Here is a 57,671-nt window from a genome sequence, read left to right as displayed (position 1 = left end):
GGTTATTGGATTACTGTTAAACAATTGGCCGATAGCGTATTTGAACCAGCCTATTAAAAATTAATACTTATGCTTTTTTTGCCGCGCTTAGAGCAGTTTCTAACTTCGCGATCAATTTGCGGTTTTGACGAATGCGCATGGGGTTCTCAATCGGTGAAATAGCGTGAGCTAATTTCAAACGAGAGATATTCTCTTGCTCAGCAGTAATCTGCTTTGTCAATTCTTCAACTCCTAATTTTTGTATTTCTGCGTTTTTCATAACAATGTTATTTGGATATAGTCAACTGTAAGCCTAATATCCTATTCTGAATAATCTCTACGAACAACAAACTTTGTACGCATTGGCAACTTCTGTGCTGCTAAACGTAAAGCCTCTTGAGCAACCGCCAAAGGAACCCCTGACGATTCAAACAAGATAGTTCCTGGGCGAACATTAGCTACCCAATACTCAGGAGCACCCTTACCCTTACCCATACGAACCTCTGCAGGCTTCTTTGTAATAGGTTTGTCAGGGAAAACACGGATCCAAACTTGTCCTTCACGTTTCATAGCACGGGTTACCGAGATACGAGCTGCTTCAATTTGACGAGCGGTGATACGACCTGGCTCTAAAGATTTAATAGCGAATGATCCAAAATCAATCTCGTGGCCACGGGTTGCAACACCTCTTACGCGACCTTTTTGCTGCTTACGAAATTTCGTTCTTTTTGGTTGTAACATCTTCTTATAAGTCTAATATCTAATTCAAATATATTTTATCGCTTTCCACCACGGCCACGGTTCGCACCGGGAGCACCTGGCTTATTACGGTCTCCACCTTGATCAGCCGCTCCTTCTGGACGACGACGACCACCACGGTCATCACCACGTCCACGAGGTCCACGATCACCACCGCGAGAATCCGCTGCAGTTGATTGTAATCCCATGTTCGCATTAGGAGATAAATCTGGTTTACCGTAGATTTCACCACGGAATACCCATACTTTGATACCGATCTTTCCGTATACAGTTAAAGCCTCAGAGATGGCATAATCAACATCCGCACGAAGCGTGTGAAGAGGAATACGACCTTCTTTGTATCCTTCAGAACGTGCCATTTCAGCACCACCTAAACGACCTGATAACTTTAATTTAATTCCTTGAGCACCTACACGCATCGCTGACGCGATTGCTTGCTTCATGGCACGACGGAATGAAATACGTGCTTGTAATTGTTGAGCGATAGCTTCACCGATTAATTTCGCATCGATTTCTGGACGCTTAATCTCAAAGATGTTGATTTGAACATCTTTACCTGTGATTTTCTTTAACTCTTCTTTAAGCTTATCTACCTCTGCACCTTGCTTACCAATAACAACACCAGCACGAGCTGTGTTAATTGTTAATGTGATCCGCTTTAAAGTGCGCTCAATAATAACTTTTGAGATAGATCCTTTAGGAATACGAGCGGCTACGTACTTTCTGATTTTCTCGTCTTCGACAAGCTTATCAGCGAAAGTCTTTCCTCCGTACCAATTAGAATCCCAACCTCTCACGATACCTAATCTTAATCCAATAGGGTTAATTTTTTGTCCCATTTCTTGTTTTATCTAATAGTCTTTTATTCTGCTGTAGTTTCTGCCAAAATAGGTGCCTCAGAAGATGCCACTACTATGGTAATGTGATTCGAACGCTTCAAGATGCGGTGACCTCTTCCTTGCGGAGCAGGACGTAAACGCTTAATCGAAGCACCTCCATCAACGAAGATCATCTTGATAAACAAGTCCGCTTCCTCGATTTTAGCATCGACATGCTTGTTTTGCCAGTTAGAAACCGCAGAGAGTAATAATTTCTCTATCGATGCAGCACCAACTTTGGGCTCAAATTTTAAGATACCCAATGCTTTGGATACTTTCTGTCCACGTACCATGTCTGCGACAATACGCATTTTCTGCGGCGACGTAGGGACATTTCTTAATTTAGCAATTGCTTCCATTTTCAATATTGATTAAGACCCGAGAGTCTATCTATTTACCTTTTACCTTTGTCTTTTTTCGCCACGTGACCACGGAAGTTACGTGTAGGAGAGAACTCACCTAATTTGTGACCTACCATATTCTCCGTTGCAAAAACTGGAATGAATTTATTCCCGTTATGAACTGCGAATGTGTGACCTACGAAATCTGGAGAGATCATTGAACGTCTAGACCATGTTTTAATCACGGATTTCTTTCCGGATTCATTCATAGCCTGAACCTTGTTATCAAGGCGGTAATCAATGTAAGGACCTTTTTTTAGTGAACGTGCCATCTAACTATTTTTTTCTTCTACTGATGATAAGACGATTTGTGTTTTTCTTTGGATTACGAGTTTTCTTACCCTTAGCCAATAAACCGTTACGAGAACGTGGGTGACCTCCTGAAGAGCGACCCTCACCACCACCCATCGGGTGATCGACTGGGTTCATTACAACACCACGAACACGTGGACGACGACCTAACCAACGGTGACGTCCTGCTTTACCTAAGTTCACGTTCATGTGATCCGAGTTAGATACCGTTCCGATTGTCGCAAGACAACGAGCTAATACCATACGCATCTCACCTGAAGGTAATTTTAAGGTTGCATATTTTCCATCACGTGCTAACAATTGAGCATACGTACCAGCAGAACGAGCCATTTCAGCTCCTTTACCAGGTTGTAATTCGATTGCGTGCACTAATGTACCTAATGGGATGTTTGCCAAAGGCAATGCATTACCCACCTCTGGAGATACTTTCTCTCCTGAGATAACTGTTTGGCCCACTTGGATACCAGCAGGTGCCAAAATATATGTTTTCTGACCGTCCGAATACTCAATAAGAGCAATACGGGAAGTACGGTTAGGATCATACTCTACTGTTAATACCGTTGCTGGAACGTCAAATTTCAAACGAGCGAAATCAATCACACGGTAACGACGCTTATGACCACCACCAATGTAACGCATTGAGCGACGACCATCCGCGTTTCTACCACCCGTTCTTTTGATCGGTTCTAGTAAAGGCTTGTACGGTTTGTCCGTAGTAATCTCCTCGAACGTCGGCGCGATGCGGTGACGTTGTCCTGGAGTTGTTGGTTTAATTTTTTTAATTGCTGCCATTTAATTAGTTCAATTTATCGGGATGAACCCCCTTAGTTATTTTAATTAGATTCCTTGGTAGAAGTCAATTACTTCACCTGGAGCTACTGTTACAATTGCTTTCTTGATCGTAGAAGTACGTCCAGAAGTGACTTTAGTACGTGTACTCTTGGATTTTACTTTTCCAATTTGACGCATTGTTCTCACATCTTGAACATCAACACCGTACATCTTCTTCACCTCTTTGGCAATTTCGATTTTGTTTGCTGTCAATTCAACCACAAACGTGTATTGGCCTTTCTCTTGCATGGCTTGCGACTTTTCAGTCAAGGCCGGACGTTTAATAATGCCCATTTTTATTTTCGTTTATAACAGAAAATCTTCTGTCAATTAGTTACTGAATGATGACTCAATTTTTTCAATCGCTGCAGTCGTGATTAACAACTTACCTGCGTTCACTAAATCGTATGTGTTCACATCGCCTGCGGTTGTTACCTTAGTTTTAGGAACATTACGACCAGATAAGACTACATTTTTGTCTACATCTTGCATAATCAACAATGTTCTTGTATTATCTAATTGAAGCGCTTTCAACATAGCTAAATAAGCTTTTGTTTGTGGCGTTGCGAATGAAACTGAATCCAAGATTGCGATATCTCCACTCTGTGCTTTCGCAGCTAAAGCTGATTGGCGAGCCAATACTTTCACTTTCTTGTTCAATTTGAAGTGGTAATCACGTGGGCGTGGTCCAAAAATACGTCCACCACCTTTCATTAAAGGAGATTTAGCTGAACCTGCACGCGCACCACCCGTACCTTTTTGTTTCTTAATCTTACGAGTCGAGCGAGAAACTTCTGCACGCTCTTTCGATTTGTGCGTTCCTTGACGTTGGTTAGCTAAATATTGCTTCACATCTAAGTAAACCACATGCTCGTTAGGAACGATACCAAAGATTTCATCCGAAAGAGTAATCTTCTTTCCGGTATCTTTTCCTGCTATGTTATATACTGATAATTCCATGTTTCAGAATGTCTATTGTTTAGGCTAGGCCCAATTTCTAATTTTCAATGATTACGTATGAGTTCTTAGCTCCTGGTACTGATCCAGAAACTACTAACAAGTTTTTCTCCGGATAGATTCTCAAAACTTGTAAGTTTTGAACCTTTACACGATTACCACCTGTACGACCCGCCATGCGTAAACCTTTGAATACACGACCTGGGAATGAACACGCTCCAATTGAACCTGGGTGACGACCACGGTTATGCTGACCGTGAGTTTGACCACCCACACCAGAAAATCCGTGACGCTTAACAACACCCTGGAAACCTTTACCTTTAGAAGTACCCACTACGTCAACGTAAGTGTCTAATTCTAACATTTCTACCGTTAAAACATCCCCTAATGCTAGTGGTTGCTCAAACGTGCGAAATTCTACCAATTTTTTCTTGGGAGTTGTATTTGCTTTCTTGAAGTGACCCAACAAAGATTTTGTTGTGTGCTTTTCTTTTTTCTCACCGTAGCCGATTTGGATAGCGTTATAGCCTTCTTTCTCTACAGTTTTCACTTGTGTAACCACACAAGGACCGGCTTCAATTAGCGTACAAGGAACGGCTTTACCGTCTTCCATGTATAGGCTAGTCATTCCGACTTTTTTACCAATAATTCCTGACATAATATGTTAATATTTAAAATATAAATATGCTTACAAGGCTAACGTGGCTTGTTGTAAGACTTTTATTCAAAATCATCTCTCAAACGAGAGTGATATAGGAACCTAAACAATAAATAAGCAGAATTGGTATAAGGCGACAAGATGAACCCACTGTGTAAAACAGTGAAAAAACACCTTGTGTAGCTTAATATTTAATCGATGGGCTGGGCATTCAACGGTCATCAATCAATACCAGTTCTAACACAAAAATCAAGCTTTCCTCGATTTAAGACCTGTTTGACATGCATTTTATGTGTTTTAAATAAATTCGGGAAGTTCTGCCAACCTCTCTCTGAATAAAAAACTGCGTTTGTCGAACGGGAGTGCAAAGGTAAGAAGAAATATATTACAAACAAGAGTACTATTAAAAAAAATTATATATCAAGCAAATAGTCCGGAGGGAATGAGTCCGAAGGGATGGTAAATGGTGAATGGTAAATGGTGAATGATTCCTAAATGATAAATGGTGAATGATAAATGATCCTCCGGACTTCGGACTAAGACGAAGTCGACTAAGTCACGCAGTGACGACTAAACGACGCAGTCGTGACCAAATCGCGCAGCGATGACTAAACGACGCAGTCGTGACCAAATCGCGCAGCGATGACTAAGCGCCGCAGTCGCGACTTAAATTTGACACTCTCATAATATACATTCCCTGTGCCTTTTCTACCTTCGTGGAAACAATTACTTATATGAAAAAAATACTATCCTTATTCGCGGCTTTATCCTTTGCATTCACCTTACAGGCGCAACAACTACTGGAGGTTCCGGGTTTGAATGAATTTGCTAAGATTGATACCAATGGACATTCCGTTCTTCCAAGCGGTCGCTATGTGACTCCGGCAGGAAAAACAATACGTATTACGGATGATCCCTTTGGCCTTTCGATTAGTCCAGATAAGAAATGGGGAATTACGGTGCATAATGCGGCGTTTACGCGGGTGGATTTAGGAACGAATACGGCGAAGCGTTTCCCGGATTTTGGGACTTCTGATAAAATTTCTCCGTATGGAAAGAGTTCTTTTCTAGGAATTGTTTTTGCATCAGATAGCCAAAGCTTTTACCTCAGCGGTGGCGATGCCGGAAATGTACTTCAGGTGGATATACTAACAGGAAAGGTAATCAGAACGATTTCGTTAGATGGGAAGATAGGGGAAAAGACGTTTGAGGATAGTTTTGCGTCCGATATGGCGCTCTTGGCTGAAAAAAATGAATTGTTCGTCTTAGATCAGGGCAACTACCGAATGGTGCGAATTGATTTAAGTACGGGAGAATTGAAGTCGAGTACGGGAACTGGGCGCCTGCCTTTTGGCATAACCCTAAGTCCTGATCATCAGTTTGCTTTCGTGGCGAACGTGGGAATGTATGCCTATCCGATCGTGGAGGGGACAACGCCGGAGAACATTCAATCGCAATATATTCCGCACCATCCGTATGGAAATGATACGAAGGAGTCGCGGGAGGGCACCGTGGTGGCGGGAAAGAAAATTCCAGGTTTAGGTGATCCGCGCGCTGATGAGGCGATGAGTGTCTTTCAAATCGATCTAAACACAAATAAAACGGTCAAAGTCTACAAGCCTGGTTTTCAGTTAGGTGAAATGGTAGAGGAGATGGAAGTCGTAGGTGGATCTAGTCCGAATTCCATCGCCGTAGGATCGCAGTATGTATATGTCAGCAATGCGACGAATGATAATATCGCGGTGATTGATTACAAGACCAAACAAATTAAAAGCCATATCCCGATTCAATTTTCTTCCTTATTAGATAAGCGTCGGGGATATTTACCGTTTGGGTTGACCTTAAGCAAGGATGAAAAAACATTATATGTCACACTTCTAGGTTTAAATGCAGTAGCGGTGATCGATGTGCCGTCGAAGAAAACAACAGGATTTATACCGACGGGTTGGGGTCCTACCCGCGTGAAATTAGCGGCGGATGAAAAGACCTTGTATGTGACTTCATGTCGGGGTTTTGGTGCTGGGCCTAATGGCGGTGCTGGATATAAAGCGCCGAAACAAGGGACCTACATAGGCGATGTGCAATTAGGGACTTTCCAAGTTATTACTTTGCCTTCTTCAGCAGAATTAGCCAATTATACGCAGACGGTAAAAAACAATACGTTCGTGATCAAGGATGCGGCGAAGAGAGGAAATAACACCTTCTCGCTTTCGAAGCCGGGACAATCCCCTATCAAACACATCGTCTACATTACGAAGGAAAATAGAACGTTTGACGAGATTTTTGGGCAGTTTAAGGGAGCATTAGGCGATTCAACGATCGCCAAATATGGTCTAAACAGAACGGTTTACGAAAAAGGCAAAACGTTTAGAAACGTGGACGTTTCTCCTAATCACCACCAGATTGCGAAAGCATTTTCGATGAGCGATAACTTCTATTGCGATTCAGACGCCTCGATTCATGGCCACCACTGGATGATGGGTGTGATTCCGAACGAGTGGGTAGAGACGAATTCAAGCGTTTCTAAGTCTGCCAAATACTTCTCTGAGGCGCCAGGTCGCCGTTTTCCAGGTTCTACTGGGAGTATGGATCCGGAAGATTATGCGGAGATTGGGGGAATTTGGGAGGCATTAGAACGGAAAAATATTCCTTTCTATAATTTTGGTGAAGCGAACGAAACGGCTCACGTGCGTGAATCTTGGTCTGATACCTTAACGGGAGCTGGGCATATCGTGATGGTTCCCATGCAAAAAGCCTTGTATCCTCATACGAGCCATAATTATGCGGGTTTTAATATGAGCATACCGGATCAATTCCGCGTGCATCAATTCGAGACCGAATTCACAGAAAAGTGGTTGAGCGGAAAAGAAAAAATGCCGTCTTTAGTGACGATTCAGCTTCCAAACGACCACGGTGGAGATTTAGATTCTACGGCTGGATTCCCCTATCGTTCGTCTTTTATGGCTGATAACGATTTAGCTTTAGGTCGCATATTGCAATTCTTATCGCACACGCCTTACTGGAAAAACATGCTAGTAATCGTTACCGAAGATGATCCGCAAGGCGGCGTAGATCACATCGATGCACACCGCAGTGTTTTGATGATGGCCGGACCTTATGTGAAACGCGATTATGTATCTCATCGCCACGCAAATTTTGGTTCGATCTTGCGCGTAATTTATACGCTTTTAGGGGTTCCTGCTGTGAATCATTACGATCAAACAGCGAGCGTGTTAGATGACTTCTTTACCGATACGCCTAACTTTAAGCCCTACCAGTTTAGCTTTCCGGACAAACGTATTTTCGATGCGGACAAGACGATGATTCGTTATAATCGCACCATCGATTGGCGTAAAATCAAGAAAACAGTGGAGATGGATAATGAGGCAGATCAGCGTAAGAATCATTAATTACCAAGTATACCCGAGTTGCAAATGAAGGCTGCGGCCCATTCCGTCGATTCCGGAACCATGCATTCGATAAGGGACATCCCCTAAATTCACACCCTGCATTCCTAGTTGAATGTGGGGTGTTATTTTATAATTCGCTTGCAGCTGAAGAATTCCCCAGCCAGCGGTTCCACCCGGATTCATGCGGTTATCCGCTTTGTCTCCGGCACTCAGGCGGTCTTGGCAATCCGCAAAAATCCAAAGTAACGCGATATTTCCCTTTTCTACCTGGTAATTCAGTGACAGATTTCCATTGAAAGGAGGAATGCGGCGCATGGGTTCGTTTTGTGTTTGGTTTTGGCCCAAAACATAGGAAATCGAATTCCCTAGTTTAAAGCGTCCACCTAGTGCCAGCGTTTGCGACCACTCAAAACCATACAGGTAAGCCTGATCCACGTTTTCTTTTCGATATACCGGATATCCTTGAATGATTTCCGTCGTTTTAATCCGCGTAATTAAATTCGTCAAAGAAGTATGGAAAGCCGACCACTCTGCTCTGTAACGGCGGTTTTGGATACGAAATCCAAAATTTTTCGTCAAAGAATATTCCGGTTTTAACTGATAAGCTGGTTGTTCATAACGGAAATCAACAATTCCTAAACTGCCCAAATCATCTAAATTAGGCGCACGAAAACCCGACGAAACCGACCCGAAAACCGTGAATGAAGGACTAAGCGCAAAAGAAACACCCCCGTCATACACGAGTGCCCCTAAAGAAATCGTGGAATTTCCCACGGTCGTGTCAGGCAAAAGCGCCGAAGTCTGTTGGTAGCGCAATCCAGCATGTACTTGCCACGCGCGGTAGGCGTATTCGTGTAAACTAAAAGCGGATACGGTCGTGTATTGCGAGTTATCGGGATACAAAGCGCGCAAGGAGGTTGTTTTCGCTGCGGCTAAATCTATTCGACTACTTCTGACCGCATCTGCATAATATTCTACTCCGGTCATGCTGTGAACACCGGGAATAAACTCACTTTTGATTTGACCTATAATTCCTAGCGTTCTGACTTGATCCTCTTCCTTACGTAAAGTCGCACTTCCCTTTTTCTGTAGGGCCCTTTGCTCGATGCTTTCCTGGAAAGAAGCCGTCAATTCAGCGGATTGCAACCAGTTTTTATTTCCTTGATACGAAAGTCGAGAATAGGTCCGGCGATAGGACTGCATCGTCATTTCGTTTAAGGCAAAATTTTCTAATTGAATTTTATGGTACACAGGCACATGGTCCTGTACATTTTGTTGAATTAAGTTTTCTAGCGTCCAATGTTCGCCTAATTTTGCGCGGTATTGTAGCTGCAAATTTTGCTCCTCATATCCGGTGGGACGTTGTAACGAACCATCGCCTCCACGGCTAATATCTCCAAACGATTTCTTGCCCGCTAAAATGGAAAAGGAGTTGCGCTCAGACTGAAAGTTCACTCTGGCTAATCCACTTAGCTCCATACCTTGACTAATTCCTCTGCCTAATAATTGCCCTGACCAAGATTTTGCCCCAAACGACGGTTTTTTCGAAATCAAATGTATTGCTCCAGTCAAGGCGTCCGATCCATACTGAACCGAGCCTGAACCTCGAACTACCTCTATTTGATCCAATGAAAAAGGGTCGATCGTATTCAAATATTGATTAGGTCCGTAGCGAAAGGTGGAATTATTAAAGCGGATTCCATCTAAGACTAATAGGGTTTGATTTCCTGTCAATCCTCGGACAAAAGCGGAGCCTCCGCCCTGGTTTGTGCGTTGCAAAAAAACGCCTGGAACACTCGAAAGCAGTTCAGGCGTATTCATCAATTGATTGCTTTTCACTTTTGCGGCATACACCGGAATTGCCAAACGTTGACTAGCAACGGGTTGTCTACTCACACTGATCACTACATTAACTAAAGTGTCCGAAAGGCTGGTTAAAGCCATTCGGACACCTAAAACTCCTACTATAAGTAAATTCATTCTTAATCGATATCGGTTGTAGCTAAAATCGCTGCTCTTCTAGGTGCTGGCATTACCGAATCCTCCCCTTTCACGGCTTTCCAAATCACCTCGCTAAATTCTAAATCAGGAATCGAATCCTCTTTTTTGAAATCAAATTTAGCACTTTTTTGGGCACTTGGTGTGTTTTTCACGTTTAGCTCAAATAAATTCGTGCGAGGCAATTCGTGAATAAATGGAGTCAAATTAGGCGTCGCTGAGAAGCTACGGAACATCGGCGTGGCCGCGGCATCATATTGACTCATTGGAGGCAAGCCTAAGATTAATTCGATCGTACGTAACATCGACGAAGTAGAATAAGGCGTGTGATCTACGAATCCGCGCTTCACAAATCCACCCGCTACATAAGCGGTGGTACGGTGAGCGTCTACGTGGTCTGGACCGTTTTGGGCATCATCTTCTACAATAAATACAGCTGTTTCTTTCCAAATAGGTGATTTCGACAAATGCTCGATAAACAATCCAATCGCATAATCATTGTCCGCTACATACGCGAAAGGCGTCTTCTTGCCTAAGCGTTGACCTTCTGTATGGTCATTTGGAAATTGCATCGAATTAAAGCGAGGCACCTCATTTTTTGCTAACAAACGATCAAAGTCTCTCTTCCAAGCGTGAAAACGCGTGGTGTCCATCACATCTTGATTAAACGAAGAATAGTCTGGACAAAAATGATCAGCAATGGCTGGAATATTTGGTTTAAAATCGGTAGCAAATTCTCCATAGGTACGGTAGGAAATCCTTGCTCTTTTAGCGTAATCCCAAATAAATCCATTCTTCGGATTCGCAATGGCACGACTACCCTCTCCATCATAATTTCCACCACGTCCACCATACGAGGTAGGCCAGGTTTTCTCTAAATAATCCGTCGCATGTGCAGAAGTGGACCAGTTATGACCATCCGAACTCACTTCGCCATCTACATAAAAATTATCCAACAAGACAAAATCCTTCACCAGTTTGTGCTGATTAGGTGTATATTTTTCGCCAAACAATAAAAGCGTCGTATCCCCATTTCCACCAGCCACATCAGACAAAACTTGATCGTAGGTACGATTCTCTTTTAATATGTAGTACACATATTTAATAGGAGACGCATCGCCCACTTTCATCGGAATCGGATTGCCTTTCTCCCCTGCTGCATTCATTTCGCCCTCCTTCGTATACGGCGTGTTTTTATAAACAGCCTCAGAAAGTATCGCTAATTCTTGCGTGCTAGGTTCTTTGAAAACCGACATCGTCCCTTTCATTAAACCACCGATGTAACCCGAACGTACTTTGTTATCTGATTTTTGATAGGTTACCGATTGCTTCTTCTCAATGGGATTAGGGCCATCTGAATTAGCGAAAGAAGAGAATCCTTTTCCATTCGCCACATATAATTTGCCTTTGACTACTTTCAAAGCTGTCGGATACCAGCCGACCGGGATGAAACCTAAGGACTTCGATTGACCTGGGTTTTCTACTTCAAACACCGCTAAACAGTTATTGTCCGCATTCGCTATGTACAATCTTTCTTCATCTGCTGATAAGGCCAAACCGTTCGTCGAACTACCTTCCAATGCATTAGGTACTAAAGCTGCATTTAAAACTTCAATCTCTTTTCCCGTACGCGTATCTACTACTGAAACGGAATTGTCATTGCCGTTAGCTACGAATAATGTTTGACCATTTTTTGTTAACAACAACTCATTCGGGTGATCCCCCACGGCGATGGGCTTTGCAAAAGTGTTGGTTTTTATTTCAAACGGGAGAATCTGACGTGCTCCCCAAACCGAGATATACAGCAACTCCTTCTTCTTATCTAATAAACAAGTAAACGCCTCCGCTGGTAGTGCGTGAACAGACAAGATTTTTTTTGATTTGGCATCGACCACATAGAGAGAATTGTTTTCCTTCGTTACAACATATAATAAGCCTGATGCATCATCATATTCGATACCCGCTGGAGAAATGACTGCCTTTTTTTCTTCTGTTAACAGAATTTTATCTTTCTGCACCAGCTTACCAGCGGTAATTTCAAATACCAAAATGCAATTATCATTTCCTCCCGAAACAAAAACCGTTTTATTATCTGCCGCGACTTTTAAACCATACCATGACTTAGGTAATTCCTGGGAATCCAAAAGCTTGCTTGTGGCAGCGTCGATTAACTGTAAGCTTTGTACGCTTTGGCCATTATTCGTGACCAACAGATAGCGCTGATCAGGTGAAACTACCACATTTAAGGGTAAATCTCCTAAAGCGATAGAAGAACCATGAGGAGATAATTTCCAGCCATTCGGAAGCGTAACTCGCTTCGCTGTTAATTGTGATTTTAAATCCGATTGAGCCCATCCTGCGATAGAAATACTCAATAATAGAAGCAATAGGCGTGTTGATTTCATGTTTGTTTATTTGATGGAAAATTACAGTAAAGACCTGAGTAACTTGTCCCGAAAACTAAAGATTTTACAATTTGATATTATTACTTTTCGATGATAAACTGATCTCGGATCTGCCCATCGGCAGCCAGCCATTTTGCGTCCAATTTTGATTTCGACACATCTAAAATCATCGATCCCCCTATTTCCGTGTTTGTGTAAACCGCGGATTTTAGTGGGAAACCTTTTTGACGTCCACCTAATTTTCCACCTGAACCATTCACGATATAAATAACGCCTTGCCCGTTTTTGCCCACTAAGTAGTGATTAGGTGATTTTTCCGTGGCGACTACCTGCTTAGAAGCATCAAACGTATCATTTATTCCAAAATGTCCGCGCAAAGGGGCTGTTCTTTCATACACATGACTGTGGCCTGCTAATACGATATCTACCTTAAATTTCTCATAAAGCGGATTCACCTTTTCGCGCATATTTTTCATATCAGATTCGGTATCTGAATCATGTGATCCCTTCGAATAAGGAGGCTTATGAAAATAGACGATGGTGAAAGGGAGGCGATTAGCTGCTAAGTCTTTGGCCAACCAATCATACTGATCACCTTTCCCATCCATCACTTGATTTCCAGCAGTATCCCGCAATTCCGTGTCTAACGAAATAAGATGCAAAGAGCCATAATCCACCGAATAATAGGATTCAGAATGGGACGGAACGCCGCCCGACTGCCCTTCAGATGGAAGCGAAAAAATAGTGAAATAGGGCGGCTTCGTGGGATCGTGCTTCCCGGCATAATCGTGATTTCCGGGGGAAGGATAAAGCGCTAGATAAGGGAAAAAATCTTTGCCATAGACATCGAAAACGTATTTTTGGTACTCTTCCTCTTTCCCCGTATTATAGGCATTATCCCCTAACCAAATCCAGGCATCGATCGACTTTGTAGCCATGAAATTTTTAACAGATGCGGCGACTGCTTTTTGATTAGGTGTATCATATCCAAAGTCCCCTAAAGCCCAAATGCGCACTGAGTTAGGATCTCCCGCCTTTGGTTTCGTATGGAATCTACCACCTTTCCCCTCCGAAATGGAATAGCTGTAGGTTTTATTCGTTTTAAGTCCGCCTAGCTTCAGCACGTGGTCGATCACCTTGTTCGTATCCAGCGCTACTTGATTTAGCGCATTTTCTCCGAAACGGATGCGACTCGCCGTAGGCGTCACTGTGCGCCACTGAACAATAACCGATTCTGTAGTCATCGATTGCAGGTAAGGTCCACGAACGATCGAATCGCTCTGGCTGAACGCAGAAAAAGAAAGTAGAAGGAAGAGGATTTTTTTCATGACGTTAAATTAATGGTAAATGGTGAATGGTAAATGTTAAATGATTATAAAATGTTGCATAGTAATTGGAGAGCATAAAGAAGAGTAGAGATAAGAGAGTAGAGATGGTGAATGGTAAATGGTGAATGGTGAATGATCCCTTCGGACTCTTTCCCTTCGGACTCATTCCCTTCGGACTCTTTCCCTCCGGACTAGCGACTAGCGAAAATTGTATTTTTCTCATATCTGCCCTCGAAAAACGAATAATTGTTTGTACTTTTGGGCTTTACTTGCTGAAAATCCGGCAGTTTTTATTTATTTCCAAAGAAAAAAAAGTACTATGTCAAGTTTATCCAATCAAAAAGGAGTGTTGCACGGAGATGCGGTTCAAGAGTTATTTGAAATCGCTAAAAAAAATCAATTCGCATTACCAGCGGTTAACGTAACAGGTACTGATACAGTGAACGCGGTATTAGAAGCAGCCAAAGCGGTGAATTCTCCCGTAATCATCCAATTCTCAAACGGTGGTGGTATTTTCTACGCTGGAAAGACGCTTTCAAACGAGAATCAAGCAGCGGCAATCGCTGGTTCGATCTCTGGCGCTTACCATGTTCACCAAATGGCGAAAGCTTACGGTGTTCAAGTCGTATTGCACACTGACCATTGCGCGAAAAAATTATTGCCTTGGATTGACGGTTTATTAGATGCTGGCGAGAAATTCTTCGCTGAGACGGGACAACCTTTGTTCTCTTCTCATATGATTGATTTGTCGGAGGAGCCTTTGGAGGAAAACTTAGAAATCTGCGCTAGATACTTAGAGCGTATGTCTAAAATGGGCATGACCTTAGAAATCGAATTAGGAGTAACAGGTGGTGAAGAAGATGGCGTAGATAATTCTGACGTTGATTCATCTAAATTATATACACAACCGGAAGAGGTGGCCTATGCTTATGAAGTATTGTCTAAAATCTCTCACCGTTTCACGATTGCTGCGGCATTCGGAAACGTACACGGAGTTTACAAGCCAGGTAACGTGAAGTTACAGCCGGTAATTTTAAAGAATTCACAAGAGTTTATTAAGGCCAAATATAATTTGACTCCTGAGAAACCAATCAACTTCGTATTCCACGGTGGTTCTGGTTCATCTCGCGCGGAAATTCGTGAGGCATTATCTTATGGAGCGATCAAAATGAACATCGATACAGATACGCAATGGGCTTTCTGGGAAGGAATCTTAGGATTCTACAAAGCAAACGAGGCGTATTTACAAGGCCAAATCGGCAACCCAACAGGTGACGATTCTCCGAACAAGAAATACTATGACCCACGTGTTTGGTTGCGTAAGGGCGAAGAAACTTTGGTAGCTCGTTTAAAAACAGCTTTCGAAGACTTGAACGCGACGAATGCGAATCAGTATCTTTAGTCGCTAGTCCGAAGGGAAAGAGTCCGAAGTCCGGAGGGAACAAGTCCGGAGGGAAATAGTCCGCAGGGGCATTTAATAATAAAGGAGTCGGAACAATTGTTCCGACTTTTTTGTTGGACGAAAATAAAGAAATGATATTTGTATAAATTTTAACCCTCCGGACTAAAAACCTTCGGACTACGGACTAAACCCCTCCGGACTTCGGACTAAGTCACGTAGTGACGACTAAGCTGCGAAAGCAGCGACTAAGCCGAAGGCGACTACCCTTATGAAAACCGAACTCCACCCTGCCTCCTCCCGCGGAACAGCCGATCACGGCTGGTTAAAGACCGCCTTTAGTTTTAGTTTTGCTGGCTATCATAATCCGGCAAGAATTCATTTTGGTGCGTTGCGCGTGCTGAATGACGATTGCATTGCGGCTGGGATGGGTTTTGGTAAACATCCACATGATAATATGGAAATCGTGACCATTCCTATGAAGGGTGCGGTGGCGCATGAGGATTCGATGGGGACGAATGGGATTATTAATGCGGGTGATGTGCAGATTATGTCTACTGGGTCTGGGATTTATCATTCGGAGTTTAATGCGAGTCAAACAGAGGCTTTGGAACTATTCCAAATCTGGGTCATGCCCAAGCTGAAAAATATCACACCGCGCTACGATCAGCGAACCTATAATACGGAGGACTTTAAGGGGCAATGGAAGACGGTGGTTTCGCCGCTGGGGACGGACATCGATTCGCTGCAAGTCAATCAGGATACCTATTTTAATATCACGGAATTAGCGACTGAAGAAAGTCTGAGCTATGCACTTCACGGGGCACAGCAAGGAGCCTTTGTGTTCGTGATCGAAGGAGGCATCGAGGTCGCAGGTGAAAAACTGAGCAAAAGAGATGCGATAGGTATTTCGCAAACTGATTCAATCGAGTTGAAGTCTTTATCAGCAGAAACGAAGGTCTTGTTGATCGAGGTTCCTATGGTTTGGTAGATTTAACTTTAGCGTAACATTCGCTTAATCAGGAGTTTAAAGTGATGGCCTATTTTTGATAAACCAAATAGGTAAACATGGGCCGTCTTTCACTACCCACCTACAAAACTATCGTTATTTCAGACTTGCATTTAGGTAGCAAGGGAGCTAAAGCAGCAGAGGTAAACGAATTTTTACGTGCACATTCGTGCCACCAACTCATCTTAAACGGAGACATCATCGACGGCTGGCAGCTAAAAAAAGGCGGCAGCTGGAAGAAGAAGCACACGGCATTTTTCCGTAGTGTGTTAAAGATGATGGACAAATGGGATACGGAAGTGATCTATTTGCGCGGTAATCACGATGATTTCTTGGAGCAAGTACTTCCATTGAAAATTGGAAAGCAGTTTTCGATCCGCCAGGACTATATGTTGAAGAGTTTTGGTAAGAAATATTTCATCACACACGGCGATATTTTCGATAGTATTACGAGTCAAATGAAGTGGCTAGCCTATTTAGGAGATATCGGCTACACGTTCTTATTGTGGTTAAATAAGTGGTATAATCAATACCGTACGTGGCAAGGAAAACCCTACTATTCTTTATCGCAGGTTATTAAGCAAAAAGTGAAGGCGGCGGTGAATTTCATCTCGGATTTCGAGGAGAAATTAGCGGAATTAGCGAAGGCCAAAGGTGCAGATGGTATCATCTGTGGCCACATTCACAAGGCCGAAATCAAAATGATTGGCGGCGTTGCTTATATGAATTCTGGCGACTGGGTTGAATCTTTAACAGCCCTAGTGGAAACACACAAAGGGGAATGGCAAATCATCGAATTCCCGAACTACAATTTGAAAGCAGAATTAAACGAGATTTTAGGCGAGGCAGTCGCTGAAAAAGTAATAGCAGAATAAGATGGGAAAATTCGTATTTACCGTACAAGGAGAAGGTCGTGGGCATTTGACTCAAGCGATTTCATTTACGCAGATCGCACAAGAAGCTGGTCACGAGGTTGTTGGTTATGCCGTGGGTTCATTCCAAGGCAGAAAGATTCCTTCGTTTTTTCTAGATTTCATAGGCGACACTCCCCTGTTACAATACAATAGCCCATCGATAATTTTTGGTAATGGCAAATCCGTACAGCTAGCTAAAACGGCAATGCAGGCGGTTACTAATTTCAAAACCTTTTGGAATAGTGCGACACAATTAGAAGATTTCATTGAAGAGTTGAAGCCAGACGGAATCGTCAATTTCTACGAATCCATTACTGGTTTATATAAGTTGAAATCAGGGTCTAAAATCCCAACGATGTCCGTGGGACATCAATATCTATTATTAAATAAGAATTTCGAGAGCATCGCGGAGAAGAAAATCGACCGAATTCTCTTAAATATGAATACGATGATTACGTCGATCGGTTCTAAGAAATTATTGGGATTATCTTTCCGTCCGATCGATAATGACGCGAAGATTGAAGTGGTACCACCGCTTTTGCGTCAACAAGTAAAAAGTATTGTCCCGAAAGCAGGCGAGCGTTGGTTAGCTTATTTAACGCACTTTCGTTTATCAGAAGATATTATGGATTGGTCAAATGCGAATCCAGATGTGAAATTGGATTGTTTTTGGGATAATCCAGCGCGCAAAGAGACGTATCACTACTCGGATTCATTAACGTTTCATCCGATCGATGCGGAGAATTATTTAGCCAAAATGACCGAATGTGCGGGCTTAATTTCTACTGCAGGTTTCGAATCGGTAGCTGAGGCGATGTACTTAGGCAAGCCGGCCATGATGGTCCCAGTACCTAATCACATTGAACAAATGATTAATGCCTTTGATGGTGAAATGTCCGGAGCAGGAATAGGCGCAACTTCTTTTGACCTGAGTATTTTCAAAAAATATTTACCGTCCCACGTTTCTGTACAAAATCAATATCAGGAATGGGTGGCTAAGTCCCAAAACTTAATGGCTGGACACCTTTCTGATTTAATTGCTCAGCCGGTTTACGTGACTAACTTCAGTGAAAACCAAGGAACAGGTTTATCGGGTATGTTAGGCAAACGTAGATTCCGCTGGTCACGCTAGATAATCACAAAAAGGGAGCTCTAATTGCTCCCTTTTTTTATGATTTGTTAATAATATCTTCATCATTAATCAACATAGCGAAATCGCGATTTCCGTAGTTTTGTATAGACATTTAGTTCTATTAAATGAATAGAAGATCCCTTCTGCAAACCCTGGGATTATCCCTAGGAACCCTAACTCTTCCCCACATCGGAAGAGCAAATACCACCCCCTCTCCAGAAAAACCATTTCGAATTGCTCACATCACTGACGTGCATATGATGCCCTTGATCGGTGCGGCGAAAGGCTTTGCGAAATGTTTGGACCATATCCAATCTTTACCTCACAAACCCGACCTCATCATCAACAGTGGCGATGCAATTATGGATGCACATAGAGGCGGACGAGCGATTGCTGAAAAACAGTGGCGCACCTGGAATAATGTGATTGAAAAAGAACTTTCTGTACCCATTATTCAGTCATTGGGTAATCATGATATTTGGGTGAAAAATGAAAGCCCAGAAAGTATTGTTGAAGGGAAAAAATATGCCTTAGATGAGATCAAGGAATCTGCTTTGTATTTCTCCAAAGACCTGGGCGACTGGCATCTCATCAGCTTAGACAGTATCAGTCCTAATCTAGAAGGAAAATGGTACACTGGAAAAATAGACGAGGCTCAAATGGACTGGCTAAAAAATGAACTAAAAGCCATTCCTAGCCACAAACCCGTGATGATTGTTTCCCATATTCCCATTCTTGCGGCTTGTATTTTCTTTGACGGAAATCGTTTCGAAAATAATCAATGGAACGTTCCAGGCCGATGGATGCACGAAGATGCGAACGAATTGAAAAACCTTTTCACCCATTATCCTAATGTTAAACTTGCCATATCTGGTCACATACATTTACTAGATCGCGTTGAATACAATGGAGTAACCTATTGTTGCAATGGAGCCGTGAGCGGAGCGTGGTGGGGCGGTAATTACCAACAGACTAAACCTGGCTATGCCATTATCGATTTATATTCAGACGGTCGATTTACTAACACCTATTCATCTTATGTTTAAAGCCTGGGCATTTCTATTAATTGCAGCAGGATTCGAAGCGGCCTGGACCTACTCACTTAAGAAAGTAAGTTTGAATTCCATTAAGTTTGCCATTACTGAAAATCCTTTCTTCAGTGCCCCAGTGGGAAAAGAAATAGGTTACTTGCTTATGTACCTAGGACTAGGTGGCGCCAATATTTTCTTTTTATCTCTCTCGCTAAAAAGTATCCCATTAACCTTAGCTATCGCAAGTTGGACAGCCGTTTCACTTGTTTTTATTAAACTATTCGATGTGTTTATTTTAAAAACACCTACGAACAGTCTCGAAATCTTCTTCTTAACCCTGATTATTGTGGGTATTGTAGGACTAAAATTCAGTTCCCCTAGCTAATTCCAATGTTAAATTTTTCTGTGTTACCTAAATGTTAACATACATAAATTTTATTTAACAATTTCTTTACATAGCTTTGAACATCACATTAAATAAAACCATTATGAGTGAAGATAACAAAAAACTAATCGACCAAGTTGCACAAGCAATCTTGCCTAAACTAAAAGGACTTTCAGAAAAAAATGCGAAGAAGGTTTTGAATGAAACAACGAAGTCTGTTTCTTCTATCGTAAAAAAATATAGCAAACTAATTGCAGAGCAAGAGAAAGAGAAAGCGAAAGCGAAGGAGAAGGCTGCAAAAGAAGCTAAAAAGAAATCAGAAAAAGAGGCTAAGAAAAAAGCGAAAGAAGGTAAAAGAGTAGCGAAAGCGAAATTATTAGCTACTCTAATCGCTAAGGAAAAGTCTGCAGCACCAACGATAACTAAAAAGGCTCCTGCAGCTGTTGCAAAGCCGAAAGCTAAGCCAAGAACACGCACTCCGAGAGCAAAGAAATAAAAGGTTATAAAGTAATAAAAAAAAGGGGGGACAATGTCCCCCCTTTTTTTTGTTTTAATGAATCATCGACTATTTATTAGAAGAATACTTTAAACTTATTGGATAGGTGAAAAGCATTTAACTACTCCGTCATTTTCTGAAGAAACAACTAGCAAAGGCAATCCATTCGGACTTTTATCAGCAGAGATAAAAATAATTCCTTCAGGAGCATCCCCCGTTTTTAACGTCATTCTCCATAAGGGTAAATTTGGAATTGTGATGTCATAAATCATCACTGCATCTGTACGCTCGCACCCTACAAAGGCGTACATGCGAGAACCAATTTTACCGATAGCAATACCTTCTGGCTCAGAACCTTTATCATCTGAACGAGCATCATCATAAATCCCAGCTAAGATAGAGCGGTGATCTATTTCATTTTTAGTGTCAAAAACTTGATTACCCGTTAATCCATTCCAAACACTCATCGATCTTCCACCTAAGGAATATAATTCATCGAAATCTCCATCTGCATCCGTATCCCCTAGTGTCGTCGTAATATTTAAACGCCCTAATAGTGCTTCCGCTTTTAAAGCATCCCCTGTAGGAAAATTAGTGATATCTAATTTTATGTCTTTCACACGTTTGATTTCAGAGAATGCAGCATACTCTCTTGCATCACCTTCATTAGCTGTATATAAATACGGAATGCCGTCCTTCTCATACACCGCTAAAGCATCTGGCATATAAATACCTTTAATTTTAGGGTAGTTTGCAAAAAGCACTTTTGAGTCTTTATCACTAAAGTCAAACGAATTATTAGGATCGCTATAATCTTTGAAACCTAAAGGAAAGACATCCGTAATCGTTTGTGAAGTTAAGTCCACTTTTGCAATTGCATTGTTTTCTTGAAGTGTAACCCATGCCGTTTTAGAATCTGCCGATATAGTTACATATTCTGGCTCCACATCCTTTGCAAACGTAGCTCCTTTTCCAAAAACCCGAAAACCCTTCGTCTTTAAAGCAGCTGCATTAGGTTCAAATCCAGCAAAATTTACTGTTTTAACGGCATAACCTGCGCTTACTGTAATGATCGATATGGTTCCCTCCGGATCTACTGTATAGTCATCTGAAGGTTCTCCTTCGTTCGCGGTCATGATCGTATTTCCATCTGGCGAAAAGGTCACCATATCAGGTAATGATCCTACCGTAACTTGTTTGATTTCAGCGTAGTCTGATGTGTTAAAAATCACGCATTTACCTTCAGCTTGTTTATTCGTAGCTTCGATGGCAGCGGCTAATTTTCCGTTAGAAACTGCCACACTATTAACAAAACCACCGTAAGGAGCGATAGCAATTTCTTTAATTAATTTAGGACTCGCTGGATTAGAATAATCTAGTACATCGATTTTATTCACCTTTGAATTATTCACCACAAATAATTTTTTAGTGGTAGGGTCGTAAGCCGAAATTTCAGACGCCCCTACGCCTCCTAAAGCAATCGAACTAATTTCTTTGAATTGATAAATTTGAGGATCACTGATAACGTCTAAAATGCCCTCTTGCTTACAAGCAAAAACAAGGCTTCCTAAGAGAATAATTGAGAGTAATTTTTTCATTTTGAGTAGAACTTAAAAAAAGTGGCAGAAATTAATCTGCCACTTTTAGAATTAACAAGTAACTTAATTATTTATTTAACCACATAATATCGTTGATATCATCTTTTCCAGCGTATTGGCTAGTTATAGCCGCTGTGTAGTTTGTAGCGTTAGCCGTACGCTCTGTCGTTGGATAGATCCAACGTAAAGCGATACGATTTGAGTTTCCGTTACCTACTCCTGAAGAGAATGCTGGGAAACCTGTTCTTCTCCAGTTGAAATATGCTTCCATACCTGAGTTCATGAAGAAGGCAGCGTATTTCTGAGAAACAATTTTCTGGATAGCATTAGTCGCATCATAAGCTACTGCTGATTGTGCATAATACGTATCGAAATTAAAGTTCAATGTGTATTTAGTTTGGTCAGCTGCATCTCTTGTACCTGTTTTAGAATACGTTAATGTATTCGCTCCTTCTACAATACCGTAAAATGCGTGAGATGCTTTGATCCCTTTTTTGTACCAATCTTCAGCAGAACCTGTAGCCCAACCACGTGCGTAACCTTCAGCCATGTTAAAGCATAACTCAGGATATCCTACAATGAACGTATTTTCTCCTGTGTAGTTCTGGTAGTAACGTGAACGACTTTGGAAAGAATAGATCCCTGGAGCAAAACCTGCACCATTCGTAAGACCTGCATTCTTAGCCATGTCATCAATATTATCACCTGAACCTGCACCGCGGTAAGCTGTGTAGTCAGATGGTAATTTACCTGCTTTTAAATCTGAACCAGCTGGCTCGCAAGTAATCATCACACGTGGATCTTGAGTAGAAGATAAGAAACCTACATACGTAGAAGCCATGTTTTGACGCGTTGCATCGAAACCAAAGTTATCCGGGTTAGATGGATACTTGTTAAAGTTATTCCAAACAAATTGCAACGACTCAGCGTTAGACGCCATCATTGGGTATTTCGTAGCATTCGTTACCATTTCAGCAAACTTCGCTTTAACACCTATTTCTGCATCTGCATCTTTCTTAGATAAAGTGATCAACACACGTAAACGGTAAGCGTTCACTACTTTTTGCCATTTCTTCAAATCTCCACCGAAATAGAAATCTCCAGAAACCGTTTCACCTTTTGCGATTAACGTAGTCATATCCGCGTTTGCGTCGTCTAACCACTTTAAGATTTGAATGTAGATAACTTTCTGTGAATCGTATTTAGGAGCTGTATTCGCAATTCCTTTTAACGCATCCGTCATAGGTAAATCACCTACACGCTTCGACATTTGATCGAAGAAATACGCACGGAAGAATTTACCTAAAGCTGAATATCCATTCACGTCTGGTAAACCTAACTTCTTCGCTTCCTCTTCCATCTTTACTACGTTTTTCAACGTAGTAAACTGGTTTGGCATTTGGCCTAAATTATATTCATTATTTGCGTAATAATTATAATTAGAGCAATAAAACTGATTGTAACGCGCCTCCGCAGAGAATGGGCGACCGTTATCATTCATTACATTTAATTCTACAGACTGCAATACTAATGAGGCAGGAACCTGTACCGCGCGATTAGAGTCTTTCTCTAACTGGTCGAACGTTTTCTCACAACTGCTTAATGCAATTAGAGAGAAGCTCAACATACCTAAGATGATATTTTTAACTTTCATTGTTTGTAACATTTATATAAATGAAAAATTAGAATGTGAAGTTTAAGTTAACTCCGTAGCTTCTAACTGAAGGAGTTTGAGAACCTGTAGCTCCGTCTGTCAAGTACTGAGATAAATCAGTATCTTTCGCTTCAGCGAAGTACAATAAGTTACGACCTACGAATGAAACATTCGCGCCAGAAACTGCTTTTCCAAACCACTTAGTAGGAAGCTTAACACCTAAAACTACTTCTTTCAACATTCCGAATGAACGGCTCATTAAGTTACCTTCATTCGTGTTGTAATAACGTCCTACGTAATCTTGTACATACGTCTTAACGGTGTTAGGAGCGAATTGTAATTCAGAGAAATTCGTTACTTTACCATTTGCATCATACTTGATCGCAACGCCATTCGAAACTACTACACCTTGACCTACGAAAGCCTTCACACCTAGAGCGTCTTGTGGACGAGCCGCAGCGAAAATACCTTGTGTCGTTCCGATATGACGACCACCACGGTACGCTTGTTGTTGTGTATAGTTAATGATTTTACCACCGATACGACCATCAAATAAGATACTTAAGCTTACATTCTTGTACGTAAACTTGTTATTGAAACCGAAAACAAAATCAGGATTTGCGTTACCTAAATACTGCGATTGAGCTCCAGTTAATCTTTCTGGAATACCACCTGATGTGTTAATGATTTGTCCTGCTGGCGTACGAACGAAAGCGGAACCATAAATTTTATCCGTACGATCCCCTACTTTTAAGAACGTATTTAGGTTTGTGATACCTGGGTAAATTTCAGTTAACGTTTGCTCGAAAGTGGAGTAGTTAGCTAATACATCCCAGCTAAAGTCAGCTGTTTGAATCGGTGTTCCAGTAACTGAAATCTCATAACCTTTCTTCTGAGTCTTGATACCGTTCACTAAAGCAGAGGTATAACCTGAAGTAGAGGAGATAGGTAAAGAGAAGATCGAAGGACCATCATTCGAGATGAAATAAGCTGCATCGATCGCGATACGGTTTTTCAATAAACGCAAGTCCATTCCGAATTCCGTCTGAGAAGTCTCTGATGGATTCAAGTTCGGATTGCTCAATTCGTTTCCATAGGTTGCACCTGTTTGGTTATTGTAGAAGAAACCAGTTGAGTAAACCGTATTGTTTTGGTAAGATGGACCATCGTAAGGAGAGTTATAGTTTTCTCCAGAATACGTTCCTACACGGTTATCAATTGTAGACGAAGTTAAACCATCTTTTACGTTTGCATAAGATCCACGGAATTTCAAGAAGGAAACTACTTCTGGTAAATTCACATAATCAGATACCACTGAAACTGCTCCGAATGATGGATAGAAGAATGAGTTCTTACCTGCTGGTAAAGTAGATAATTTATCCAAACGACCCGTAGCAAATACCGTTAAGAATTTCTTGTAAGAAAAGTCCGCAGAGTAGTAGGCTGAAAGAACATTCATGTCAGAACCAAAATTACCCACTTGAACTGGAAGAGCCGAGTTCGAGAAGTTGTATAAACCTGGCACGTTCAAATAGTTCGTTGAAGCGAACATTGACTTGTATTGGAATACACGTTGAGACGCACCCGCGTTAATCTTCGTATTAAAGCCTGGTAATAAATCTTTGTCAAAAGTTAACAAGATTTCTGTGTTGTTCTCAAATAAAGAACGACGATCCTCGCGGTAATCACCACGACGCTCATCACGACCGTATGTACCTGCAGAGTAAGGGAATTTCTCTGTACGTACCATGTCCCAAGTCGTTACTTGTGTACGAGCTAATAAGTTTAAGTTTTCGTTAAACGTGTAACGTAATGACGCTTGACCTACGATATCTGTCTTGTAGTGAGAACGTAACCACTCGTATGACATGAAATAAGGGTTGTTGTAACGTTGGTATTCTGCATAGATTTGTTGAACACCTTCCTTACCTTTTTGCCAGTAGTTACGCATATCATCCACGTTCCAGTCAGCACCTGCCCAATAGATAATGTTATAAATGATCGAGTTAGGACCGTAGTTAACATCTGGAATGTTAGGAGTGTATTGACGGTTATACTGTAAGTTCGACTCAAACTTTAATTTGTTAGAGAACTTGTAATCAGCCGTGATATTGAAGTTCGTCATATTCAATTGGGTATTAGGAACAATACCTTTTTGGTAGATATGAGAAGTAGAGAAACGCAAGTTGTATTTCTCACCTGTTGCAGCAACTGAAACGTTATTAGTAGATAAGATACCTGTTTCTAAGAAACGCTTTAAGTTGTCTTTACCACGAGCAATCCAAGGAGTGCTTGAACGCTTACCTGTAATCGGATCAACTGGAGAATCATATTGTGGAATTAATTGTCCGTTAAAACGTGGACCCCAACCACCATCGTAGTCACCATCATTTAATCCACCACCTTTACCATCACCGAAAGCATAAGAACCGTGATCACCAGGACCATATTCGTCTTGTACTTCTGGGATTGCGTAGAAACCTGATTGCAATTGAGTAGAAGAGTTCACCTCTACTGAGAAACCACGCTTATCAGCAGAACCACGTCTTGTCGTGATTAAGATCGCACCGTTCTTTCCACGGAAACCATAAAGAGCAGAAGCCGAAGCTCCTTTTAATACCGAGTATGTTTCGATATCATCTGGTGAGATATTCCAAGTATCTGAGTTAATAGGCACACCATCTACTACATATAAGATGGTAGAGCTACCACGTAACGAGATATTAGGCTTACGTAATAATTCTGGTTGAGCACCGATCGTTAAACCAGCTACGCGACCTGATAATGCATTGATTGCATTCGGCTCACGTGCTTTGATCGTGTTAGCTCCGTCTACTGTTTGGATAGCCACACCGATTTTACGGATGTCTTTCTTAATACCCAAAGCCGTAACAACTACTTCTTGTAATTGCTTTTCGTCTTGAGCTAGAACAACATTTAATTCAGAAACATTTCCTACCGCTACTTCTTTAGAAGTGTAGCCAATCATGGAAAATTGTAATACTTCATTTCCTGATACAGTTAAAGAATAAGCACCTTGTGCATCCGTTAACGTACCTTTAGAACTACCCTTAACACGGATAGTAACACCTGGAACACCTGATTTCTCCTCTACGGAAGTAACCGTTCCTTTTAAGCTACGTGATTGACCGAAAGAAGTCATACTTGCCGTAGTAATCAATGCAAAAACTAGCCAAATCAACGATTTAGGGCTCATTTTAGCAAAAACCTTTTGTACAATGTTTTTCATATGAGTTTGTTTATTAATTATTTGCACAAAAGTAAATCGAATATTTAAAGGTAATTATTCCGAAAAAATAAGAAATAGTTAAGAAAATGCGTCCTGTGTTACGCCCATGTTAAGCCTGCTTTTGAAAACAATTTATGCGGTATTAAATCTTAGAAAAATACCATAATTTTTTTCCTAATAATTTCATTATATATGCGTAATGAAAAGGTAATCTCCGGCTAGTAACTTAGACACATGAAATATGTTAAATTAGTTATTTTAGATATGGCAGGAACTACTGTCATGGATCAACACGAAGTGGAGCATTGCTTTAAGCAGGCGGCCATAAAAAATGAATTGCATTCCAGCGATGAGCGTATCTTAGCCTTGCAGGGCTATGCGAAGTTGTATGTATTTACCTTACTTTGGACAGAGCAAGTAGGCGAAGGCGATCCACGCATTCCTGAATTAGCTGCAAAATCCTATGCAGATTTTAAAGAAATCTTAGAGAATCATTACCGCACGCAACCAGTTTTTCCTACGGAAGGTTGCTTAGAACTATTCGAAGCCTTACATACTAAGGGAATTAAGATTGCTCTTACGACCGGCTTTTACCGCGAGGTGGCTGATATTATTTTAGGTCGTTTAGGCTGGGTGCCTGACGTAAATACCACATCAGGAATTCACCTTTCAGTTACTCCCGACGAGGTAAATGGCGAAGGCCGACCATCTCCGGCGATGATTAGTTATGCTATGGAGAAATTAGGCGTTACGGATGTAGCGGAAGTAATCAATGTGGGTGATACGCCGGTGGACTTAGCCTTTGGGAAAAATGCAGGCGTTCGTCTGGCTTTAGGCGTTTGTAATGGTACGCATACCCGCGAGCAGTTAGCCTCGCATGAGAACGATGGTCTGTTAGATAAAATTTCCGATTTGATAGCTTATGTATAAGAACAGAAAATACGATTTAATCATCGTAGGTGGCGGAGTAATAGGAACCTATTGTGCCTATCATGCACTTAGAAAAGGAAAGTCCGTCTTATTATTAGAAAAGGATTCGCAACCTTTTGAAGCAAGTTTTCGCAATTTTGGCCAAGCAGTCCCGTCTGGACAAGCCTTAGATACGTGGTTTGATTATGGCAGAAAATCCTTACAAATTTACAAGGACCTACAACAGGAAACAGCTATTTCTGTGGTGAAAAATGGTTCTTGGTATGTAGCATCTGATGATCAAGAAATGACTTTACTGGAGGAGATGTTGCAGCTCTTTAAAGACCGCGATTACACTTCGCGTCTTTATACTGCTTCGGAGACTTTAGAAATCAATCCGCATTTTAAAAAGGAGTATGTGAAGGGCGGATTATTTATCCCGGAAGAAGCGTCGCTAAATCCATTGGTGATGGTGCACCGGGTGAGGGAATTTATGATTAAGCATTTAGGTTTGCATTATCAAAACAATTGCCCAGTAACCGGTGTAGAAAAAAAGCGCGGGGTGGCTATGATCAGCACATCGAAAAACCAAACGTATTGGGGAGATCAAGTGATTTTAGCGAATGGACGGGATACCCAATTTTTATTGCCGGAACACTATCCTTCGGAATTACTAAAAATCAGCAAATTGCAGATGATGCGTTTAGCGCCGCAGAAGAAAATTTTGAAATCCAATATTTTAACTGGGCTAACGATTCGGCGATACGACAGTTTTAAATCTTGTCCCTCTTATGCTAAAATTAATACTTCCTCTGAACAAAAAGTATTGCAATCAAAAGGCATTCACATTTTATTCAAACAAGCGGATGATGGCTCCATCATTTTAGGGGATTCCCACGAATATGTGCCTGCGGGCGAACAAGCAAATTTTGGTTTCGAAGTTTCCTCAGAGATCAATGAGATGATGTTACATGAGGCGAAACGCGTCACATCGCTAGAGAACTGGACGGTCGATTCTACTTGGGCTGGTTTTTACCTACAAGGAACGCATTCAGAAGTGTATACCAAAGTCGTAGATGACGTCATCCATATTATTAATGGAATCGGTGGCAAAGGAATGACCACCTCACCTGGCTTCACTGCAGAATACATTCAAAAACTATACTCATGAAAAAAATCATCGCACTTTGCTTACTAAGTGCACAATTATTTGGCCAAAAAGCACCGAAGAATGTCATTTTCTTAATCGGAGACGGCATGGGTGTCAGTCAAATTTATGCCGGACTAACGGCTAATCGTGGCCACTTAAATTTAGAGCGCATAAAGGTGATCGGATTTCATAAAAATCAGGCTTCTGACAATTATGTGACGGATTCGGCAGCGGGTGCTACAGCCTTTGCTACGGGAAAGCAGACCTATAATGGAGCGATTGGATTGGATTCTTTGCGCGTCCCAGCCACGACACTTTTAGAAATGGCTGAGAAAAAAGGTTTAGCTACTGGCCTTGTTTCTACCTGCGATATAACCGATGCGACTCCCTCTTCCTTCATTGCTCACCAACGCACCCGATCTATGCATGAGGAGATTGCACTCGACTTTTTAAAGACAGATATCGATGTGGTGATAGGTGGCGGAAGAAAGTATTTTGAGAAACGTAAAGACGGATTAAATCTGCTGAATACCTTACGTAAAAAAGGTTACCAAGTTCATTCAAATTTAGCCTTAGATGGTGTAAGTAAAGGAAAATTAGTAGCCTTGTACGCAGAGGAAAATCCCATTAAAGTAATGGAAGGCAGAGGAGATGCGCTCTTGTATTCTGCTAAAAAATCCCTTGAGATTTTAGGCCAAAACAAGAAAGGATTCTTCGTTATGATTGAAGGATCACAAATCGATTGGGGTGGACATGCGAACGATACGGATTACATCATTACGGAGATGGTGGATTTTGATAAAAGTATCGGTTATGCCCTTGATTTTGCGGCAAAAAACAAAGAAACCTTAGTAATTATTACAGCGGATCACGAAACGGGAGGATTTGCTTTAATGGGCGGAAATATGAAAACAGGCGAGGTAAAAGCGGCGTTTACGACGAAGGGGCATACGGGACAAATGATTCCTGTTTTTGCTTTTGGTCCTGGCGCCGAAGTATTCGGCGGGATCTATAATAATTACGATATCTATACCAAAATCAAGCAAGCCTTGCAGTTAGGTCAAAAATAAATCGTAAACTTTTCATGCGAATTGAGGAAGCCCACGGATTGGTAAAATGCGTGGGCTTCTTTGCGTCTTTTGTTTGAGGTGACTTCTATTGACTTTGCTTCTAGTCGAGTCAGTTCAGACTTCAGCACATCGATTAATTTACGTCCTACTCCTCTCCCTTGGTGATCTGCTGTCACAACCAGTTCTTGGATCTCAAAAACGAGCCCTTCGTGGTGTAAAAGTGACTGGCCTTTGCAAGAAATGAAGCCTATAATTTCCCCTTCTTCCTGCGTGGCTACAAAGATTAAAGTGAGCGGAGCTTCTAGGTATTCCGTATATATTCGGCTGAAAATGTCTTGATAAAAAGCACGCCCTTCTAACTCCTCTAAAAGCAATTTTACACCGGAACTATCAGAGGCGTCTGCCGACCGAATCGTATATTTTTCGCTCATATTATTAAATCATTATCCACAGATGAAATCTAGTTTAAATCCCCTTATTCAGCTTTTTTAGGCCTTTTATTTGGGCTAATTTAACATAAATAATCGAAAATCTATGTCGAACGCCATCGTCCAAAAAATCATCACCTTATTCAACGATCAAGGAGACTCTGCATACGGAGGAGAACCGGTTACGCAGGGGGAACACGCATTACAAGCTGCTCATTTAGCTTTAGCGGAAGGAGCCGCCAGTAGTTTAGTCACGGCATCCCTATTGCACGATATTGGGCATCTGTTACATGCGCTACCGGATGATGCGCCCGAGCAAGGCATTGATGATTTACACGAGGAATTAGGCAATCGATTTTTAATCAAATATTTCACGCCGGCCGTGTCAGAACCGGTGCATTTACATGTGGCGGCTAAGCGGTATTTATGTGCGGTGGAACCAGCGTATTTTGCGCTTCTAAGTGAGCCCTCCGTTATTAGTTTACACTTGCAAGGTGGGCCTATGACAGCGGAAGAATGTCAAACATTCGAAGCGAATCCGTATTACCAGGATGCCATTCAATTACGTCGCTATGATGATATGGCCAAAATCCCTAATCTAAGCGTTCAACCCATCGAATTCTACGCTGAGCTTCTACAGGAAAACCTGAAATGATCCAAGCGAACACAAAAGCTTGGAGATGGCATCCGGCCTGGTCGATGATCGCCGCCTTTGGTTGTTATTTCTGCGTCTATGGTTTTCGTAAACCGTTCACGGCGGGAACCTATGAAGATCAATTCTTTATGGGTATCCACTGGAAATCCATCCTCATTTCCTCCCAAATCGCCGGCTACATGCTCTCGAAATGGTGTGGCATTTTCTTCGTCTCCTCCATCACCTGGGAGAAGCGCGCAAAAGCAATCATTGTCAGTATCCTGATAGCAGAATTAGCTTTATTGGGTTTTGGATTAGTGCCCAAACCCTATAATTTAATCTTTTTATTGCTCAATGGCCTCCCGCTGGGCATGATCTTCGGATATATCCAAGGATTTCTCGAGGGAAAAAAAAATACCGAATTATTCATCGCTGCCTTAGGAAGTAGCTTCATCTTAGCCGATGGCGTCTCTAAATCGGTCGGTGTTTCCTTGTTAAACTGGGGCGTAGCAGAAAACTGGATGCCTTTTGGAGCCGGATTAATTTATGCCCTACCTTTTCTATTTTTTGTTTGGATGCTGACGCTGATTCCTCGGCCTACAGCCTCCGAAATCACTGACCGAGCAGAGCGCTCGCCGATGACACAAAAGGACCGCATTCAGCTCGTGAAGCAGTTGTGGCCTGGGATATCCGCCATTGCCCTTCTGTATTTATTCGCCGCCCTATTGCGCGGGATTCGATCTGATTTTGCACCCGAGATTTGGCGCTACTTAGGGTTTAACAGTGTGCCGTCTATTTATTCCCAAACGGAAATTTGGGTCACCGTGGGTATACTTTTGATTAACGGGAGTTTAGTGTTAATTAAGAAAAACCAAATCGCCTTTTATACGAGTCTTTTTGCGATCGCATCCGGATTCATGCTCCTTGTTATTGCAGGATTGTGGGGACGAGATGGCTTGTCTAGTTTTTGGTTGATCGTCCTAACTGGGTTTGGCATTTACCTTCCCTACCTCACCATCACAACGTCCGTGTTCGAACGCATGATCGCGATCACCAGACACAAAGCGAACATCGGATTCTTAATGTATATCGTAGACTCGGTCGGCTACTTAGGATATAATGTATTATTAATTGCGGCAGGTTTTATTTTTCCGAACTGGAACCTGCCGCAACTTTTTTTCTCTTGGATCACGATTCTAGGCTTTGCAGGGCTTGCCCTTTCTGCCGCATCGTGGATTTATTTTAAACGAAAATTAACCCGTAATCCAACGGAAGAATAAGAATAACAAGGCTGAAAGAATAATCGTTACAGGCAATGTTAAAATCCAAGCCATGACGATATTCTTAACCGTATCACCTTGAAGGTTTTTAATACCGCGTTGCGCCACCATCGTTCCAGCAATACCAGAACTTAATACGTGTGTCGTACTCACTGGCCATTTATAAGCTGTCGCCAAACCAATAGTAAGTGATGCAATTAATTCTGCTGAAGCGCCTTGTGCATAAGTCAAATGATCTTTACCGATTTTCTCACCAATTGTTACTACGATACGTTTCCAACCGATCATTGTTCCTAAACCTAAGGAAAGAGCCACCATCCACATCACCCAATTAGGTGCGAAGTCTGTCACTCCTGCCATACCTGTACTAGACGAAGCACCAAAGGTAAAGAAAGGAGCTTTCGAACCAGCTGTTGCTTTTTTCCAAGCCGATTTATCTGTTTCAGATAAAGCTACTGATTCACTTTCAATTAATTTTTTCGAATGCTTGTTGATAGTTAAAGCAGCCTTACGAATGGCGAATTTTTGATCCGTTGATAAAGTAGCCGGCGTTAAATTTTGTGTTGTAATTACTGCTAAGTCAATCGATGATTTTTTCAATTCCATCACGTAGCCACGTTCTTTATCAGATAACGGAACCGTATCAATCTTCGCCGCTATGGTTTGCACTGTAGCTAAACTTGACTTGATCATTTGCATATCTAGTGAAGTGTTAATCGCAAAATAACCAGGCAAGAAAGCGATCAAAATCACCATCACAAGACCAATTCCCTTTTGTCCATCATTTCTTCCGTGGAAGAATGAAACTAACGTACAGGTCGCAATTAAAATAGACCGAATCCAAAACGGTGGAGGTGTTTTTTTCTTAGGCTCTTTAAAGATTTCCTTATTTGTCACTGTCTTCTTTAGGATATACATTAAGATGATGGCCAAAGCAAAACCAAATAAAGGTGATAACAAAAGTGCCTGACCTATCTCAATTACTTTGTCCCAATTCAAAGCTGAAACCCCCTTATTCGATGCCTCAGGCAATAAGGCGTGGCCTAAGCCAATTCCAATAATAGAACCAATTAAGGTATGAGAACTAGACGCAGGGATACCAAAATACCAGGTCCCTAAGTTCCAGATAATCGCAGAAATTAGTAAGGAAAGTGCCATTGCCATCGAATGGTATACATTCGTATCGACGAGTAGCTCCGTGGGAAGCAGACCTATAATACTCATAGTCACACCAACGCCTCCAGTCAATAAACCTAGGAAATTCATGAATCCTGACCAAACAACTGCCTGCGTAGGACGCAAGGAATGTGTATAAATAACCGTTGCTACGGCGTTCGCTGTATCGTGAAAACCATTCACAAATTCAAACGCACAAGCGGCTAATAAACAGAAACAAAGTAGGAAAAACAGTGTAGGATCTAGACCGAACATAAAATTATTTTTATTGTAAAATATTCAATTTGCTAAAGTAAGTTGCTAATCTACAATCCATGTTAAGGAATTGTTAAATCGCCCTTTTTGAAATTACTATAATAACTAATACTAAAATAATTTATATGATTGCCAAATCCATAAAATCTACATTATCAAATCAATAAAACAAGAAATGCTGAGGAGAAACTCCTCAGCATTTTCTGTATTACACCAATATATTATCTTTAAAGCGCCCCTGTAGAAACCCAGGTTTTCTTTAGTTTATCGTATTTCAAATATTTATCCGGCCATTCCACATAATGTTTCATCGATAAATATTCCGTCAAGCTCCCTTTCTTCATTAATTCTCTAAACAAGAATGATCCGCGTTCCGTCACTAACTCTTCGGTGAAGTGAGGCGTATTTACTACTTCCTCAAAATTTTCTGGCTGTAAGCTCCCCTCTTTTAAAGTGAACTTACCTACCACCCCGCGACGCAATTCTTTCGAATTAGCAACCGGTCTACTAAGCAAAAAATAACAGTCTCCATTCTCTGATTTGGTCAATTTGACAAAATGAAAAAGGGGTAAACGACTGACGTATTCTGCCCTGAATTCCTTTTGAAACCTAGTGTCCAGATTAGCATAAACTGCATTTTCTGATACGAGGGTAATTACATTGGTTAATAAGGTATCTCGGTCAGCATCCGAGAAATAATATTCTGCTTCATCCTTCGAATGACAAGCTGAAAAAATAAATAAACTGATGAATATTGGTGCGAGTATCTTTTTCATTGGTGTATAAAAAAGGTCGCGTAGAAGTTCTCTACACGACCTTTAATAAAAAACTTACTATTTAATATAAAGTACTGAGTTAGGAGAATATTCAGCCCAACCTGCAGTCCAATCTGTAGCATTAAATGCTCCAACATAATCAGTAGCAATCATACCCGTTAAAGTAGGTAAAGCTGTTCCGATCAAGGACTCAGACTTTCCAGCAGTTAAAGTTAACGTAGGACGAGCCGACCATAAAGCTGTAGAAATACCTGTATTTTCTGTCGAAGTCAATACTTTATTCCCAGCGATTGCCTTAAACCATGCTGTTGCGGTAACACCTGCACCAATTTCGATTGGCTTAGTAGCTACAGTACCAGTAGAACTAGTTTTAGCGATTTGCTCTTCATCAGCAACAGCAACACCAAAACCATAAATGTTAGCGTTTAATGATGTGAATCCAGACGTTCCCCAACCAGAAGTACCAGCAATAACAACGTTTTTAACTACTATATCACCGTTTGCTGCATTGGTTTTTGCGCTACCTCTTTGGCTATCAATATATAAACCGGTAGGGTAACCTGTAATAAACGTATTGTAAACTTTCAATTTGCTATTACGACGTAATTGAGCACCATTTTGGAAGTTATTATCTAAATAAGATGAAGACGTTCCTTTAGCTCCAATAATAGAAATATTAGCAAAAGTTGCAGCTGTAAAAGGTGCAGCAGCATCTCCTGCTGAATTATTATCTACTTCAAAACCATTCGATCCCGAGGCATCAGCTAAGTTACCATCACGGTATCCTAAACCAAATTGAACGTTTCCTACATATCCGTTATCTACATCAAAGTCATCATCTGTTCCTTTGTATGCGATTAAATATTTCGCATTAACAGTTCCACCAAACCACTCGAATGAATCATCTAAACCATAAGAAGCTTGGATATACTCTAATGTAGTACCTGATCCTACTGAACCCATTGTTAATGAGTTGATCTCTTGGTTTGGATTCAATGGAATACCGGCGTACTCGATACGAACATATTTCATTGAACCTGAATTGTCGTCAGAAACTGTACCACCATGGAAACCTTTGTAACCACCTTCTAATTCAATTGTACCAGTTAAGTTGTTTGGAGCTTTACCACAAATAACAACTCCACCCCAATCACCTGGAGCACGACTACCTACACCTTCAGCAGATGTAAATACGATCGGTGCTGATGCAGTACCATTAGCGATCAACTTAGAACCACGTTGTACGATTAAAGTACCCTTAGTTCCCTTATCTCCAATAATTACTGTTCCTGCTTCAATAGTCAAAACACCAGTTTTAGTAATTGTACCAAAAACTGCTTCTTCACCTACACGCACATAACCCTTTAAACGGTAGATTTTGTTAGCAGTCCAAGTCACGCTACCTTCGATAACACCTTCTACTTCCACAATTGTCTTAGGAGGGATAGCAGAAACTGTAACTGGAATAGCTACTAATGAAGAAACTTGGTTTTTGTTATCTGTTACTTGGATAGTAAAGTTAACAGCAGATCCTGCAGTACCATCAATTACGTAATCCTTGATGTACTCATACGTTTTTTCGCCAGCTAATACTTTAGAATCAAATGCAGCACCGTTCTTTAAAACTGTGATTGACTTGATACCTGCAGGCGCATTGATAGTTGCCTTTACTTGTACGGTAGCACCGATAATACCCGCTAATGTTCCTGAAGAACTAACGGTAGGTAGAGGGAAAACTTCCTCTTCTTTTTGGCACGCTGTTAACGTAACCGCGCAAACGGCTAAAACAGCGAAAACCTTAAACATAGATGTTTGTAAAAGTTTCATTTGAATTAATTTTTAGATAGTTGTTTAAAATTTAAATTATTAGTTAGAAAATGGTGAAATGACGATTCCAAGTGAGATCACGCGACCCGGTGCATAAGACTGAATGATTTGATCTTTACCTTTATCAAAATTATTATCTTGGTTACCATCCTGTAGGATATAATTATCTTGGTTTAATAAGTCAGTTACCCCTCCTTTAATCATAATCGTTTTAGAGATCTCTTTAGAGAAATTAAAATCAATCACGTTTCTAGGCATTTCATACCAATCTGGATATGGAGAACCAAAGTTGTTACCTACCGCGAAGATGCGTTTACCAATCACATTGTAATTAAAGTTGACTTGTAAGCCTCGCTTCGAATCATTGTAATTTACCCCAGCATTAATGATGAAAGGTGATTGACCTTGCAACGGACGATTATCCGATTGATCTTTTGCTACCGCATCCTCTAGCTTAACTCTACTAAAAATATAGGTACCATTAAAAACTAAACTAGTTTTGCCTAAAAATGAATTAGGACTAGCAGCACTCAAATTTTTTCTAAATTCCGCTTCCAAACCAGTTGAATAAGCTGACTTAGCATTTGAGAAATTTAAGACTGGATTCGCCCCCGAAGCAAAAACTACCTCGATTGGATTTGTAAAGTCTTTGTAAAAGGCCGCGATACTAATTAACTCTGATGGAGTTGGATAATACTCAAAACGAAAATCGTAGTTTTGAATATCTGCATTCTTTAAAGTTGGATTACCCGAAACAGTACGATTATTTACAAAATCATAGAAAGAGAAAGGCGCTAACTCGCGGAACTCTGGACGATTTAATGTTTTACCGTAAGCTAAGCGAAGAAGTGATTTCTCCGTAAAGTTATAGGTTAAATTTACTGAAGGAAGAACGTCTAATCGAGTATTGTCATAGTTGATTGGTTTACCAACTAAATCGGCTGAATTTAATTTTTGACTATTCTGCTCAGCACGAACACCCGCAATTACATTAAACTTCTTACCTAGAGCGTAGTTTGCAGAAACGTAAGCCGCAATTAAATTATTTGTCGCCTTGTAAGAGTCATTGGGATTCGTTTGCTCATCTATTTTAATTCCTGTAGAAGAATTAAAATTTTGTGGATTAAATAATTGATCTATGGGTAAAGTAGTCTGGAAAGTAGGTGTCGATTTAACATACCCTAAGTTACGCGCTCCAAAGTTTCTAGCTTTATCCTCATAAAACAAACCTGTCTTAAATTCCAACTCCTTACCTGATTCTTTAGAACCGACGGCTATTTTTTTGATTAAATTCCAAGCTGCAGTGTAGGAGTACTCATCCAAATTAATGTATGTACGCCCTAACAAGAAAGTTTGAGCAGCGCCATTTGGAATGAATAAACTAGTATTAGCCCCCCCTGTGTTATAACGGAAACGCTTATAATCAGGTTGATTTCTATAGGCTGAATTATAACCAACCATCCAATCTGTTTTTAAAGTTCCACCCTGAAACTCGTGGCGACCTGTTAATTGACCCGTATAAATACCACGGAAAACTTGGTCAAATGAACGAATATCCCATTGAGAACCATTGTCAAAACCTTCGCGCTGAATGTACTGGGTATTTGCTAACTGATTGTACAAATTTTTAAATTCTAGTACAGAGCCATCAGGCAATTTAGCAGACCAGTTGTGAGAAATACCTACACGAAGAGCATTTGTGAATTGATTGTCAACGAATGCAAAAACCTCGTCAGGTTGCCCCGTAGTACCAATTTGAGAATATCCCCATTCATTACGCTCCATCTTAAAAATCGAACGAGTATTAGAGTAGTTGATAGCTGTTACATTTCCGATTTTTGTTCCGCCTAAATTAAATTTCAGACCTCCAGCTAAAGATGCTCTCAAGTCTGGCAATGCATTTGATTGAACAGGTAACCAGTTATTCTTTAATGATGAACCTATTACATCTAATCCGGACGGAGATGATCCTATTAGTGCAGATCTAGATGCAGGAAAAGATTTAGGCAAATCAAAATACCCTTGATCAAAACCCGTCCAAGACATGTTCGAATTTTTAGTCTCGTAGAAATCTGCACCCGTTGTTCCTTCTCTATAGGAGCTAGAAACGTCTAAGGTTAAATAGTTATTTTCTGGAATCGACTTCGTAAAGATTTTTACCACACCACCCGCGAATTCACCTGGAATTTCAGCTGAAGGTGATTTGAATACTAAGATGCGGTCGATTTGGCCCGCTGGAATGATATCGAATGAGAAGGAACGTACATCCGTCTCCATCGATGGAGCGAAGGCGTTATTTAATTGAACGGTGTTATAACGCTCGTTCAAACCACGAATGTTAATAAAACGCTCGCCGAAGATAGTTACACCCGGAACACGCTTCACAACCTCTGCCGCTGTACGGTCTAAAGTCTTCGTGATTTGTGCCGCTGAGATACCACTCACAACTAATTGAGATGCTTTGATTTCTGAGATAACAGATACTTCTGTATTTGTTAAACGCTGAGCTACTACTTTAACTTCCGCTAGAGTAGAACTTGTTTCTTGGATGTCTAAATTCAAATCAGTTACTAAGCCGTTTTCTACTTTAACGCCTTCGTAAATTTTAGAATCGTAACCTACATAAGAGATCTTTAAAGAATAAGAACCTACTGGAAGTTTCGCGAAAGAGAAAAAACCATTGATGTCTGTCGCCGCTCCTTTATTAATGCCTTGCACTAAAATGGTTGCTCCGATGATGTCTTCTTTGGTTTTTGCGTCTTTAATGGTACCGCGCAGGGTACCTTCTTGTGCAAATGCCGCTGTTGAAAGCGACAAGAATAAAATGATGAGATTGGTGTACTTGTAAATTAATTTCATAAAAGTTTGATACTGGTGATTTTGGTTACGCAAAAGTATCCTCCCTTTCGATGTTCTTAGTTATGCAAATGTTAGGCTTTTGTTACCAAATTATTAAATGGGATTAATTGGATTTAACAATTTGGTAACATTAACATTTTTCTTAGAAATTTTCCCTTTTTTAAGCCCATTTATAGTATAATTCTAAGTTTTTGCATTTTTTATAGAAGAATTTTCTTAGAAAAATTAAATTTAACATAGGGTTAATTTGTGGGGGATTGGAAAGCGGTAGTTTTGGGACATCAAACGGAAATAATTCCGCCTAAGATTTTAATTCAATCATTTATGAAAAAGTACACATTCGCTGCCCTATTTTTCGCAGCAAGCCTGTCTGTCGCTTCTGCCGCTACTGGAGCAGAATTAACGCTTCCTGTGAATATCGAATCTGTGGGTAAATTAAAGTATATGGTATCTGTACAAGCAGGAGCCACTGTTCTTATCTACGATGGAGAAAATCATGAGATTCACAAGGAGTACATTTCAACGCAAAAATTGTTCAATCTGGCAGGTTTATCTGACGGAAACTACCAGATGGTCGTGTTAGATAACAACAAGAAAGTGTTGACTTCGAAGTCATTTAAAATCAAAACGGAGGTAAAGCGCGATATCATCGCCATGAACTAAACCCCATTGACATTACATAGTGAAAGATTAAGGGGCAAAAAGGCGGACCAGTGGTTCGCCTTTTTCTTTTAGAGTATTTGATTAAATTCGATAATCTCGCCGTTCGGGCCTTTCACATTAAAGAAGCGTGTTCCATTTTTCCAAAAAGATAAAAAGGTGGGTTCCTTTTCCAAAATCTCAAATCCTGCTTGCTTTAGGGCTTCGAAAGCGTAATCCACGTCTTTCACGTCGATCGCGAAATGGTCGATGTGACCGACTTTACGTTGTTTGATTTCGGCTAATTGCTTTTCTGGCATTTGGTATAACTCCACAATCACCTCGTGATTTTTCATCATCACACAAGTACCAAAACCGCCGTCAAATTCAAAGGTAGATTCCATCACATTTTCAAAGCCAAGGCGCTCGTAGAAGGGAATGGAGATTTCCATGCAGTGAACGGGAATTCCAATGTGCTGGATTTTATGGATAAAGTTGATTTTCATTGTTTTCTGGATTTGATGCAAAGTACGACATTTTGAAAACTTAACACTGTTAATTATATTTAAGATGTAATTACAAAAACCATGAGCATAGTCGCCAGAAAAGAGAAACAGAAGCAGGAGATTCGGTCCTTAATCCTAGAGGAATCGATGAAATTATTCGTGGAAGAAGGTTTCAGCAAAGTGTCCGTTCGCAAGATTGCTGAGCGAGTACAATATAGCCCCACGACGCTCTACCTCTATTTTAAAGATAAAAATGAGATCCTTTTTCACTGCTGCGAGTCGGGATTTGGGAAGATGCTAGAGCATAATATAGCGCTCGGACTCATCAACGATCCAATTGAACGTCTGCACCAGATGGGGGTAAATTACTTGAGTTTTGGCCTAGAAAATCCGGAATATTATGATTTAATGTTCATTCAAGAGGCTCCTATGGCTGCTTTAATTGAAATGGGTGCAGGCTGGTCGAGTGGCGATCAGGCACTGGAAGCCTTAAAAATGATCGTTCAGGATGCCATGGACAAAGGATTATTAGTTCAGGCGAAAGTGGAAACAGTAGCGATGGCGGTTTGGAGTATGGTGCACGGCTTAGTTTCACTGGCGATAAGACAGCGTCTAGATAAGTTAGTGCCGGCAGAAGACGTCGAGAAAACCATGCATGAGTCATTAGATTGGTTATTAAAAACAATGAAAAAAGCCTAAGATGAAATATTTATTTTTACTACTTGCGCTGCCTGTTTGGGGTCAAAAATCTACCTTAGATGACTATATAAACACCGCCTTCCAGCAAAACATCACGCTACAACAAAAAACCATCCAAGTGGAGAAGGCGATGATCGCCTTGAAAACGGCGCAAAGCCTCTACCAGCCCAGCGTCGCCTTCCAGGGTGGCTATCAAAGTGGTGAAGGCGGTCGTAGCATCGCTTTCCCCGTGGGCGATTTGCTAAATCCGGTGTATTCAACCCTGAATGCCTTAACTAAAAGCACCGCCTTCCCGCAGATCGCAAATGTGGAAACGAATTTCTTTCCGCGTGATTTCTACGATGTGAAAGTGCAAACCACGATGCCCCTATTTAACAAGGACATCAGTTATAACAAGCAAATTCAGGAGCAAACGCTCAGCCTGCAACGCGAAGACGTAACTCTATACAAACGAGAGTTAGTAAAGCAAATTAAGACAGCTTATTATAACTATTTGCTTAGCTTGGGTTTGCAGAAAGTATATGAGAATGCGCTGAATTTAGCTAATGAGGGCAAAAAGGTGAACGAGAAATTGCTCGCAAACGGCAAAGGTTTACCCGCCTATCTACTGCGTTCTGACAGCGAAATCGCTAACATACAGGCGCAAATTGCCGATGCTACGAAGCAAAGCCAGGCGGCGCAATACTATTTCAATTTCTTATTGAATCGCGAGTTGCGTGCTGAAATTCGGATTGATTTCGAGGTGGAAACGGCTTTGAAGACCGTTTACGCCGTAGCACCCGGAGCGCGCGAGGAATTATCCCTGCTTTCTAAATCGATTAACATCCAAGAGACGGTGTTGAAAATGAACGAATCCTTTTACTTGCCTAAAGTAAATGGTTTTGTAAATCTAGGATCTCAGTCTACCCTAGATAACATCAGCTCAAAAAGTGGCTATTATTTCCTGGGCTTACAGATGGACATTCCCATTTTCTCCGGGAAACGTAACCTATACAAAGTGAAGCAGACGCAACTCGATATTGCCTCCGCAAAAAACTCCCTTGATCTAAGTACGAAGCAATTCAATATGGCCACCGAAATCGCACAGAAAAACGTGCAATCTTCATTAGTAAGCTTTCAAGCTTCTACTAAATCCTACGAATCGGCCTCCGCTTACCTTCGCTTGATCGAAAAAGGATACAAGGAAGGAGTGAGCACCTATTTAGAAACGGTGGACGCCAGAAATCAATGGATGAACGCCATGATCAACTACCAATTAAAACAATTCAACGTATTAATCGCCGCTGCCGCTTACGAGCGCGAAGCTGCTAGCTATCCCTTATAATGAAAAAAATCTGCCTAATTTCAATTCTTGCGGTATTTACCGCCTGCTCTTCTAAGAAGAAAGAAGCGGCCGTGGTGACCAACGATGTCATCCCAGTTTCCGTGATTTCCCTGCAACAAGAATCCATCTCCCGTCCTATTCAGGCATCGGGTGTGTTTACGACGGAGGATGAGACCTATTTAGGTTTCAAAATCGGCGGCGTGATTCAGCACGTCTTCGTTAAAGAAGGTGACGCCGTAAAAGCGGGTCAGCTATTAGCAAGCCTGAATCTGACTGAGATCAAAGCGCAGGTGCAGCAAGCACAGATCATGCTCGAAAAAGCGCAACGTGATCATGCGCGTGCAAAGAATTTATACCGGGACAGCGTCGCGACTTTAGAGCAATACCAAAACGCTAAAACGGGTCTCGAGATCGCTCAGCAATCCTATAATGCAGGTGCATTTAACCAAAGTTATGCAGAAATCAGAGCCCTGAAATCGGGTTTTGTGTTGAAAAAATTAGCAAACGACGGTCAGGTCGTGGGTCCTGGAACTCCTGTCATATTATTGAATGGGGCGAACAAAGGTAATTGGGTTTTAAAGGTGGGTTTGAGCGATCGCGATTGGGCGGCGACGCGTGCAGGGGATCCGGCGGAAATCACGCTGGATGCGGTGGCCGAGAAGTCATTCCAAGCGAAAGTCTTAGCGAAGTCCGAGGGAGTGGATCCGGTGACGGGGACTCTTTGGGTGAGTTTGCGCATGAGTGGTGCGCCGACAGCGAAGCTGGCGGCGGGGCTTTTTGGGAAAGCGAAAATTACACCACGGGAAAAGATTAAATCCTGGATCATTCCGTATGACGCCATTCTCGATGGAAATGCCACAGAAGGTTATGTTTTCATCACGAAAGATGGGAAAAAGGCGGAAAAAGTGAAGATCCAAATTTCGAGTATTGACCACGGAAAAGTGTTTGTCTCGTCTGGTTTAGAAGACGCACAATCACTGATTACGAGCGGAAACGCCTATTTAGACGCAGGTTCAGCCATTAAAATCATCCGCTAATTATGAAAATTTCGAACTACGCGGTAAAGAATTACCAGTTTACGCTGACCATGTTTTTGATGGTTGTGGTCGTGGGTGTTGTCACGATTATGACGATGCCTCGAGCGGAGGATCCGGACATGAATGCCCCTCAATTTCCCATTATCGCAGTTTATCCGGGAACAAGTCCGGAGGATATGGAGGAACTGGTGGTGAAGCCGGTCGAAAAGCGACTTTACGAACTCGAAAATGTCCGTAAAATCAATACGACAATCAGCGATGGTTTAGCGGTATTTGCAGTTTACTATAAATACGGCGTGGTGGTAGATGAGAAGTATTCCGAAATTGTTCGCGAGTTGAATAGTATCAAAGGGGATTTGCCAAAAGAAGTCATCAAGTTAGAAGCCCAAAAAGCGACGCCTTCCGGCACGAACGTGTTGCAGATGGCGCTGATATCGAATAATGCGTCTTTAGACCTATTAAAATCCACCGCCGAACGCCTGCAAGAAGACTTAGAAAAGGTCACCTCTTTAAAGAAAGTAACCATTTCTGGACTGCCAGAATCGCAGGTGAAAATCGATTTAAACATCGAAAAGATGGCACAAATGCAAGTGTCTCCGGACCGTGTTTTACAAGCCATCCAAAGTGAAATCGCGAATATCCCTGGTGGCAGTATCGTCGAAAACTCGAAATCCTATAATATCATCACCTCGGGGAATTACCAGAACATCGATGAGATCAAAAACACCATCGTGTTCTCCTATCAAGGCAAAAATGTGTTTCTGAAGGACATCGCACAGGTCTATTTCGATTATGCGCCAGAAAATCACATCACGCGACTGAATCAAAACCGTTGCTTATTCATCTCCGCCGCCCAAAAATCCGGCGAAAACATCGCAAAAACGCAGGAGGCCTATCAGCCAGTCATCGCCCAGTTCAAGAAGACGCTGCCTAAAAACATCGACCTAGTGGTTAATTTCGACCAAGCGGAGAATGTGAACACAAGATTAAGTGGCTTGATGAAAGACTTCATCATCGCTATTTTATTAGTGGCGCTGACCTTATTGCCTTTGGGATTACGTGCCGCTTCGATTGTAATGATATCGATCCCGCTTTCCCTCGCGATCGGTATTATCATATTAAATCTCATGGGCTATAGCCTGAACCAATTGAGTATCGTGGGTTTAGTGGTGGCTTTAGGGCTTTTAGTCGATGATAGTATTGTAGTGGTGGAAAACATTGAACGCTGGATGCGGGATGGGCACAGTCGATTAGATGCCACCTTGAAAGCCACAAATCAGATCGGGATGGCCGTTTTAGGCTGCACGGTGACTTTGATTATTGCCTTTTTACCTTTGGTATTTTTACCTGAAGCCTCCGGCGAATTCATCCGAAGTCTTCCGATGGCCGTTATTTTCTGTATCGTGGCTTCCTTAGTAGTTTCCCTAACGGTGGTCCCGTTTTTATCGAGCCGCATCTTGAAATCCCACCAGGGCAATCCGGAGGGAAATCTATTTATGCGTTTGCTGAAAAAATTGATTTCGGGAACTTATAGCCGGCTGTTGGATTGGGCTATCATTCGACCGAAGACGACTTTGCTGATCGCTTTGGCCATATTTGTCGCTTCCTTACAGCTCTTCCCTATCGTAGGATTCAGTTTGTTCCCCGCGTCCGAAAAGCCGCAATTTATGGTAAATATTTTCAGTCCCTTGCAGTCAAATTTGGCCTATACGGATTCGGTTTCCAAACTCATCGAAAGCGATCTGCGCAAGCTACCTGAAGTTAAATATGTGTCTGCTAACGTGGGAAAGGGAAATCCGAGGATTTATTATAATGCCATTCCGTTGAACGACCGGACGGATTACGCGAATCTTTTCGTGCAATTGCAGGAAGATGTAAGCGTCGAGGAAAAGATTAATCTAATAGAAAAACTGCGCACGAAGTACACGAATTACCCAGCGGCGATTATCGAGGTGAAAAATTTCGAGCAAGGGCCGCCGGTGGTGGCGCCTATCGAAGTCCGAATTTTAGGGGACAACATCGATACGCTTCGACAGATTGCGGCCCGGGTGGAAACGATGCTGAAGGATACGAAGGGGACGATTTATGTCAAAAATCCGCTGAAAAACTTAAAATCTGACATCAAATTCGACATCAATAAGGAAAAGGCGAGTATGCTAGGCATTCCGACCGTGAGCATCGATCGGATGATTCGCTTAGTGGTGGCAGGTTTTGATTTGGGAAAAATGACCGATAAAGAAGGAAAAGAATATGCGATTGTGGTTTCCAAACCGCATCCAAAGCACCCTAGCCTCGAAGTATTCGATCAACTTTACGTAAACAACGTTCAAGGAACGGCGATTCCGCTAAGTCAGGTCGCTGAAGCCAGACTCCAAACCTCCCCTGTCAGCATCAGCCACTTGAACAAGAACCGATCCGTTTCGGTGAGCTCCTTTGTGGAGAAAGGTTTTTTAAATAATGAGGTGATTGCGGAGACGGAAAAGAGTTTAGAAAAAATTGCTTTGCCGGCAGGTTATCATTTCGAGATGGGTGGGGAAGTGGAGAGTGCGAACGAGAGTTTTAGCGGTTTTGGGACGATCATTTTAGTGACCATTTTCTTCTTCATCGCCGTACTTATTCTCGAATTCGGAACCTTTAAAAGCACGCTCATTGTACTTTCCGTGATTCCATTAGGGATCGTGGGTGCCTTACTAGCGCTTTGGATCACAGGCATTCCGCTTTCCTTCGTCGCGACGGTGGGATTAATTGCACTAGCCGGAATCGAAGTGAAAAATACCATCTTGTTGGTTGATTTTACCAACCAATTGAGGGCCGAGGGTATGCCGATGGAACAAGCCATCCGGGAAGCTGGCGAAGTTCGTTTTTTACCGATTATCTTAACGACTTTGACGGCGATAGGCGGACTTATTCCGATTGCCATTTCGATTAATCCGCTTATCTCCCCTCTCGCAATCGTGATGATAGGCGGACTAATTTCGTCCACCCTGCTATCCCGCATCGTCACTCCAGTTGTCTATAAATTAATCCCCCCAGCCATATGACCTTGAGCACGATTTTACTACTTCCGCAGTTGATTATAGGTTCGTATACGTCCAAAGGTAACCCGGGCATCGAGGTATTTAATTGGGATGCAACAACAGGTAAGGCGACGAAAAGCTATAACCTAAACGTGCCAGCGGCTTCCTATCAGGCCATTTCTGGGGATTTATTATTCTCGGTTTCCGAAGAAGGCGACGGCAAGGCGAGCGTTTCGTCTTTCCAAAAGCGCGATGGGAAATACGTACCGATCAATACCGAATTAAGTCGCGGCGATCATCCTTGTTTCGTCTTATATCGGGAGAAATCGAAGACCCTTTATACAGCAAATTACTCCGGTGGTAGTGTGAGCGTATTTCAAACGGTTTCCGGGAGACTCAAACCCTTAGCGCAATACATCGAATATGCTGGATCCAGCACAAATAAAGACCGCCAAAACAGCTCCCACGCCCACATGGTCGCCCTTTCACCCGATCAAAACACCTTATTTGTGACTGATCTAGGATCGGATAAGATCTATGCACATGCCATTTTAGCGGATGGTCGCCTCGCTGAAAGTCGTTCAGAAATAGCCATTACACCCGGCAACGGACCACGCCATATTCGCTTCAATGCGAAAGGCGACCGCGCTTATTTATTGAATGAATTAAGTTCTGATGTGGATGTATTCGCCGTGAAAGGCTCGGCATTAGAAAAAATCCAAAGCATCCCGGCAGATACTTCGGCGGCTAAAGTCAAAGGTTCAGCTGATATTCATCTTTCACCGAACGGCAAATGGCTGATAGCCTCTAATCGCATTTCGAGCAATCAAGTGGTGGTCTTTAAGGTCGAAGCAGATGGTCGATTAACCCGCGTATTTCACCAAAACGTAGCCAAAATCCCCCGCAATTTTACTTTTGATCCTTCCGGCAAATTTGTTCTAGTCGCTAGTCAGGAGGAAGACCGGGTTCAGGTATTTTCGTTCAATGACACCACCGGTTCACTGCAGGACATACATCAAGATATCTTGGTCAAATCGCCGGTTAGCTTGCTAATTCGCTAATTGCCTTCACTAATACATCGAGTTCTTTTAATGTCGTGAAGACATTAGGAGTTATTCTACATCCGTGGATGTTTCCTCCATCGATGGCCACCGTGAAAATTTTGTATTCTTTCATCAGACGCTCGGCTAAAAGAGCCGGCTTCATTCCTTCTATACCCACATTCGCAATCGCGCACGATTTGCTAGGATCCGCTGGATGGTGCAAACGAACACGAGGTAGAGGGCGAACTTTAGTCGTCCAGTAATTTTGCAAAAAGCGTAAACGTGCTTCCTTACGCGCTGGTCCTAATTTTTCATAAAAATCAATCGCATCGTCCACAGCTAAATCCGTATAAACGGGAATCGTTCCCACGTGATTTAAATGGGCCAAATCGGTCACAGGAACTCCTTCATCCGCTAGTAGCGGCCATATTTTAGCTATTTTATCTTTGCGGACGTGAAGAATTCCTACGCCTAAAGGCACCGCGAGCCACTTATGCAAACTCGCCCCATAATAATCGCAATTTAAATCAGAGATTTTGAATTGAATATGTGCCACCGCATGTGCACCATCGACCATCACTTCGACACCACGGGCATGGGCCATGTCGCAGATTTCGCGGATGGGGTTGATTTGACCGGTGATGTTGACCAGATGGCAAACCATAATCAACTTCGTTTTATCCGTGATGGCTTTGGCATACAAATCAACAATTTCCTGATCTGAAGCTGGATTTGTAGGTAAGGAGATAATCTTCAAAACAATGCCCTGACGGCGTGCCACCTGCTGGAACATGTCTTGCATGGCGCCATAATCTTGGATGGCAAAGATGGCCTCATCCCCCGCCTTCCACGGAAATCCGCTAATGATCGTGTCCAAAGATTCTGTCGTATTACGCGTTAAAACTAGGGTATCTTCTGGGCAACCGACTAATCTGGCGACGCGAGCCGCAATCCGTTTTTTATTATCGAATTGTACCGTCCGCATGTAATAGGCTCCTTGCGCATTGACGGTACGGATATGTTGGAAGTATTTTTCCAAAGTCGCCTCCGGAGTGATATTATAATAACCGCTTTCTAAGTTGATATAGTCTGGTCTAAGTTTGTATCCACCCCGAATTCCCTTCCAAAATTCTTCATCTGAAGCGAGGGATTGGGCTGTTTGGGTTTTGGCATACGAAAACCAGGGTGCTGATGCCCCTAAAAGAGTGCAGGCTTTTAGGAAAGTACGTTTGTTCATGATAGAAATTTAACAAAAAAATTACATTTTGCCCTTGAATAATGAAGAATGTCATTAATTTTGTTTTCCGCCTCATATTAGGCTAGTACCTAGAACTATTTAACAACAAACACCATGATGAAAAGAAGAGATGCCATCTCTCAAATCGCCTTGTTATTAGGAGGAGCTTTCACAGCGCCTACGCTAATGGCTATGGATGTGAGAAACGGCAAAAACTCCATCGTTGCCGCAGATTTCAGCTTAACAGATGTGCAACGCAAAATCGTTTCAGCCGTTGCTGAACATATTTTACCCAGAACGTCTACTCCTGGCGCTATCGATACAGGTGTTCCTGCTTTCATCGAGTTGATGTTACAAGATTGTTACAAGAAACCAGAGCAATACAGCTTCTTAAAGGGCACTAATGATTTAGTTAAAGCCGATTTCTTAGGACAATCAGCAGCAGGTCAGGTAGCCATGCTAAAACTATTGGAGGCTAACACGAAAGATTTAATGAAGAGCTTTTCTCAGAAGAAAATCAAAGTGGGAGATAATATTGACAAAGACACGTTAGAAGGTGCTAATGGCGTTCCATTCTGGAGATTAATGAAAGAACTAACCTTGTTAGGATACTACACTTCCGAAAAAGGAGCTCAAGCGTCCTTTATTTACGAGCCAACTCCTGGCAAGTATGAGTTGATCACGGATATGAAGCCGACTCAGAAATCTTTCATGTATTAATCCGATAAAATTAGAAGACAATGAATCTTAATATAGATGCAATAAAAGGCCAAACATTTGACGCAATCGTCATCGGATCAGGTATCTCCGGAGGTTGGGCTGCAAAGGAATTAACAGAAAAAGGCTTAAAAGTAGCCGTTTTAGAGCGTGGTCGCGAGATCAAGCACATCGAAGGCTACGAAACGGCGATGAAAAATCCATGGGAATTTGATCACCGTGGTCGCCCTACGAATATGGCAGCAGAGGAATACTGGGCAGGAATGCGCACAGGATATACTCCGAACGAGGAGCACCGCTACTTATTCGAAAATGATAAACAAAATCCCTACTTGGAGAAAAGAGGTGGATTCGATTGGACCCGCGCTTACCACACAGGTGGTAAATCTTTATTATGGGGTCGCCAAACGTATCGTTGGAACCGCGAGGATTTCTTAGCGAACGAAAAAGAAGGCATTGGTACTCCTTGGGCGATTAAATATGATGATTTAGCTCCATGGTATTCGTATGTAGAGAAATTTGCAGGTATCTCAGGTCAAGCCGAAGGCTTAGACGTGTTACCAGATTCTGAATTCATGCCTGCGATGCAGATGACTGCTCCTGAGGTTCACTTTAAAAATGCAGTGAACAAGAAATTAGGCCGCCCGGTGACCGTAGGTCGCGTGGCGCACTTAACGAATCCTGGTAAACAGCAAACCGATTTAGGGCGTTCTTCTTGTAACTTCCGTAACAAATGTATGCGTGGTTGTCCATATGGCGCTTACTTCTCGTCACTTTCGGCGACTTTACCAGCAGCGATGCGCACAGGTCGTTTAACGATGGTTCACAATGCGATCGCAGCGGAGATCATCTATGATGAGGCGACGCAAAAGGCGAAAGGTGTTCGTGTGATCGATCAAAACACGATGGAGTCGAAAGAATATTTTGCCAAAATCATCTTCGTTAACGCGGGTGCTATCCAATCTACTTCGATCTTAATGAACTCTAAATCTGCTCGTTACCAAAACGGTATGGGAAATGATTCAGATCAATTAGGCCGTAACATCATGGACCACCACTTAGGTGCGGGTGCAAGTGCAACGGTGGAAGGTTTTGAGAAAGATTACATGTTCGGAAATCGTCCGAATGGTTTATATATTCCTCGTTTCCAAAACTGGGGCAAAGACAAGCGTGCTTATTCACGTGGTTTCGGTTACCAAGGTGGCGCTAGCCGCGAAGGTTGGGGCCGTGGCGTGGGAGCGGATGGCTTTGGTGCTGAGTTCAAAGAGAGCTTAACACACCCAGGTCAGTGGACGGTTGGTTTTGGAGGTTTTGGAGAAATTCTAGCTAATCCGGAGAATCGCTTCGTTTTAAGCAATCAAAAAGATAAGTGGGGCTTACCAGTATTGGAATTCTCTGCAGAATTTGGCCAAAACGAAATCCAAATGCGCGAGGACATGATGAACGAGGCAGCGACTATGTTAGAGGCAGCTGGTTTCAAAAACATCAGTGCTTACAACAAGCAAGGCACGCACATCGGTTTAGGTATCCACGAAATGGGTACGGCTCGTATGGGTACTTCGGTGAAGAACTCGATCGTTAACAGTCACAACCAAGTTCACGATGTGAAAAACGTGTTCATGACGGATGGTGCAGTAATGGCATCCGCTTCTTGTGTGAATCCATCATTGACTTACATGGCGATGACGGCTCGTGCAGCTGAATTTGCGGTTAGTGAGTTGAAGAAGAGGAATCTTTAATTTTTCGCTCTGCGAAAAATTAAAAGCATAGAGCATAAAGCACAAAAAATAAAGTTTGAATAAAAAATGGGGCTAAAATGGCCCCATTTTTTATGGCATGCGGGTTTACTGCTCTTTAAGGCACTATTGTGTGTAAATAAGTTCGAGGTACTAAAGTCGATTTTCAGGTATTGACAGATGTTGTCAAAGTTCAAAGAACAAAGTTCAAATAGCAAAATTAAATTTCCGGACTCATTTACTATTCACCACTTACCATTCACCATCTTTACTCCCCGAAGGGGAATCCATCTTTATTCTTTGTGCTTTATGCTCTATACTTTAAATGATTGCGCGCATGATGAAATAAAGAACCGACGGGCACATCAAACAACCCAATCCCGTATAGAAAGTAGCGGTCATGGCACCATAAGGAACGAGTTTGGGATCTGTGGCTGCTAGGCCAGCAGCAGTTCCGCTGGTGGTTCCCATCAATCCGCCAAAAATCATCGCCGATTGCGGTGTCTTCAATCCAATGTAGGGTGCGATTAAAGGAGTTCCAATAGTGACTAAAATCGATTTTACTACACCTGCAGCGATGCTGATGGCGATGATATCTGAACTCGCTCCTAATGCGGTTCCGGTTACGGGGCCGACTACGAAAGTACAAGCGCCGGCACCGATGGTGGTAAGGCTTTCGGCGTCTGTGATTCCCAAAGCATAGGCAATGATGACCCCAGATAAAAAGGAAATAATTACGCCTAAAAATAAAGATAAGATTCCGACAGGACCTGTCTTTTTGATGATGGCGAAGCTAGCGCCCATGGCGGTGGAAACGATGGCGAAGTCGCGGAACATGGGGCCACCCATAATTTCGAAACCGGAGAATCCGGGTATGTCGGCGATTCCTTTTTTGCCTAGGGTTTCAAGGCCGGCGAAATAGGCTAATACCAAACCCATAAAAATGGAGATGGCGGAGCCGGGGATTTTGTTGCGAGTGAGGGTTTTGGAGATCCACTCGGAAAAATACATGATGATTCCTGTTATCAGGAAGGCGAAGACTAGGCCGTTTTTGTCGAGGAAAGTGATGATGTATTCCATTAGTCTTTGGGCGCTAGTTTAGATAAAAGGGGCATGAGTGCGAGGCAAGCGATGACGGGGATGATGCCGGCTAAAAGGGCTAGCATGCCGTTAGAGAAGGCGACGCGGACGTTTTGGACGGAAGACATGGCCACGATGATGGGGATGTACATTTTGGACCAAAAGTTTACGCCCTCACCCATTTCGAGGTGGAAGAGACCGCGTTTTTCGAGTTCGTTTTGAGATAAAATAAGGAAAAGCATCGCAAAGCCGACGCCTCCTACGTTCGCTTGGATGCCCAAGAAACGACCGAGGGTTTCCCCTAGGATTTGGCCTGATACAAAACAGGCGGCTAATAAGGCAACTCCGCGTAAAAGCATATTAGTTTTTGATTAGGTTGATCACGTCTTTTTTCGTCACTTTTCCCATTGCATTTCGAGGCAATTCTGCCAAACGGTGGTAAGCTCGTGGTGTTTTATAAGCGGGCATTTGCTCGCGCATCCAGGCGTTTAAGGCTTTCGAATCTAAGTCTTCTTTGTATACGATGGCGGCGCTTACGAGTTCGCCCCATTCGTCATCTTCTACGCCTACGACGCAGCAATCGTCGATTCCTGGGTAGGTTCGGAGGACTTCTTCAATTTCCAAAGCAGAAATTTTATAGCCTCCTGATTTAATAATGTCGACGGAGTTTCGGCCCAAAATCCGATAACCTCCCAGCTCGTCCATTGTCGCGATGTCACCCGTTTTGAAGAAACCATCTGGCGTAAATGACTCCGCCGTGGACTCCGGTTTTTGCCAGTATTCGCTGAAGACATTAGCGCCTTTGACCTGAATCTCCCCTATTTCCGTACCCGGAATGACGTTATCCTGCTCATCAGCTAAACGTACTTGAACGCCCGGAAGCGGATAACCTACATGCCCGGGAACGCGCGGTCCGTCGTAGGGATTACTCAAGGCCATCCCGATTTCGGTCATGCCATAACGCTCCAAAAGACTGTGCTCACTGATCGTCTTCCAGCGTTCCATCACGGAAACGGGAAGCGCAGCAGAGCCCGAAATCATGAGTCTGAATTTGGATAGGATGCGGGTCATCTCTTTTTGGTCCATATCTGCCAAAGATTCCCAATAGGTAATCAACTTATAATAGATGGTAGGAACGGCCATAAAGACGTTCAACTGACCTTTTTTGAAAATATCGAACAACGCTTCCGCCGAAAAACTAGGCAAAAACTGGCAGGTCGCCCCCGCCCAAAGCGAGCAAGACACAATATTAATCACCCCGTGAATGTGGTGAAGGGGTAAAATGCAAATCGAATAATCCGCGGAAGTCCAGCGCCAGGCATCGATCAAAGTCGAAATTTGGGCATTCAAATTCGCGTGGGTGGAGACCACTCCTTTGGGCAAATTCGTCGTGCCAGAGGTATAGAGCATCATAGCGCGGCGGGAGTCAGAGACAGTGGGGAGAACTGAGTCCGGAGGAAAGGAGTCCGGAGGAAAGGAGTCCGAAGTCCGGAGGGTAATTAAATGAAGATTTAACTCTTCGCATAAAGGCTTCAAAAGGTCCTCGAATTCCGGGGAAACGACCACAATGCTCGAGCCCGAATTCTCAATCGTATAACGCAAAGACGGTAATGGATAAGTCAAACATAAAGGAACAGCGACTCCACCTGCCCGCCAAATTCCCCATTGCACCCGAACGTAATCAAAACCAGGGTTCACCATATAGGCGACGCGAGCTTCATTTAGGTCATTTTTACCGTCTAAAAGTTCAAATGCAAAGGCCTTCGAAGCGTCTAATAGCTGATTGTATGTGTATTGGGCACCATCCGAAATTATGGCTGTCTTCTCCAGGTGCTTTTCAGCTTGGGCAAAAATGGAAATCATGGGGTGTTAATAGGTTTAAGTAAAGATAGGGAAAAATGGCAAAAGAGTAGAGATTAGAGAGTATAGAGTAGAGGCAGGGACTTTCCCTCCGGACTCATTTACCATTCACCACTTACCATTCACTATCACTAATCTACTTTGTGCCTTATTTCTTCATCAATTTCTTCTTAAAGAAATCAGCTGTCGCTGTCATTACATCTAGACTGTTCGAGAACTTTAACCAGTGGTGGGTGTCGTCTACGATGACCCTGGTTTCTACCGGAACTTTGCGCTTTAAGAGGCGATTGATGATGTCCACGCTTTGGTGAAAAGGAATGTCTCGATCATCATCCGCGTGAATGAAAAGGGTGGGGGATTTCCAGGTGGAAATGGCCGAAACCGGGGAGGACAAATAGGATAAATCTGTTGCCCATTCGCCGTCCGGAGCGCGGTTCTGCTTGTCTAAACGCGGATCATTTGTCCAGTCGTGCATCCCGTGAATGTCCACGCCGGCTGCAAAAAGTTTTGAATCCCGAGCTAATCCCAGCGCCGTTAAATACCCGCCATAAGCCTCGCCATACAGACCGATTTTCTTTGCATCCACAAAGGATTGCTTACTAAGCCATTCGCCTGCCGCTTTCACATCTAGGTATTCATAGGCCCCTAAGTTTCCAGATAATTTAGGGAATTGGAATTCATGTCCATAACCCGTTCCGGAGCGATAATTGATGGATAGAACCACGAATCCCGCATTTGCCAAAAACTGATTCATGGCATACACATCCGAATAATAATTCACATCGTGCCAGCCTAGCAACAGTTGCTGCGTAGGTCCACCATGTACGTAGACAATGGCCGGCTTTTTTGAAGATCCATTGCTGTTATCGTAGAGTTGCCCAGAAATGGTCAGTCCATCTAATGATTTAATGGTCACTTGCTTAGGTTCTATGATGAGGTTTTCAGGAAACACGGATGAGATCAGATTGCCTGTTAGAGACTTCTTGGTTCCATTTTTGGGAAGTAAGAAGACTTGTGGGGCCTTTTGGAAAGTAGAACTAATGTAGGCGATTTCACCCTCCGTGTTTAGCGATGTGGCCGCCCATTCGTTGCCAGCTCCATTCGTTAAAACTTGCATGTCCGCCTTATCGATGGAAACTTTCCCCAGGTGCCGGTGATCTTTATCCACCGCTTCAGCCCCCATATTGCCATCGAATAAGAAATAGTTCCCATCCACACTTAAACTCGCATGCTCCACCGCAAAGTTTCCTGGCGTCAGCAGGGTAGGTGTAGTAGAGGTAGTCGTTCCGCTCGCCGTGGTATTAATCGCATATAAATGAGGCCAGCCGTCGTGATAAGATAGGAAATTAAGGGTTTGATCTTTAGGCCAAAAAAGTTTCACATCCCCTCCCGGATAGATCAGCGATCCTTTACTTGTTTTAGGAGCGGACCAAAGTGTCTTCGCACTATCCGCCGCCACATCAAACACCCGAATACTCCAAAAACTTTTCTTCTTACTCGTCAACGAATCAATCGAACCTCCCAAGGCATTCGATCGAATAAATGCTAGCTGCTTTCCACTAGGGGACCAGGTGGGATTAGCGTCTTTAGCAAAAGACGGATCAATCCATTTAATCTGATTACTTCCTAAAGTCAGAACCCCGATAAAAGACCGCTCATCACGATTCACTTCAAAAGCTAATTTCTCTCCATCTGGCGACCATTGTAATTTAGAAACCACGCCCCGCGTTTTAAAAAGTCGAGTGGGTTCCTCTATGTAGCCATCGCTTCCCGTCGTATCTAATTCTGCAAGCCAAGGCTGGCCATCGCGAATAACCGCCGCCGCATCCTTCGTAGGAGAAATTGCCGGCTCATCACCCTCCGAAACAGGACTCACGGGTCCACCCGCAAAAGCCACCTGAAATACCTTGACATTTTGTGGCAATATTGCCCCTGATGGATTCAAAGGTCTTAACTCATCTACCTCCGCACTGTGATCTCCGCCTCGAACATACAATACCCAATTCCCACTATCCGATATCGAAACCGAGGTAATCTCTTGCCCATCATCCAGGGTATAATCGGTCAATTTCCTTGCCTCGAAATCCGGAGCCTGCGCCACATACACATTACGAACCCCTTTCTCATTAATCACCCAAGCTAGCTTATCACCTTTCTTCGATCGAACTAAATTCGATGGAAAAGGGAAGGACTTTACTGCGTCCAAGGTAAAGTTTTGGGCGATGGCCGTGGTGGAGAATAAAAGCAGGAAGAGAAGGATGCGGGTCATTAAGATATATAAGACTATTTTTTTGAATTAACTGGAGTAGGAGAAACTAAGCTATCTAGTTTATACGTTTTATTAATATCAGCTTGCAAGCTATCGATTGCGAAAATCAATGCTTTTGCCTGCGAATGGGGCAAATTGCTCTGATCAATTACAGCTTTAATATTATTTAAATTCTGCCAATGGAAATTCATTTGTTCCTCCGAAAATTTAATGGTTACAAATTTCTTAGCAGAAAAAGACAATAAAAATAATGCCCCGGCGACGAATAATACTTGTTGGATTCTTTTTTTCATTTGATTTAAATTTTATTTAAAAATTATTGAATTACTTGGTAATACCACTTGTATGCTGTTTTAGTAGCTAGTGGTGTTGCATTCGTATTAAGTGTAAAATTAGTAGTTGTATTGTTACCTACAAAAACGGTAGATGTGCCCATTAGGCTAGCTGTCGCAGCATTTCCAGGGGTGATGATCACTACAGGAGCGCTACTATAAGCTGTGCTGTATTGAATTGTAGTTAATGTAGCATTTGCCGTAGGTGTTTCACCAATTGTTACTTCAATAACACCACTCATATCTGTACCTGTTATTTTCACAGCTGAACTACTTCCTGAACCCGCAGCAGCTTCAATTGCCGGGGTTGAAGAATTTCCTTTTAAGTGTTTTACAGATAGACTCTCGCCTGTTGTAATATTCGCAACAGAAGTTTTTAATGCAGCAATCTCTTCATTCTTCTGAGCATTTAATTCTTGAACCGCTTTTGCTAATACAGGGACTAAATTCGAATAAGTGATTCCAAGAACTTCTCCTTTGCTTATATCACCCTCTTTCCCAGTTACCACTTCAGGTACTAATTTTTGCACCTCTTGTGCTATAAAACCAACTTGTCTTAAATCATTGCTGATTAAATTATATTCAACTGGTCTTAACTTCAAAACAGTCTCTAATCCATATGTAGAATTGCTGATGTTCTTTTTAATACGAACATCTGATGCTGCCGTCCAGGCGACCTGACCCCCAATACTCGTAATTGCCGTGTTACCAATTCTTACAGTGTTGCTTGCACTTACCGTTGCCCCATTGCCAAGTGCTGTCGCATTGGTTAAAGCTGCACTAGATACGTCCGCATCATAGCCAATTAACGTATTATTTGAGCCAGTCGTAATGGCATTACCCGCATATCCTCCTAATCCAACGTTGTAGTTACCCGTGGTCACTGAATACAAGGCTTGATAACCATGCGCATCGTTCATCTGTCCACTCGTATTTGAATACATCGTTTGATAACCAATCGCATTATTATAATATCCATTGTTATTACTAAACAAAGTCTGGATACCTAATCCTACGTTTTGACCTC

Annotated in this window: 50 protein-coding genes; 21 read left to right on the top strand and 29 right to left on the bottom strand. The window is 42.3% G+C overall.

Going from position 1 to position 57,671, the window contains the following annotated elements; translation table 11 throughout:
* Positions 1 to 67 precede the first annotated feature (67 nt).
* From rpmC to rplC, 9 genes are read right to left on the bottom strand one after another with little or no spacing between them, the layout of a single operon-like run.
* The gene (rpmC, locus tag ACST14_RS10225) at positions 68 to 259 is read right to left on the bottom strand and encodes a 50S ribosomal protein L29 (protein WP_459463237.1); all 192 of its coding nucleotides are present in this window, start codon (positions 257 to 259) and stop codon (positions 68 to 70) included.
* A gap of 41 nt (positions 260 to 300) precedes the next feature.
* Positions 301 to 720 carry a 50S ribosomal protein L16 gene (rplP, locus tag ACST14_RS10220; RefSeq protein WP_130895439.1) on the bottom strand — a complete coding sequence of 140 codons (420 nt, stop codon included), beginning with the start codon at positions 718 to 720 and terminating at the stop codon, positions 301 to 303.
* A 35-nt stretch (positions 721 to 755) separates the two neighbouring features.
* Positions 756 to 1,577, bottom strand: coding sequence for a 30S ribosomal protein S3 (rpsC, locus tag ACST14_RS10215; protein WP_459463235.1), 822 nt, complete (start codon positions 1,575 to 1,577; stop codon positions 756 to 758).
* A 23-nt stretch (positions 1,578 to 1,600) separates the two neighbouring features.
* Complete coding sequence (gene rplV / locus ACST14_RS10210; protein ID WP_459463233.1) at positions 1,601 to 1,975, bottom strand: 50S ribosomal protein L22; 375 nt, start codon at positions 1,973 to 1,975, stop codon at positions 1,601 to 1,603.
* Positions 1,976 to 2,010: 35 nt separating this feature from the next.
* Positions 2,011 to 2,289 carry a 30S ribosomal protein S19 gene (gene rpsS, locus ACST14_RS10205; RefSeq protein WP_130895442.1) on the bottom strand — a complete coding sequence of 93 codons (279 nt, stop codon included), beginning with the start codon at positions 2,287 to 2,289 and terminating at the stop codon, positions 2,011 to 2,013.
* Positions 2,290 to 2,293: 4 nt separating this feature from the next.
* The gene (gene rplB, locus ACST14_RS10200; protein WP_459463231.1) at positions 2,294 to 3,121 is read right to left on the bottom strand and encodes a 50S ribosomal protein L2; all 828 of its coding nucleotides are present in this window, start codon (positions 3,119 to 3,121) and stop codon (positions 2,294 to 2,296) included.
* Positions 3,122 to 3,166: 45 nt separating this feature from the next.
* On the bottom strand, positions 3,167 to 3,454 hold the full coding sequence (rplW, locus tag ACST14_RS10195; protein WP_223131599.1) for a 50S ribosomal protein L23: 288 nt from the start codon (positions 3,452 to 3,454) through the stop codon (positions 3,167 to 3,169).
* Positions 3,455 to 3,490: 36 nt separating this feature from the next.
* On the bottom strand, positions 3,491 to 4,120 hold the full coding sequence (gene rplD / locus ACST14_RS10190; protein WP_459463229.1) for a 50S ribosomal protein L4: 630 nt from the start codon (positions 4,118 to 4,120) through the stop codon (positions 3,491 to 3,493).
* Positions 4,121 to 4,157: 37 nt separating this feature from the next.
* Positions 4,158 to 4,775, bottom strand: a complete 618-nt coding sequence (gene rplC, locus ACST14_RS10185; RefSeq protein ID WP_459463227.1) for a 50S ribosomal protein L3 — start codon at positions 4,773 to 4,775, stop codon at positions 4,158 to 4,160.
* A 734-nt stretch (positions 4,776 to 5,509) separates the two neighbouring features.
* Between rplC and ACST14_RS10180 the strand changes: the two genes are divergently transcribed.
* Entirely contained in the window at positions 5,510 to 8,185 is a 2,676-nt protein-coding gene (locus ACST14_RS10180) for a bifunctional YncE family protein/alkaline phosphatase family protein (protein WP_459463225.1), read from the top strand.
* Here ACST14_RS10180 and ACST14_RS10175 read toward each other — a convergent pair whose 3' ends face one another.
* The 4 genes from ACST14_RS10175 to ACST14_RS10160 all read right to left on the bottom strand — a co-directional run bounded on the left by ACST14_RS10175 (position 8,186) and on the right by ACST14_RS10160 (position 14,139).
* Positions 8,186 to 10,165 (bottom strand): TonB-dependent receptor plug domain-containing protein, encoded by a 1,980-nt coding sequence (locus ACST14_RS10175; RefSeq protein WP_459463223.1) that lies wholly within the window; start codon positions 10,163 to 10,165, stop codon positions 8,186 to 8,188.
* A 2-nt stretch (positions 10,166 to 10,167) separates the two neighbouring features.
* Positions 10,168 to 12,588, bottom strand: coding sequence for a bifunctional YncE family protein/alkaline phosphatase family protein (locus ACST14_RS10170; protein ID WP_459463221.1), 2,421 nt, complete (start codon positions 12,586 to 12,588; stop codon positions 10,168 to 10,170).
* Between the two features lie 80 nt (positions 12,589 to 12,668).
* Positions 12,669 to 13,916: a metallophosphoesterase gene (locus tag ACST14_RS10165; RefSeq protein ID WP_459463219.1), complete on the bottom strand. Its 1,248-nt coding sequence runs from the start codon at positions 13,914 to 13,916 to the stop codon at positions 12,669 to 12,671.
* Positions 13,917 to 13,920: 4 nt separating this feature from the next.
* Positions 13,921 to 14,139, bottom strand: a complete 219-nt coding sequence (locus ACST14_RS10160; RefSeq protein WP_459463217.1) for a hypothetical protein — start codon at positions 14,137 to 14,139, stop codon at positions 13,921 to 13,923.
* A 96-nt stretch (positions 14,140 to 14,235) separates the two neighbouring features.
* On the opposite strand from ACST14_RS10160, the gene fbaA reads away from it, so the two are divergent.
* From fbaA to ACST14_RS10125, 7 genes are all read left to right on the top strand, one after another.
* Positions 14,236 to 15,318 (top strand): class II fructose-bisphosphate aldolase, encoded by a 1,083-nt coding sequence (gene fbaA, locus ACST14_RS10155; protein ID WP_459463215.1) that lies wholly within the window; start codon positions 14,236 to 14,238, stop codon positions 15,316 to 15,318.
* A 268-nt stretch (positions 15,319 to 15,586) separates the two neighbouring features.
* Positions 15,587 to 16,306, top strand: a complete 720-nt coding sequence (locus ACST14_RS10150; protein WP_459463213.1) for a pirin family protein — start codon at positions 15,587 to 15,589, stop codon at positions 16,304 to 16,306.
* 77 nt (positions 16,307 to 16,383) lie between these two features.
* Positions 16,384 to 17,199, top strand: coding sequence for a UDP-2,3-diacylglucosamine diphosphatase (locus tag ACST14_RS10145; protein ID WP_459463211.1), 816 nt, complete (start codon positions 16,384 to 16,386; stop codon positions 17,197 to 17,199).
* A 1-nt stretch (position 17,200) separates the two neighbouring features.
* Positions 17,201 to 18,370: a glycosyltransferase family protein gene (locus ACST14_RS10140; RefSeq protein WP_459463209.1), complete on the top strand. Its 1,170-nt coding sequence runs from the start codon at positions 17,201 to 17,203 to the stop codon at positions 18,368 to 18,370.
* 125 nt (positions 18,371 to 18,495) lie between these two features.
* A complete protein-coding gene (locus tag ACST14_RS10135) occupies positions 18,496 to 19,416 on the top strand; it encodes a metallophosphoesterase family protein (protein WP_459463207.1) in 921 nt (306 codons plus the stop codon).
* Entirely contained in the window at positions 19,409 to 19,786 is a 378-nt protein-coding gene (locus tag ACST14_RS10130; RefSeq protein ID WP_459463205.1) for a DMT family transporter, read from the top strand. The genes ACST14_RS10135 and ACST14_RS10130 overlap by 8 nt, the downstream gene beginning before the upstream one ends.
* A 103-nt stretch (positions 19,787 to 19,889) precedes the next feature.
* Positions 19,890 to 20,282, top strand: coding sequence for a hypothetical protein (locus ACST14_RS10125; protein ID WP_459463203.1), 393 nt, complete (start codon positions 19,890 to 19,892; stop codon positions 20,280 to 20,282).
* Positions 20,283 to 20,377: 95 nt separating this feature from the next.
* Here ACST14_RS10125 and ACST14_RS10120 read toward each other — a convergent pair whose 3' ends face one another.
* The 3 genes from ACST14_RS10120 to ACST14_RS10110 all read right to left on the bottom strand — a co-directional run bounded on the left by ACST14_RS10120 (position 20,378) and on the right by ACST14_RS10110 (position 26,784).
* Positions 20,378 to 21,880 carry a choice-of-anchor I family protein gene (locus tag ACST14_RS10120; RefSeq protein WP_459463201.1) on the bottom strand — a complete coding sequence of 501 codons (1,503 nt, stop codon included), beginning with the start codon at positions 21,878 to 21,880 and terminating at the stop codon, positions 20,378 to 20,380.
* A gap of 67 nt (positions 21,881 to 21,947) precedes the next feature.
* Positions 21,948 to 23,534 carry a SusD/RagB family nutrient-binding outer membrane lipoprotein gene (locus tag ACST14_RS10115; protein WP_459463199.1) on the bottom strand — a complete coding sequence of 529 codons (1,587 nt, stop codon included), beginning with the start codon at positions 23,532 to 23,534 and terminating at the stop codon, positions 21,948 to 21,950.
* A 28-nt stretch (positions 23,535 to 23,562) separates the two neighbouring features.
* Entirely contained in the window at positions 23,563 to 26,784 is a 3,222-nt protein-coding gene (locus tag ACST14_RS10110) for a SusC/RagA family TonB-linked outer membrane protein (RefSeq protein WP_459463197.1), read from the bottom strand.
* Between the two features lie 234 nt (positions 26,785 to 27,018).
* Between ACST14_RS10110 and ACST14_RS10105 the strand changes: the two genes are divergently transcribed.
* The 3 genes from ACST14_RS10105 to ACST14_RS10095 are packed head-to-tail and all read left to right on the top strand — an operon-like array spanning position 27,019 to position 29,913.
* On the top strand, positions 27,019 to 27,714 hold the full coding sequence (locus ACST14_RS10105; protein WP_459463195.1) for an HAD family hydrolase: 696 nt from the start codon (positions 27,019 to 27,021) through the stop codon (positions 27,712 to 27,714).
* Positions 27,707 to 28,864, top strand: coding sequence for a TIGR03364 family FAD-dependent oxidoreductase (locus ACST14_RS10100; protein WP_459463193.1), 1,158 nt, complete (start codon positions 27,707 to 27,709; stop codon positions 28,862 to 28,864). The genes ACST14_RS10105 and ACST14_RS10100 overlap by 8 nt, the downstream gene beginning before the upstream one ends.
* Positions 28,861 to 29,913, top strand: a complete 1,053-nt coding sequence (locus ACST14_RS10095; RefSeq protein ID WP_459463191.1) for an alkaline phosphatase — start codon at positions 28,861 to 28,863, stop codon at positions 29,911 to 29,913. The genes ACST14_RS10100 and ACST14_RS10095 overlap by 4 nt, the downstream gene beginning before the upstream one ends.
* Here ACST14_RS10095 and ACST14_RS10090 read toward each other — a convergent pair.
* Positions 29,904 to 30,344: a GNAT family N-acetyltransferase gene (locus ACST14_RS10090; protein WP_459463189.1), complete on the bottom strand. Its 441-nt coding sequence runs from the start codon at positions 30,342 to 30,344 to the stop codon at positions 29,904 to 29,906. The two genes, ACST14_RS10095 and ACST14_RS10090, sit on opposite strands and share 10 nt — an antisense overlap.
* Before the next feature lie 103 nt (positions 30,345 to 30,447).
* Here ACST14_RS10090 and ACST14_RS10085 point away from each other — a divergent pair, with 103 nt between their 5' ends.
* Positions 30,448 to 30,996, top strand: a complete 549-nt coding sequence (locus ACST14_RS10085) for a phosphonate degradation HD-domain oxygenase (RefSeq protein ID WP_459463187.1) — start codon at positions 30,448 to 30,450, stop codon at positions 30,994 to 30,996.
* Positions 30,993 to 32,255: a DUF5690 family protein gene (locus ACST14_RS10080; protein WP_459463185.1), complete on the top strand. Its 1,263-nt coding sequence runs from the start codon at positions 30,993 to 30,995 to the stop codon at positions 32,253 to 32,255. Before ACST14_RS10085 ends, ACST14_RS10080 begins: the two co-directional genes overlap by 4 nt.
* Here ACST14_RS10080 and ACST14_RS10075 read toward each other — a convergent pair.
* The 4 genes from ACST14_RS10075 to ACST14_RS10060 all read right to left on the bottom strand — a co-directional run bounded on the left by ACST14_RS10075 (position 32,229) and on the right by ACST14_RS10060 (position 39,148).
* Entirely contained in the window at positions 32,229 to 33,686 is a 1,458-nt protein-coding gene (locus ACST14_RS10075) for an inorganic phosphate transporter (RefSeq protein ID WP_459463183.1), read from the bottom strand. The two genes, ACST14_RS10080 and ACST14_RS10075, sit on opposite strands and share 27 nt — an antisense overlap.
* Before the next feature lie 227 nt (positions 33,687 to 33,913).
* The gene (locus tag ACST14_RS10070; RefSeq protein ID WP_459463181.1) at positions 33,914 to 34,462 is read right to left on the bottom strand and encodes a hypothetical protein; all 549 of its coding nucleotides are present in this window, start codon (positions 34,460 to 34,462) and stop codon (positions 33,914 to 33,916) included.
* A 57-nt stretch (positions 34,463 to 34,519) separates the two neighbouring features.
* The gene (locus ACST14_RS10065; protein WP_459463179.1) at positions 34,520 to 36,289 is read right to left on the bottom strand and encodes an Ig-like domain repeat protein; all 1,770 of its coding nucleotides are present in this window, start codon (positions 36,287 to 36,289) and stop codon (positions 34,520 to 34,522) included.
* Positions 36,290 to 36,328: 39 nt separating this feature from the next.
* Positions 36,329 to 39,148 carry a TonB-dependent receptor gene (locus ACST14_RS10060; protein ID WP_459463176.1) on the bottom strand — a complete coding sequence of 940 codons (2,820 nt, stop codon included), beginning with the start codon at positions 39,146 to 39,148 and terminating at the stop codon, positions 36,329 to 36,331.
* Positions 39,149 to 39,472: 324 nt separating this feature from the next.
* Between ACST14_RS10060 and ACST14_RS10055 the strand changes: the two genes are divergently transcribed.
* A complete protein-coding gene (locus ACST14_RS10055) occupies positions 39,473 to 39,811 on the top strand; it encodes a hypothetical protein (RefSeq protein ID WP_459463174.1) in 339 nt (112 codons plus the stop codon).
* 68 nt (positions 39,812 to 39,879) lie between these two features.
* On the opposite strand, the gene ACST14_RS10050 is transcribed toward ACST14_RS10055, so the two are convergent.
* Positions 39,880 to 40,293 (bottom strand): VOC family protein, encoded by a 414-nt coding sequence (locus tag ACST14_RS10050; RefSeq protein ID WP_459463172.1) that lies wholly within the window; start codon positions 40,291 to 40,293, stop codon positions 39,880 to 39,882.
* Between the two features lie 81 nt (positions 40,294 to 40,374).
* Here ACST14_RS10050 and ACST14_RS10045 point away from each other — a divergent pair, with 81 nt between their 5' ends.
* The 5 genes from ACST14_RS10045 to ACST14_RS10025 are packed head-to-tail and all read left to right on the top strand — an operon-like array spanning position 40,375 to position 47,431.
* Positions 40,375 to 40,992, top strand: a complete 618-nt coding sequence (locus ACST14_RS10045; RefSeq protein ID WP_459463170.1) for a TetR/AcrR family transcriptional regulator — start codon at positions 40,375 to 40,377, stop codon at positions 40,990 to 40,992.
* 1 nt (position 40,993) lies between these two features.
* Positions 40,994 to 42,316, top strand: a complete 1,323-nt coding sequence (locus ACST14_RS10040) for a TolC family protein (protein WP_459463168.1) — start codon at positions 40,994 to 40,996, stop codon at positions 42,314 to 42,316.
* The gene (locus ACST14_RS10035) at positions 42,316 to 43,353 is read left to right on the top strand and encodes an efflux RND transporter periplasmic adaptor subunit (RefSeq protein ID WP_459463166.1); all 1,038 of its coding nucleotides are present in this window, start codon (positions 42,316 to 42,318) and stop codon (positions 43,351 to 43,353) included. Before ACST14_RS10040 ends, ACST14_RS10035 begins: the two co-directional genes overlap by 1 nt.
* A 2-nt stretch (positions 43,354 to 43,355) precedes the next feature.
* Positions 43,356 to 46,394 (top strand): efflux RND transporter permease subunit, encoded by a 3,039-nt coding sequence (locus ACST14_RS10030; protein ID WP_459463164.1) that lies wholly within the window; start codon positions 43,356 to 43,358, stop codon positions 46,392 to 46,394.
* On the top strand, positions 46,391 to 47,431 hold the full coding sequence (locus ACST14_RS10025) for a lactonase family protein (RefSeq protein WP_459463162.1): 1,041 nt from the start codon (positions 46,391 to 46,393) through the stop codon (positions 47,429 to 47,431). The genes ACST14_RS10030 and ACST14_RS10025 overlap by 4 nt, the downstream gene beginning before the upstream one ends.
* On the opposite strand, the gene ACST14_RS10020 is transcribed toward ACST14_RS10025, so the two are convergent.
* Positions 47,412 to 48,650 (bottom strand): aminotransferase class V-fold PLP-dependent enzyme, encoded by a 1,239-nt coding sequence (locus ACST14_RS10020; RefSeq protein ID WP_459463160.1) that lies wholly within the window; start codon positions 48,648 to 48,650, stop codon positions 47,412 to 47,414. The two genes, ACST14_RS10025 and ACST14_RS10020, sit on opposite strands and share 20 nt — an antisense overlap.
* Positions 48,651 to 48,764: 114 nt before the next feature.
* Between ACST14_RS10020 and ACST14_RS10015 the strand changes: the two genes are divergently transcribed.
* Together ACST14_RS10015 and ACST14_RS10010 are read left to right on the top strand one after the other, a co-directional pair.
* Positions 48,765 to 49,370 carry a gluconate 2-dehydrogenase subunit 3 family protein gene (locus ACST14_RS10015; RefSeq protein ID WP_459463158.1) on the top strand — a complete coding sequence of 202 codons (606 nt, stop codon included), beginning with the start codon at positions 48,765 to 48,767 and terminating at the stop codon, positions 49,368 to 49,370.
* A gap of 20 nt (positions 49,371 to 49,390) precedes the next feature.
* Positions 49,391 to 51,106: an FAD-dependent oxidoreductase gene (locus ACST14_RS10010; protein WP_459463156.1), complete on the top strand. Its 1,716-nt coding sequence runs from the start codon at positions 49,391 to 49,393 to the stop codon at positions 51,104 to 51,106.
* Positions 51,107 to 51,424: 318 nt separating this feature from the next.
* Here the strand turns inward: ACST14_RS10010 and madM are convergent, their stop codons facing one another.
* The 6 genes from madM to ACST14_RS09980 all read right to left on the bottom strand — a co-directional run.
* Positions 51,425 to 52,183 (bottom strand): malonate transporter subunit MadM, encoded by a 759-nt coding sequence (gene madM, locus ACST14_RS10005; protein ID WP_459463154.1) that lies wholly within the window; start codon positions 52,181 to 52,183, stop codon positions 51,425 to 51,427.
* Positions 52,183 to 52,542: a malonate transporter subunit MadL gene (gene madL, locus ACST14_RS10000; protein ID WP_459463152.1), complete on the bottom strand. Its 360-nt coding sequence runs from the start codon at positions 52,540 to 52,542 to the stop codon at positions 52,183 to 52,185. The genes madM and madL overlap by 1 nt, the downstream gene beginning before the upstream one ends.
* A 1-nt stretch (position 52,543) precedes the next feature.
* Complete coding sequence (locus ACST14_RS09995) at positions 52,544 to 54,046, bottom strand: acyl-CoA synthetase (protein WP_459463150.1); 1,503 nt, start codon at positions 54,044 to 54,046, stop codon at positions 52,544 to 52,546.
* A gap of 145 nt (positions 54,047 to 54,191) precedes the next feature.
* On the bottom strand, positions 54,192 to 56,312 hold the full coding sequence (locus tag ACST14_RS09990; protein ID WP_459463148.1) for a S9 family peptidase: 2,121 nt from the start codon (positions 56,310 to 56,312) through the stop codon (positions 54,192 to 54,194).
* Between the two features lie 14 nt (positions 56,313 to 56,326).
* Entirely contained in the window at positions 56,327 to 56,605 is a 279-nt protein-coding gene (locus tag ACST14_RS09985; RefSeq protein WP_459463146.1) for a hypothetical protein, read from the bottom strand.
* Positions 56,606 to 56,628: 23 nt separating this feature from the next.
* Positions 56,629 to 57,671: tail fiber domain-containing protein (locus tag ACST14_RS09980; protein WP_459463144.1), on the bottom strand; the 1,043-nt coding region annotated here is incomplete at its 5' end.

This window comes from Aquirufa sp. A-Brett2-15D (assembly GCF_054558735.1).
Note: the sequence above shows the minus strand (reverse complement) of the source record. Positions and strands in the feature narration are given on the sequence as shown.

Coding starts and splice junctions, on each gene's coding strand:
- ACST14_RS10035 (WP_459463166.1), top strand. CDS start 42,316: ATGAAAAAAATCTGCCTAATTTCAATTCTTGCGGTATTTACCGCCTGC.
- ACST14_RS10165 (WP_459463219.1), bottom strand. CDS start 13,916: ATGAAAAAAATCCTCTTCCTTCTACTTTCTTTTTCTGCGTTCAGCCAG.
- ACST14_RS10145 (WP_459463211.1), top strand. CDS start 16,384: ATGGGCCGTCTTTCACTACCCACCTACAAAACTATCGTTATTTCAGAC.
- rpmC (WP_459463237.1), bottom strand. CDS start 259: ATGAAAAACGCAGAAATACAAAAATTAGGAGTTGAAGAATTGACAAAG.
- ACST14_RS10115 (WP_459463199.1), bottom strand. CDS start 23,534: ATGAAAGTTAAAAATATCATCTTAGGTATGTTGAGCTTCTCTCTAATT.
- ACST14_RS10085 (WP_459463187.1), top strand. CDS start 30,448: ATGTCGAACGCCATCGTCCAAAAAATCATCACCTTATTCAACGATCAA.
- ACST14_RS09995 (WP_459463150.1), bottom strand. CDS start 54,046: ATGATTTCCATTTTTGCCCAAGCTGAAAAGCACCTGGAGAAGACAGCC.
- ACST14_RS10065 (WP_459463179.1), bottom strand. CDS start 36,289: ATGAAACTTTTACAAACATCTATGTTTAAGGTTTTCGCTGTTTTAGCC.
- ACST14_RS10080 (WP_459463185.1), top strand. CDS start 30,993: ATGATCCAAGCGAACACAAAAGCTTGGAGATGGCATCCGGCCTGGTCG.
- ACST14_RS10010 (WP_459463156.1), top strand. CDS start 49,391: ATGAATCTTAATATAGATGCAATAAAAGGCCAAACATTTGACGCAATC.
- fbaA (WP_459463215.1), top strand. CDS start 14,236: ATGTCAAGTTTATCCAATCAAAAAGGAGTGTTGCACGGAGATGCGGTT.
- ACST14_RS10175 (WP_459463223.1), bottom strand. CDS start 10,165: ATGAATTTACTTATAGTAGGAGTTTTAGGTGTCCGAATGGCTTTAACC.
- ACST14_RS09985 (WP_459463146.1), bottom strand. CDS start 56,605: ATGAAAAAAAGAATCCAACAAGTATTATTCGTCGCCGGGGCATTATTT.
- ACST14_RS10135 (WP_459463207.1), top strand. CDS start 18,496: ATGAATAGAAGATCCCTTCTGCAAACCCTGGGATTATCCCTAGGAACC.
- ACST14_RS10095 (WP_459463191.1), top strand. CDS start 28,861: ATGAAAAAAATCATCGCACTTTGCTTACTAAGTGCACAATTATTTGGC.
- ACST14_RS10150 (WP_459463213.1), top strand. CDS start 15,587: ATGAAAACCGAACTCCACCCTGCCTCCTCCCGCGGAACAGCCGATCAC.
- ACST14_RS10020 (WP_459463160.1), bottom strand. CDS start 48,650: ATGAACAAACGTACTTTCCTAAAAGCCTGCACTCTTTTAGGGGCATCA.
- ACST14_RS10125 (WP_459463203.1), top strand. CDS start 19,890: ATGAGTGAAGATAACAAAAAACTAATCGACCAAGTTGCACAAGCAATC.
- rplB (WP_459463231.1), bottom strand. CDS start 3,121: ATGGCAGCAATTAAAAAAATTAAACCAACAACTCCAGGACAACGTCAC.
- rplW (WP_223131599.1), bottom strand. CDS start 3,454: ATGGGCATTATTAAACGTCCGGCCTTGACTGAAAAGTCGCAAGCCATG.
- ACST14_RS10050 (WP_459463172.1), bottom strand. CDS start 40,293: ATGAAAATCAACTTTATCCATAAAATCCAGCACATTGGAATTCCCGTT.
- ACST14_RS10030 (WP_459463164.1), top strand. CDS start 43,356: ATGAAAATTTCGAACTACGCGGTAAAGAATTACCAGTTTACGCTGACC.
- rplV (WP_459463233.1), bottom strand. CDS start 1,975: ATGGAAGCAATTGCTAAATTAAGAAATGTCCCTACGTCGCCGCAGAAA.
- ACST14_RS10110 (WP_459463197.1), bottom strand. CDS start 26,784: ATGAAAAACATTGTACAAAAGGTTTTTGCTAAAATGAGCCCTAAATCG.
- rplP (WP_130895439.1), bottom strand. CDS start 720: ATGTTACAACCAAAAAGAACGAAATTTCGTAAGCAGCAAAAAGGTCGC.
- ACST14_RS10090 (WP_459463189.1), bottom strand. CDS start 30,344: ATGAGCGAAAAATATACGATTCGGTCGGCAGACGCCTCTGATAGTTCC.
- ACST14_RS10105 (WP_459463195.1), top strand. CDS start 27,019: ATGAAATATGTTAAATTAGTTATTTTAGATATGGCAGGAACTACTGTC.
- rplD (WP_459463229.1), bottom strand. CDS start 4,120: ATGGAATTATCAGTATATAACATAGCAGGAAAAGATACCGGAAAGAAG.
- ACST14_RS10025 (WP_459463162.1), top strand. CDS start 46,391: ATGACCTTGAGCACGATTTTACTACTTCCGCAGTTGATTATAGGTTCG.
- ACST14_RS10075 (WP_459463183.1), bottom strand. CDS start 33,686: ATGTTCGGTCTAGATCCTACACTGTTTTTCCTACTTTGTTTCTGTTTA.
- ACST14_RS10130 (WP_459463205.1), top strand. CDS start 19,409: ATGTTTAAAGCCTGGGCATTTCTATTAATTGCAGCAGGATTCGAAGCG.
- madM (WP_459463154.1), bottom strand. CDS start 52,183: ATGGAATACATCATCACTTTCCTCGACAAAAACGGCCTAGTCTTCGCC.
- ACST14_RS10070 (WP_459463181.1), bottom strand. CDS start 34,462: ATGAAAAAGATACTCGCACCAATATTCATCAGTTTATTTATTTTTTCA.
- ACST14_RS10140 (WP_459463209.1), top strand. CDS start 17,201: ATGGGAAAATTCGTATTTACCGTACAAGGAGAAGGTCGTGGGCATTTG.
- rpsS (WP_130895442.1), bottom strand. CDS start 2,289: ATGGCACGTTCACTAAAAAAAGGTCCTTACATTGATTACCGCCTTGAT.
- ACST14_RS09990 (WP_459463148.1), bottom strand. CDS start 56,312: ATGACCCGCATCCTTCTCTTCCTGCTTTTATTCTCCACCACGGCCATC.
- ACST14_RS10055 (WP_459463174.1), top strand. CDS start 39,473: ATGAAAAAGTACACATTCGCTGCCCTATTTTTCGCAGCAAGCCTGTCT.
- rplC (WP_459463227.1), bottom strand. CDS start 4,775: ATGTCAGGAATTATTGGTAAAAAAGTCGGAATGACTAGCCTATACATG.
- ACST14_RS10100 (WP_459463193.1), top strand. CDS start 27,707: ATGTATAAGAACAGAAAATACGATTTAATCATCGTAGGTGGCGGAGTA.
- ACST14_RS10040 (WP_459463168.1), top strand. CDS start 40,994: ATGAAATATTTATTTTTACTACTTGCGCTGCCTGTTTGGGGTCAAAAA.
- ACST14_RS10015 (WP_459463158.1), top strand. CDS start 48,765: ATGATGAAAAGAAGAGATGCCATCTCTCAAATCGCCTTGTTATTAGGA.
- rpsC (WP_459463235.1), bottom strand. CDS start 1,577: ATGGGACAAAAAATTAACCCTATTGGATTAAGATTAGGTATCGTGAGA.
- ACST14_RS10060 (WP_459463176.1), bottom strand. CDS start 39,148: ATGAAATTAATTTACAAGTACACCAATCTCATCATTTTATTCTTGTCG.
- ACST14_RS10160 (WP_459463217.1), bottom strand. CDS start 14,139: ATGAGAAAAATACAATTTTCGCTAGTCGCTAGTCCGGAGGGAAAGAGT.
- ACST14_RS10180 (WP_459463225.1), top strand. CDS start 5,510: ATGAAAAAAATACTATCCTTATTCGCGGCTTTATCCTTTGCATTCACC.
- ACST14_RS10120 (WP_459463201.1), bottom strand. CDS start 21,880: ATGAAAAAATTACTCTCAATTATTCTCTTAGGAAGCCTTGTTTTTGCT.
- madL (WP_459463152.1), bottom strand. CDS start 52,542: ATGCTTTTACGCGGAGTTGCCTTATTAGCCGCCTGTTTTGTATCAGGC.
- ACST14_RS10045 (WP_459463170.1), top strand. CDS start 40,375: ATGAGCATAGTCGCCAGAAAAGAGAAACAGAAGCAGGAGATTCGGTCC.
- ACST14_RS10170 (WP_459463221.1), bottom strand. CDS start 12,588: ATGAAATCAACACGCCTATTGCTTCTATTATTGAGTATTTCTATCGCA.